This is a genomic window from Pseudomonas sp. HLG18, assembly GCF_051903985.1.
GTDB lineage: Bacteria > Pseudomonadota > Gammaproteobacteria > Pseudomonadales > Pseudomonadaceae > Aquipseudomonas > Aquipseudomonas fluorescens_BT.
In genome coordinates, this window is record NZ_CP195831.1 from 2265639 (window position 1) to 2323131 (window position 57493).

The 57493-nt window shown below is 60.5% G+C and carries 50 protein-coding genes, 3 tRNA genes and 2 riboswitches (1 of these 55 running past the window's edge); of the genes, 28 read left to right on the forward strand and 25 right to left on the reverse strand.

From position 1 onward, the window contains the following. Positions 1-22: 22 nt before the first annotated feature. From ACSPX5_RS10355 to ACSPX5_RS10365, 3 genes are all read left to right on the forward strand, one after another. Entirely contained in the window at positions 23-811 is a 789-nt protein-coding gene (locus ACSPX5_RS10355; RefSeq protein ID WP_169430567.1) for an SDR family NAD(P)-dependent oxidoreductase, read from the forward strand. A gap of 83 nt (positions 812-894) precedes the next feature. Then, positions 895-1764 (forward strand): alpha/beta fold hydrolase, encoded by an 870-nt coding sequence (locus ACSPX5_RS10360; RefSeq protein WP_439821623.1) that lies wholly within the window; start codon positions 895-897, stop codon positions 1762-1764. A gap of 67 nt (positions 1765-1831) precedes the next feature. After that, positions 1832-2830 carry an NADP-dependent oxidoreductase gene (locus ACSPX5_RS10365; RefSeq protein ID WP_439822026.1) on the forward strand — a complete coding sequence of 333 codons (999 nt, stop codon included), beginning with the start codon at positions 1832-1834 and terminating at the stop codon, positions 2828-2830. Positions 2831-3023: 193 nt separating this feature from the next. Here the strand turns inward: ACSPX5_RS10365 and ACSPX5_RS10370 are convergent, their stop codons facing one another. Then, positions 3024-4163: an MFS transporter gene (locus ACSPX5_RS10370; protein ID WP_439821624.1), complete on the reverse strand. Its 1140-nt coding sequence runs from the start codon at positions 4161-4163 to the stop codon at positions 3024-3026. Between the two features lie 229 nt (positions 4164-4392). Between ACSPX5_RS10370 and ACSPX5_RS10375 the strand changes: the two genes are divergently transcribed. The 4 genes from ACSPX5_RS10375 to ACSPX5_RS10390 all read left to right on the forward strand — a co-directional run bounded on the left by ACSPX5_RS10375 (position 4393) and on the right by ACSPX5_RS10390 (position 9491). Continuing rightward, positions 4393-5325: an AraC family transcriptional regulator N-terminal domain-containing protein gene (locus ACSPX5_RS10375; protein WP_439821625.1), complete on the forward strand. Its 933-nt coding sequence runs from the start codon at positions 4393-4395 to the stop codon at positions 5323-5325. An 88-nt stretch (positions 5326-5413) separates the two neighbouring features. After that, positions 5414-5869, forward strand: a complete 456-nt coding sequence (locus ACSPX5_RS10380; protein ID WP_439821626.1) for a (2Fe-2S)-binding protein — start codon at positions 5414-5416, stop codon at positions 5867-5869. Continuing rightward, positions 5869-8121, forward strand: a complete 2253-nt coding sequence (locus ACSPX5_RS10385) for a molybdopterin cofactor-binding domain-containing protein (RefSeq protein WP_439821627.1) — start codon at positions 5869-5871, stop codon at positions 8119-8121. Before ACSPX5_RS10380 ends, ACSPX5_RS10385 begins: the two co-directional genes overlap by 1 nt. Positions 8122-8138: 17 nt before the next feature. Beyond that, positions 8139-9491, forward strand: a complete 1353-nt coding sequence (locus tag ACSPX5_RS10390; protein ID WP_439821628.1) for a c-type cytochrome — start codon at positions 8139-8141, stop codon at positions 9489-9491. 160 nt (positions 9492-9651) lie between these two features. Here the strand turns inward: ACSPX5_RS10390 and ACSPX5_RS10395 are convergent. The 7 genes from ACSPX5_RS10395 to ACSPX5_RS10425 all read right to left on the reverse strand — a co-directional run bounded on the left by ACSPX5_RS10395 (position 9652) and on the right by ACSPX5_RS10425 (position 13843). After that, positions 9652-9738: transfer RNA gene (locus ACSPX5_RS10395), tRNA-Leu, on the reverse strand. Positions 9739-9933: 195 nt separating this feature from the next. After that, a tRNA-Cys gene (locus ACSPX5_RS10400) sits at positions 9934-10007 on the reverse strand. 47 nt (positions 10008-10054) lie between these two features. After that, positions 10055-10130, reverse strand: a tRNA-Gly gene (locus ACSPX5_RS10405). Between the two features lie 60 nt (positions 10131-10190). Continuing rightward, complete coding sequence (pgsA, locus tag ACSPX5_RS10410; protein WP_439821629.1) at positions 10191-10751, reverse strand: CDP-diacylglycerol--glycerol-3-phosphate 3-phosphatidyltransferase; 561 nt, start codon at positions 10749-10751, stop codon at positions 10191-10193. A gap of 32 nt (positions 10752-10783) precedes the next feature. Next, entirely contained in the window at positions 10784-12607 is a 1824-nt protein-coding gene (gene uvrC / locus ACSPX5_RS10415; protein WP_207865818.1) for an excinuclease ABC subunit UvrC, read from the reverse strand. A 2-nt stretch (positions 12608-12609) separates the two neighbouring features. Then, positions 12610-13251: a response regulator transcription factor GacA gene (gacA, locus tag ACSPX5_RS10420; protein ID WP_024012761.1), complete on the reverse strand. Its 642-nt coding sequence runs from the start codon at positions 13249-13251 to the stop codon at positions 12610-12612. Positions 13252-13378: 127 nt separating this feature from the next. After that, positions 13379-13843, reverse strand: a complete 465-nt coding sequence (locus tag ACSPX5_RS10425) for a GNAT family N-acetyltransferase (RefSeq protein WP_439821630.1) — start codon at positions 13841-13843, stop codon at positions 13379-13381. Positions 13844-14031: 188 nt separating this feature from the next. Here ACSPX5_RS10425 and ACSPX5_RS10430 point away from each other — a divergent pair, with 188 nt between their 5' ends. Both ACSPX5_RS10430 and ACSPX5_RS10435 read left to right on the forward strand, forming a co-directional pair. Then, entirely contained in the window at positions 14032-14160 is a 129-nt protein-coding gene (locus ACSPX5_RS10430) for a hypothetical protein (protein WP_279382168.1), read from the forward strand. A 335-nt stretch (positions 14161-14495) separates the two neighbouring features. Beyond that, positions 14496-15572 carry a 3-deoxy-7-phosphoheptulonate synthase gene (locus tag ACSPX5_RS10435; protein WP_439821631.1) on the forward strand — a complete coding sequence of 359 codons (1077 nt, stop codon included), beginning with the start codon at positions 14496-14498 and terminating at the stop codon, positions 15570-15572. Between the two features lie 47 nt (positions 15573-15619). Here ACSPX5_RS10435 and ACSPX5_RS10440 read toward each other — a convergent pair whose 3' ends face one another. Further along, positions 15620-16729, reverse strand: coding sequence for a hypothetical protein (locus tag ACSPX5_RS10440; protein ID WP_439821632.1), 1110 nt, complete (start codon positions 16727-16729; stop codon positions 15620-15622). A gap of 337 nt (positions 16730-17066) precedes the next feature. On the opposite strand from ACSPX5_RS10440, the gene ACSPX5_RS10445 reads away from it, so the two are divergent. From ACSPX5_RS10445 to ACSPX5_RS10490, 10 genes are all read left to right on the forward strand, one after another. Continuing rightward, positions 17067-17936, forward strand: coding sequence for an esterase/lipase family protein (locus tag ACSPX5_RS10445; RefSeq protein ID WP_169430577.1), 870 nt, complete (start codon positions 17067-17069; stop codon positions 17934-17936). Positions 17937-18030: 94 nt separating this feature from the next. After that, positions 18031-18312, forward strand: coding sequence for a peptidylprolyl isomerase (locus ACSPX5_RS10450; RefSeq protein ID WP_041478733.1), 282 nt, complete (start codon positions 18031-18033; stop codon positions 18310-18312). Positions 18313-18446: 134 nt separating this feature from the next. Next, positions 18447-20315 carry an extracellular solute-binding protein gene (locus ACSPX5_RS10455; RefSeq protein WP_439821633.1) on the forward strand — a complete coding sequence of 623 codons (1869 nt, stop codon included), beginning with the start codon at positions 18447-18449 and terminating at the stop codon, positions 20313-20315. Next, positions 20315-21376, forward strand: a complete 1062-nt coding sequence (locus tag ACSPX5_RS10460; RefSeq protein WP_265814325.1) for a microcin C ABC transporter permease YejB — start codon at positions 20315-20317, stop codon at positions 21374-21376. Before ACSPX5_RS10455 ends, ACSPX5_RS10460 begins: the two co-directional genes overlap by 1 nt. Further along, a complete protein-coding gene (locus ACSPX5_RS10465; protein ID WP_102622254.1) occupies positions 21376-22398 on the forward strand; it encodes an ABC transporter permease in 1023 nt (340 codons plus the stop codon). The genes ACSPX5_RS10460 and ACSPX5_RS10465 overlap by 1 nt, the downstream gene beginning before the upstream one ends. A 13-nt stretch (positions 22399-22411) precedes the next feature. Beyond that, positions 22412-23986: an ABC transporter ATP-binding protein gene (locus ACSPX5_RS10470; protein ID WP_439821634.1), complete on the forward strand. Its 1575-nt coding sequence runs from the start codon at positions 22412-22414 to the stop codon at positions 23984-23986. A gap of 40 nt (positions 23987-24026) precedes the next feature. Beyond that, positions 24027-25442: a sigma-54 interaction domain-containing protein gene (locus ACSPX5_RS10475; protein ID WP_439821635.1), complete on the forward strand. Its 1416-nt coding sequence runs from the start codon at positions 24027-24029 to the stop codon at positions 25440-25442. A 274-nt stretch (positions 25443-25716) separates the two neighbouring features. Next, complete coding sequence (locus tag ACSPX5_RS10480) at positions 25717-27108, forward strand: GntP family permease (protein ID WP_439821636.1); 1392 nt, start codon at positions 25717-25719, stop codon at positions 27106-27108. A gap of 7 nt (positions 27109-27115) precedes the next feature. After that, positions 27116-27889 (forward strand): 3-hydroxybutyrate dehydrogenase, encoded by a 774-nt coding sequence (gene hbdH / locus ACSPX5_RS10485; RefSeq protein ID WP_266200162.1) that lies wholly within the window; start codon positions 27116-27118, stop codon positions 27887-27889. Between the two features lie 63 nt (positions 27890-27952). Then, on the forward strand, positions 27953-29908 hold the full coding sequence (locus ACSPX5_RS10490; RefSeq protein WP_439821637.1) for an acetoacetate--CoA ligase: 1956 nt from the start codon (positions 27953-27955) through the stop codon (positions 29906-29908). Between the two features lie 6 nt (positions 29909-29914). Here ACSPX5_RS10490 and ACSPX5_RS10495 read toward each other — a convergent pair whose 3' ends face one another. Then, positions 29915-31024: a PilT/PilU family type 4a pilus ATPase gene (locus tag ACSPX5_RS10495; protein ID WP_323160567.1), complete on the reverse strand. Its 1110-nt coding sequence runs from the start codon at positions 31022-31024 to the stop codon at positions 29915-29917. 127 nt (positions 31025-31151) lie between these two features. Between ACSPX5_RS10495 and ACSPX5_RS10500 the strand changes: the two genes are divergently transcribed. Together ACSPX5_RS10500 and ACSPX5_RS10505 are read left to right on the forward strand one after the other, a co-directional pair. Then, the gene (locus tag ACSPX5_RS10500; RefSeq protein ID WP_439821638.1) at positions 31152-33689 is read left to right on the forward strand and encodes a PAS domain-containing protein; all 2538 of its coding nucleotides are present in this window, start codon (positions 31152-31154) and stop codon (positions 33687-33689) included. A gap of 50 nt (positions 33690-33739) precedes the next feature. Next, complete coding sequence (locus tag ACSPX5_RS10505; protein ID WP_169430587.1) at positions 33740-34015, forward strand: peptidylprolyl isomerase; 276 nt, start codon at positions 33740-33742, stop codon at positions 34013-34015. 50 nt (positions 34016-34065) lie between these two features. On the opposite strand, the gene ACSPX5_RS10510 is transcribed toward ACSPX5_RS10505, so the two are convergent. From ACSPX5_RS10510 to ACSPX5_RS10545, 8 genes are all read right to left on the reverse strand, one after another. Then, positions 34066-34998 carry a sugar kinase gene (locus ACSPX5_RS10510; RefSeq protein ID WP_439821639.1) on the reverse strand — a complete coding sequence of 311 codons (933 nt, stop codon included), beginning with the start codon at positions 34996-34998 and terminating at the stop codon, positions 34066-34068. After that, positions 34998-36218 (reverse strand): amino acid deaminase, encoded by a 1221-nt coding sequence (locus tag ACSPX5_RS10515; RefSeq protein ID WP_439821640.1) that lies wholly within the window; start codon positions 36216-36218, stop codon positions 34998-35000. Before ACSPX5_RS10515 ends, ACSPX5_RS10510 begins: the two co-directional genes overlap by 1 nt. A 41-nt stretch (positions 36219-36259) precedes the next feature. Beyond that, positions 36260-37024, reverse strand: a complete 765-nt coding sequence (locus ACSPX5_RS10520; protein ID WP_192565011.1) for an IclR family transcriptional regulator — start codon at positions 37022-37024, stop codon at positions 36260-36262. A gap of 227 nt (positions 37025-37251) precedes the next feature. Next, positions 37252-37641: a RidA family protein gene (locus tag ACSPX5_RS10525; RefSeq protein ID WP_007912330.1), complete on the reverse strand. Its 390-nt coding sequence runs from the start codon at positions 37639-37641 to the stop codon at positions 37252-37254. A 31-nt stretch (positions 37642-37672) separates the two neighbouring features. Then, complete coding sequence (locus ACSPX5_RS10530; protein ID WP_134020291.1) at positions 37673-38470, reverse strand: amino acid ABC transporter ATP-binding protein; 798 nt, start codon at positions 38468-38470, stop codon at positions 37673-37675. Next, a complete protein-coding gene (locus ACSPX5_RS10535; RefSeq protein ID WP_065260531.1) occupies positions 38467-39129 on the reverse strand; it encodes an amino acid ABC transporter permease in 663 nt (220 codons plus the stop codon). Before ACSPX5_RS10535 ends, ACSPX5_RS10530 begins: the two co-directional genes overlap by 4 nt. Before the next feature lie 9 nt (positions 39130-39138). Beyond that, positions 39139-39801, reverse strand: a complete 663-nt coding sequence (locus ACSPX5_RS10540) for an amino acid ABC transporter permease (protein ID WP_059405928.1) — start codon at positions 39799-39801, stop codon at positions 39139-39141. A gap of 51 nt (positions 39802-39852) precedes the next feature. Continuing rightward, entirely contained in the window at positions 39853-40701 is an 849-nt protein-coding gene (locus ACSPX5_RS10545) for a transporter substrate-binding domain-containing protein (protein WP_085695951.1), read from the reverse strand. 338 nt (positions 40702-41039) lie between these two features. Between ACSPX5_RS10545 and ACSPX5_RS10550 the strand changes: the two genes are divergently transcribed. Continuing rightward, a complete protein-coding gene (locus ACSPX5_RS10550; protein ID WP_439821641.1) occupies positions 41040-41471 on the forward strand; it encodes a thioredoxin family protein in 432 nt (143 codons plus the stop codon). Positions 41472-41479: 8 nt separating this feature from the next. Here the strand turns inward: ACSPX5_RS10550 and ACSPX5_RS10555 are convergent, their stop codons facing one another. Together ACSPX5_RS10555 and ACSPX5_RS10560 are read right to left on the reverse strand one after the other, a co-directional pair. Continuing rightward, the gene (locus tag ACSPX5_RS10555) at positions 41480-43036 is read right to left on the reverse strand and encodes a TerC family protein (RefSeq protein WP_169430592.1); all 1557 of its coding nucleotides are present in this window, start codon (positions 43034-43036) and stop codon (positions 41480-41482) included. Between the two features lie 301 nt (positions 43037-43337). Continuing rightward, entirely contained in the window at positions 43338-43742 is a 405-nt protein-coding gene (locus ACSPX5_RS10560; protein WP_439821642.1) for a MerR family transcriptional regulator, read from the reverse strand. 79 nt (positions 43743-43821) lie between these two features. Here ACSPX5_RS10560 and ACSPX5_RS10565 point away from each other — a divergent pair, with 79 nt between their 5' ends. Continuing rightward, positions 43822-45045 carry an NADH:flavin oxidoreductase/NADH oxidase family protein gene (locus ACSPX5_RS10565; RefSeq protein WP_439821643.1) on the forward strand — a complete coding sequence of 408 codons (1224 nt, stop codon included), beginning with the start codon at positions 43822-43824 and terminating at the stop codon, positions 45043-45045. A gap of 3 nt (positions 45046-45048) precedes the next feature. On the opposite strand, the gene ACSPX5_RS10570 is transcribed toward ACSPX5_RS10565, so the two are convergent. Genes ACSPX5_RS10570 through cobW form a run of 5 tightly spaced genes read right to left on the reverse strand, consistent with a single transcriptional unit; the run spans position 45049 to position 53378 of the window. Further along, entirely contained in the window at positions 45049-46692 is a 1644-nt protein-coding gene (locus tag ACSPX5_RS10570) for a phospholipase D-like domain-containing protein (RefSeq protein ID WP_439821644.1), read from the reverse strand. Between the two features lie 40 nt (positions 46693-46732). After that, positions 46733-47428, reverse strand: a complete 696-nt coding sequence (locus ACSPX5_RS10575; protein ID WP_249314443.1) for a vWA domain-containing protein — start codon at positions 47426-47428, stop codon at positions 46733-46735. After that, positions 47398-48411 (reverse strand): ATP-binding protein, encoded by a 1014-nt coding sequence (locus ACSPX5_RS10580; RefSeq protein WP_439821645.1) that lies wholly within the window; start codon positions 48409-48411, stop codon positions 47398-47400. The genes ACSPX5_RS10575 and ACSPX5_RS10580 overlap by 31 nt, the downstream gene beginning before the upstream one ends. Positions 48412-48419: 8 nt before the next feature. Next, the gene (gene cobN / locus ACSPX5_RS10585) at positions 48420-52301 is read right to left on the reverse strand and encodes a cobaltochelatase subunit CobN (RefSeq protein WP_439821646.1); all 3882 of its coding nucleotides are present in this window, start codon (positions 52299-52301) and stop codon (positions 48420-48422) included. A gap of 3 nt (positions 52302-52304) precedes the next feature. Then, positions 52305-53378, reverse strand: coding sequence for a cobalamin biosynthesis protein CobW (gene cobW / locus ACSPX5_RS10590; protein ID WP_064597024.1), 1074 nt, complete (start codon positions 53376-53378; stop codon positions 52305-52307). A 99-nt stretch (positions 53379-53477) separates the two neighbouring features. Next, positions 53478-53687, reverse strand: a riboswitch (cobalamin riboswitch). 192 nt (positions 53688-53879) lie between these two features. Between cobW and ACSPX5_RS10595 the strand changes: the two genes are divergently transcribed. The 5 genes from ACSPX5_RS10595 to ACSPX5_RS10615 all read left to right on the forward strand — a co-directional run. Next, positions 53880-54173, forward strand: coding sequence for a transposase (locus tag ACSPX5_RS10595; protein WP_169428789.1), 294 nt, complete (start codon positions 53880-53882; stop codon positions 54171-54173). Further along, a complete protein-coding gene (locus ACSPX5_RS10600; RefSeq protein ID WP_439820716.1) occupies positions 54170-55033 on the forward strand; it encodes an IS3 family transposase in 864 nt (287 codons plus the stop codon). The genes ACSPX5_RS10595 and ACSPX5_RS10600 overlap by 4 nt, the downstream gene beginning before the upstream one ends. Positions 55034-55881: 848 nt before the next feature. Next, positions 55882-56103: riboswitch (cobalamin riboswitch) on the forward strand. Between the two features lie 122 nt (positions 56104-56225). Further along, a complete protein-coding gene (locus ACSPX5_RS10605) occupies positions 56226-56423 on the forward strand; it encodes a CbtB domain-containing protein (RefSeq protein WP_016983301.1) in 198 nt (65 codons plus the stop codon). An 11-nt stretch (positions 56424-56434) separates the two neighbouring features. Further along, positions 56435-57136 (forward strand): CbtA family protein, encoded by a 702-nt coding sequence (locus tag ACSPX5_RS10610; protein WP_323160580.1) that lies wholly within the window; start codon positions 56435-56437, stop codon positions 57134-57136. Then, a protein-coding gene (locus ACSPX5_RS10615) for a cobalamin biosynthesis protein (protein ID WP_439821647.1) crosses the window boundary here: on the forward strand, positions 57133-57493 show its 5' portion. The gene runs 53 nt beyond the window's last position; only the first 361 of its 414 coding nucleotides appear in the window; its start codon is at positions 57133-57135; the stop codon falls past the right edge of the window. The genes ACSPX5_RS10610 and ACSPX5_RS10615 overlap by 4 nt, the downstream gene beginning before the upstream one ends.

Genomic DNA, 57493 nt, shown 5'->3' on the forward strand with positions numbered 1-57493 from the left:
CCTCCTGAAAGAGAGATACCCCATGAGCACTCGCCCTACTGTTCTCATCACCGGCGCCTCCACCGGCATTGGCGCCGTCTACGCCGAACGCTTCGCGCAACGTGGCCACGATCTGGTACTGGTCGCCCGCGACAAGGCTCGCCTGGACACACTGGCAGCGCGTTTGCGCAGCGAGCACGACGTCGCCGTCGATGTCATCCCCGCAGACCTGACCCAACTCGGCGATCTCAACACCGTTGAAAGCCGCCTGCGCGATGACGCCCGCATCGGCGTTCTCGTCAACAACGCCGGCGCTGCGCTGTCCGGCCACTTCGTCGACCAAAGCACCGACAGCGTTGCGCAACTGGTCGCCCTCAACACCACAGCGCTGGTGCGGCTCGCCAGCGCCATCGCCCCACGCCTGGCCAAGGCCGGCGACGGCGCAATCATCAACATCGGTTCGGTGGTGGGTCTGGCGCCGGAGTTCGGCATGACGGTCTACGGTGCGACCAAGGCCTTCGTGCTATTCCTTTCCCAAGGCCTGAGCCTGGAGCTTTCGCCTCAGGGCGTCTACGTGCAAGCCGTGTTGCCCGCCGCCACCCGCACGGAAATCTGGGATCGCTCCGGCGTCGACATCAATACCCTGAGCGAAATCATGGAAGTGGGAGATCTGGTGGATGCCGCACTGGTCGGCTTCGATCGTCGCGAACCTGTGACCATCCCGCCGCTGCACGAAGCTGAGCGCTGGGATGACCTGCAGGGCGCACGCCAGGGCCTGCTGGGGCAAATCCGCCAGTCTGCGGTCGCCCAACGCTACCAGACGCCACAGTGATTTTTTTGCTAGCGAGCATTCGCGGCAGATTCGATGCAGGCACACGGCATTGCATCGAATCCTGCCCGCTGGCCGGAGTGACAATGAGTTCAATGCAGACAAATTCCCGCTCGGGTTTGCCGACGCCATTTATTGACACGGCGAACCAGTCGATCACGGTCAACGGCATTCCCTTCGCCTACCGCGATACCGGGCCCGCAACCGGCGTGCCCCTTGTATTGTTCAACCATTGGGGTGCCGTGCTGGACAACTTCGACCCCGCGATCATCGATGGCCTGGCGCAAACCAGACGCGTCATCACCACCGACTATCGTGGCATCGGCAACTCGGGTGGAACCGCGCCACTGACGGTGAGCGAAATGGCCGACGATGCCATCCAGCTGATCAGGGCGCTGGGGCTGAAAACCGTGGATGTGCTCGGTTTCTCCCTCGGAGGTTTCGTCGCTCAGGATATTGCACTCAAGGCGCCTGACTTGGTACGCCGGTTGATTCTGACCGGTACTGGACCGGCGGGCGGCACCGGCATCGACAAGGTCGGCACAGTGTCATGGCCATTGATCCTCAAAGGCTTGCTGACCCTGCGCGATCCCAAGTTCTACCTTTTCTTCACCTCGTCGGCCAATGGGCGACGGTCTGCCTCGCAGTATTTAAGACGCCTAAAGGCACGCAAAAAAAATCGCGACAAGGGCCCGACGCCCCGCGCCTTCCTGCGGCAATTGAGAGCCATCACCGCGTGGGGCAGACAACAGCGGCAAGCGCTTGGGCACTTACGCACGCCGACGCTAATCGTCAACGGCGACAACGACCTCATGGTGCCCAGCGTTAACTCGTTTGAGCTGGCCAGGCTTATCCCCAACGCACAGTTGGTGATTTATGAGGATGCCGGGCACGGCGGGATTTTCCAGCATCACGCCGACTTTGTGGCCAAGGCGCAGGCGTTTCTCGATGCTTGATCACGTCACGCAGCAACACCGCAACCCACCGACTACCCTCCGTACAACCAGCAAGAGCCGCACCACGATGAAAGCATTTCTGATTGATGGCTATGGCAAGAATCCCGGACGCATTGGCGAAGCGCCCGCCCCCGCCGTCGGTGCCCACGACGTCTTGATCGAGGTCCATGCGAGCAGTGTCAACGTGCTGGATTCGAAGATCCGCAAAGGCGACTTCAAGCTGATTCTGCCCTACGCCTTTCCGTTGATATTGGGTAATGACCTGGCGGGGGTTGTGGTTGAAGTCGGCCCGCAGGTGACACGCTTCAAACCGGGAGACGAGGTATACGCTCGCCCGCCCGAAGCGCGGATCGGGACCTTCGCCCAATTGATCGCCGTGAACGAAAACGCGGTCGCCCTGAAACCCGCCAATACCGACATGGCACAAGCCGCATCCCTGCCCTTGGTTGCACTGACCGCCTGGCAAGTACTGGTTGAAACCGCCCGGCTGCAAAAGGGCCAGAAAGTGCTGATTCACGCAGGTTCTGGCGGCGTCGGCACCATTGCGGTTCAGCTTGCCAAACACCTCGGTGCGTTTGTCGCCACAACTACCAGCACCGCCAATGTCGAATGGGTCAAGGCGCTGGGGGCCGATCTAGTCATCGACTATAAACAGCAGAACTTCGAAAATGTACTGCGTGACTACGACGTGGTGCTGAACAGCCTTGGCGCCGACGTGTTGGAGAAATCACTCGTGGTCCTGAAACCCGGTGGTCAACTCATTTCCATCTCGGGCCCACCCACTGTGCAGTTCGCGAGGGAGCAAGGATTGTCCTGGCCATTGCAGCAAGTCATGCGCCTGTTGAGCCTTGGCATTCGTCGCAAAGCGCGCAAGCAGGATGTCAGCTACGCGTTCGTGTTCATGCGGGCCAATGGCGCTCAACTGCAACACATCACCGCGCTCGTTGAGGACGGAATCATCAAACCTGTGGTTGATCGTTCCTTCCCCTTTGAATCAACAGCTGAAGCATTGAAGTACGTTGAGCAGGGACGCGCCAAGGGCAAGGTGGTTGTTTTGCTCAAATGACCACGTCGCCTACTCATGAGTCGACCGTAGACACTGCACCGCTTTTACTGCTTGAGCGCTCATCAGCCGAGGTGATTTCGCCAGAGAAGCAGCAAGTGCCTCAACCGCATGATGCGCAGGCTCAACCGCCCGTTATCGTTTGGCGCAGTTTGATGCTTGAGCCATAAGGCGAAACCGGTTGCAGGTGATCTCGTCAGGCTGTCGCGTTCGATTCGGTTAGATGAACTTCCGTGGCATTGCGCCCGGCCAGCCAGGCCAGCACAGACGCGGCGACCAGGACAGCGGCGCTAAGCTCGAAGGTGGCTTTGTAGCCGCTCAAATCAAAGGCCAGACCGCCAATGATTGCGCCGCCGGCGATCGCCAGTTGGACGATGGCCACCAGCAAGCCGCCTCCGGCTTCCGCATCATCCGGGAGCGTCTGCGCCAGCCACGTCCACCAGCCAACCGGCGCGGCCGTGGCGACCAGCCCCCAGATTCCGAGCAACACGGCGGTCAGCGTGCGGTAGAGGCCGCGCCCCATAAACCGCTCGATCAAAAAGGTGCCGATAAAACCGGCCAGCCCCAGCCCCAGCAGCATGAACGACAAGGTTGAGACACTGACGCCAGTCACGCCCTCAAGAAAGGGCCGCAGGTACGTGAACAGCATGAACTGGCCCATGAAAAATACGCTGACGGCGACCATGCCCAAAGCAACTGGCAACTGCTTCATCAGCCGCAGGACATTGCCGCTACTTACCTGGCGTTCGGCCTTGAAGGACGGCAGGCTGATCAGCAGCCACACGGCTGCCAACGCTGCGACCGGCACCACACAGAAGAATGCGCCGCGCCAGCCGATCAACGAGCCCAGAAAGCTCCCCGCCGGAGCGGCGATGACCGTCGCCAGAGCGTTACCACCATTGACGATGGCCAACGCACGGGAAACCTGATCAGGTTGCACCAAACGCATGGCGGTCGCCGCCGACAGTGACCAGAAACCACCAATCGCAATCCCGATCAAGGCACGTCCAAACATGAATGACGCGTAGCCCGGGGCGAACGCGACGACCGTACCGGAGACGATCATCAGCAAGGTCAGGCCTAACAACAATTTCTTCCGTTCGATGCGAGCGGCGACCGAGGCAATCAACAGACTGGTGATCAATGCAAAGGCACCGGACACGGAAATCCCCTGCCCTGCCTGACCTTCGGTGATGTGCAGGTCAGCCGCGATGGGCGTCAGCAGGCTGACGGGCATGAACTCTGAAGCGACCAGGGCGAACGCGGCCAACGACATCGCCAGCACGGCGCTCCAGCCGCCTGCTCTTTTAGAAGGATCTGTAGAAGCAAACGTCATGAGAAAGACCTGTAGAGCGGAATACGTATGGATGTGATGCGCAGGGGTCAGCGGTTCTTCGCCTATGCGGGCACTGCCCCTGTAACAGATAGACACATTCTCCCGGTCAATCCGGCCCTTCCCTAGCGCATTACTCTTGAATGCTTGCCTGATCCTCTGGCGATGCAGGCTGACGGATAGGAAACGTCTCGCGCGCGGATTAGAGTTCGGACAACAGGAGTGACCCGACATGAACCAGCCCTCTCTGCCCCAGGAATCGCCTTTGGCCTTGCACATCGACCCGCGCCTGAGCACGCCGGGTGACTTCGCCACGGCCATACCCGGACTGACGCTGTTTCGTCGCGACCAGCCGGCGCCCCCCGTTGTGTGCATGATCGAGCCCAGCCTGATTCTCGTGGGTCGCGGCGAAAAGCGCTTGTGGGTCGGTGGTGAGGGCTACAGCTATGACCCATCGCGGTTTCTGGTCACGTCGCTGGACCTGCCCGCCAACTCCGAAGTGATGCTCGCCAGTCCCGAACAGCCCTGTGTCGGCCTTGTGCTGAAACTGGATGTCAGCATGCTTGCCGAGGTCATTACCAAGAGCGGCTTACCCGCGAAACGCCAGCCATCAACGGGTACGGGCGCTGCGATTGGCAGCCTGTCACCTGCTCTGGAGGACGCGCTCGATCGCTTGCTGGCATTGCTTGATGAACCCGAGGCGATCCCGGTCCTGGCACCGCTGATTCTGCGAGAAATTCACTATCGACTGCTCCACACCGACCAAGGCCCGCGGCTGCGGCAGATCACTGCCGTCGACGGTCAGGGTTATCGCATCGCCAAGGCGATCGACTGGCTCAAGGTCAACTACACCGATGCCCTGCGCATCGATGATTTGGCCGCGCGGGTACAGATGAGCGCGCCGACCTTTCACCATCATTTCCGCCAGCTCACCGGCATGAGTCCGCTGCAGTACCAGAAATGGCTTCGGCTCAACGAAGCCCGGCGGCTGATGCTGATCGAGCGCCTCGATGTGTCGCGGGCAGCGTTTGCGGTCGGCTATGAAAGCCCTTCGCAGTTCAGCCGCGAATACGGCCGCCTGTTCGGCACCGCGCCGAGTCGTGACATGGCCCTTTTGCGCGGGCAGCCCTTCGAGGCAGAAGCGCTCGGCACAGTCGCGAATTGAACGAACAACCAGCGTCACCGGTGATGCGCCTCGCCGCATGTCACCGCTCATAACAATGCACGTCAACCGATGATCAAGCGGGTGAACCATGGAACTACGAATCAACCAGAAGACCTATCAGGTCGATGCCGACGCCGATACGCCCTTGCTGTGGGTGATCCGCGATGATCTGGGCTTGACCGGAACCAAGTACGGCTGCGGACTGGCGCAATGCGGCGCCTGCTCGGTGCTGGTGGACGGCAATGTGGTGCGTTCCTGCGTCACGCCGGTGGCCGGTGTGGTTGGCCGCGAGGTCACCACCATTGAAGCCATCGAAACCGATGACGTGGGCAAACGAGTCGTCTCGACCTGGGTCGATCTGCAGGTCGCCCAGTGCGGCTACTGCCAGTCCGGGCAGGTGATGGCTGCCACCGCGCTGCTCAAGCAGAATCCCAAACCCAGTGATGCGCAGATCGAGGCGGCGATGGTCAATCTGTGCCGCTGCGGTACTTACAACGCCATTCATACCGCCGTGCATGAGCTTGCCGGCAAGGGGGACGCGTGATGAACGTTCGTATCGACCCTTCACAACACGCTTCAGTACTGGATCTGCATGAACCGATCAATGTGTCGCGCAGACGTTTTCTGACCGGTACCGCCGTCGGCGCACTGGTCCTCGGCTTCGGCCTGCCGCTGGGTGTGACACGCGTACAGGCGGCTGCAGCAACCGCAACTGCCGAGCGTGGCACACAGGTCCCGGCGTTTCTCGAGATCCACCCGGACAACCGCGTGCGTCTGCTCTGCCCATTCATGGAAGGCGGACAAGGCACGTTCACTGCGATGGCGCAGATTGTCGGTGAAGAACTGGATGCCGACCCGGCGACCTTTCTGGTCGAAGCCGCGCCACCCGGCGAAGCCTACGTGGTGATGGAAAACGGCATGCGCATCACCGGCGGCAGTATGTCGGTGCGCATGAGTTACCCGGTCATGCGCCGCCTCGGTGCCCTTGCCCGCGCCATGCTGTTGCAGGCGGGCGCGCAGCAACTCAGCGTGCCGGTAAGTGAATTGACCACCGAGCCTGGCAAAGTCGTGCACGCCAAGTCCGGGCGCTCGTTGGCCTACGGTGAACTGGCCGAGCGTGCGATGGATCTGCCGGTTCCTGATCCGGCCTCTGTGAAACTGCGTGATCCGAGTCAGTTCCGCTGGATCGGCAAACCGGTGAAACGCCTCGATGCCTACGACAAGTCCACGGGCAAGGCGCTGTACAGCATCGATCTGAAAGTCGACGACATGCTGCATGCCGCCGTTCAACATGCCCCGCGCCTGGGCATGACGGTGGGCAATCTGCGCAACGAAGAGCAGGTCAAGGCAATGAAAGGCGTGCATTCCGTGCATCGTCTGCCGGGCGCAGTGGCGGTGGTCGCCGAGCGCTGGTGGCACGCCAAACGTGCCGTCGAGGCGATTCAGGTCGACTGGCAAGAGCCGACGGCCGACAGCCAAGTGCGGCCGATGCCCGCCGACTTTTCCAGCGATGCGTGGTTCAAGCGCCTCGCTGAAGATAAAAGCCCCGCCAAAGATGATGAACATGAAGGCGATGTGGCTTCGATTCTCAAGGAGACCAAGACCCGGATCGACGCCACTTACCACAACCAATACCTGAACCACGGACAACTGGAGCCGCCTTCAGCACTGGCCCGATTCAATCCGGATGGTTCGCTGGAGGTCTGGCTGCCGAATCAGGCGCCGGATATGTTCCGCGCCGACATCGCCAAGCGCACCGGGCTCGATCCGTCACGCATCACCTTGCATTCGCCGCTGCTGGGCGGGTTCTTCGGTCGGCATTTCCTCTACGACTCGGCCAGTCCCTACCCTCAGGCAATCGCCCTGTCCAAAGCAGTAGGCCGCCCGGTCAAGCTGATCTGGAGTCGCGAGGAAGAGTTTCTGCGTGACGTGCTCCGTCCCGTTGCGGCGGTGAATTTCCGTGCCGCGCTGGACAGCGACGGCTGGCCGCTGGCAATCGAAGCGATCAGTGCCACCGAAGGCCCGACCGAAGCCCTCGCCGGCAAGCAAGGTGAAAAGCTCGACCCGACTGCGCTTGAAGGCTTGTCGGGCAAGTCCTACGCGATCCCCAATAAGCGCATCGCGCAAATCTACGTCAAAGGCCCGGCCATGCTCGGTTACTGGCGCTCGGTGGGTAATTCCCTCAACGACTTCTTCTATGAATCGTTCCTCGATGAACTGGCCGACAAGGGCGGCAAAGACCCGTTCGGGCTGCGCCTGCATTTGCTGCGTGACAACAAACGGCTGACCACGTTGTTGCAAGCAGTGGGTGAATTGTCGGGCGGCTGGAAGCGTGGCCCGTTTACCGCCGAAGACGGCAGCCGACGGGCCAGAGGCGTGGCCATGGCTTCGCCGTTCGGTACGGAGACTGCGGTGATCGCCGAGGTCTCCATCGAAAACGGCCAGGTCAAGGTGCATGACATCTGGCAGGCGATTGACCCCGGCAGCATCGTCAATCCGGCGATTGTCGAGGCTCAGGTGAATGGTGCCGTGGCGTTGGGACTGTCGCAAACCCTGGTGGAAGAAGCCGTGTGGATTGATGGCAAGCCTAGGGCGCGCAACTACGACTTGTATCCGATCCTGCCGCCTGCGCGGATGGCACGGGTTCATGTGCGTGTGGTCGAGAGCGGGGAAAAAATGGGTGGCATCGGTGAACCGCCGTTGCCTGCCGTCGCGCCTGCCGTCGCCAATGCGGTGGCAACGCTGACCGGGCAGCGGGTACGCAGCCTGCCCCTGAGCCGACACACCTTCACCTGATCATCGCCGGAGCCTTTATGAACAGCAGCCGATTCGCAAGAACCGCTGGCTGGTTGGCCGTGCCATGTCTGGTCGCGGCAGGCCTGCTGGCCTGGTATGTCACCCGCGAGCCCGTCTCGCGCCTTGAAAACCATCAGATCGCCGTGGCCGATATCGACCCGGCACTGGTCTCGCGTGGCGAATACGTCGCCAGACTCAGCGATTGCGTAGCCTGTCACAGCGTGCCGGGTGGCGCGCCGTTCGCCGGTGGCCTGGAAATGGCCACACCGCTGGGCGCGATCCATGCGACCAATATCACCCCGGACATGGACACCGGCATCGGTTACTACAGCCTGGCGGACTTCGACCGTGCCGTGCGCCACGGCGTAGCTCCCGACAGCCGCCGGTTATACCCGGCGATGCCCTACCCGTCCTACGCCAAGCTCAGTGACGATGACGTGCGTGCGTTGTATGCGTTCTTCATGAAAGGCGTGGCGCCGGTCAAACAGGCGAACATCCCGAGTGCGATTCCGTTCCCGTTGAACCTGCGCTGGCCGATTGCACTGTGGAACGGTGTGTTTGTCGATGCCGAGCCCTACGTAGCCAAACCGTCGCAGGATGAACAGTGGAACCGTGGCGCTTACCTCGTTCAGGGCGCCGGACACTGCGGCAGTTGTCATACACCGCGCAGCCTGGCGTTCAACGAAAAAGCACTGGATGAGTCCGGCAAGCCCTACCTTGCCGGCGCCTTGCTCGATGGCTGGTACGCGCCGAGCCTGCGTGATGATCACAACACCGGCCTGGGCCGTTGGAGCGAGTCGGAAATCGTGCAGTTCCTCAAGACCGGACGCAACCAACATGCGGTGGTCTACGGTTCGATGACCGAGGCGTTCAACAACTCCACGCAGTTCATGAGCGATAACGATCTGACCGCGATTGCCCACTACCTGAAGTCGCTTCCCGGCGATCGTGAACGGGATGGCGCACCCTGGCAGTACCAAGCGGTTTCGGCAGCGCAACGTCTGGACTCGCCCGGTGCTCATACCTACGTGACACGCTGTGCGTCTTGCCACGGTCTGGACGGCAAGGGTCAATCGCAATGGATGCCGCCGCTGGCCGGCGCGACTTCTGCACTGGCCAAGGAAAGCGCCTCGGCGATCAACATTACCCTCAATGGCGCGCAACGTGTGGTGGCGGCCGGCGTGCCGGATGCCTATCGCATGCCGGCCTTCCGTGAGCAGCTGTCGGATCAGCAGATCGCCGAAGTACTGACCTTCATGCGCAGCACCTGGGGTAATCAGAGCAGTGCTGTCGACGCACAGACGGTTGGCAAACTGCGGAAACACACCGACCCGGCCAGCAGCAGCCCGATCATTCTGCAGATGCGTTAGAGGAGAACCCGATGGAGAGCATCGACTTGCTGGTCCTGCGCACAGCGCGGGATACCCCACAAAGTGACTGACGATCACGAATTGCGGAAAAGATTTTTTGATTGCGGTAGAAAGAACTAAGGGCTTGCATGAGGTATGTCATGCAAGCCCTTGATATTCATGGTGCCCGAAGCCGGAATCGAACCGGCACGCCCTTACGAGCGGGGGATTTTAAGTCCCATGCGTCTACCAGTTTCGCCATTCGGGCGGTAGCGCGGTGTTACATTGCTCTGATGCCGGTTAGCAATCCTGACAGATCGTTGTCCCGTTCAGCAGAGGGGGAAATATATACATCAGTCCCCTGTGAAGCAAGTTTGCAAAGGCTGTTTTAAAGACTAAATCTTTCAGCGTAATAAAAATAAAAAAGCTCCGTAAATCATGGATCTACGGAGCTTGTTTATAGTGGAGGCCGAGGTCGGAATCGAACCGGCGTAGGCGGATTTGCAATCCGCTGCATAACCATTTTGCTACTCGGCCTCAAAACATTTGTAGTCAGTAGCGCAACAACAAACGTTGTACAAACTTGGAGCGGGAAACGAGACTCGAACTCGCGACCCCGACCTTGGCAAGGTCGTGCTCTACCAACTGAGCTATTCCCGCTTGGTGTGGCGCATTCTATAGAAATCAGAAGCGCCGTCAACCCTTTGATTCAAAAAAGTTTTATTTCTTTTCAACATCGGTCTTCAGATGCGGCCAGGCAGCCCGGAGGTATTGAACCATCGACCACAGGGTCAGGCCTGCCGAGACCATCAGCAACGCATAACCGAGAAAAACCCAGAAGCTGAAAACCTTGGGATTGGCCAGGAGAATCACCAGCGCAAGCATTTGCGCAGCGGTTTTCCACTTACCCAGGTTCGATACGGCAACATGAGCCCGCGCACCGAGTTCGGCCATCCACTCACGCAATGCAGAAACCACGATCTCGCGACCGATGATCACGGCTGCTGGCAGTGTGAGCCAGAGATTACCGTGTTCTTGCACCAGCAACACCAGTGCAACGGCAACCATCAGTTTGTCAGCGACAGGATCCAGGAACGCGCCAAACGGGGTGCTTTGCTCCAGGCGCCGCGCCAGGTAACCGTCCAGCCAGTCTGTGGCTGCCGCGAAGGCAAATACCGAACTTGAGGCCAGATAACTCCACTGGTAAGGCAGATAGAACAGCAAAATGAAAATCGGGATGAGCAGGACACGGAGAACGGTAATCAGATTAGGGATATTCATCGGCACAACTGGCTACGAGGTGAATGGGCATTCTACTCACTATGCAGGTTTGCATAAATCGACTCTGCTAGCTTTTTGCTGATCCCCGGCGCTTTGGCGATCTCTTCGATGCTTGCACGAGACAGCTCCTGCAATCCACCAAAATGTTTCAACAAATCCCTGCGACGGGTCGGGCCTACCCCCGCCACGCCTTCCAGCGTTGACGTACGCCGGGTTTTACCGCGACGGGCACGGTGTCCGGTAATCGCAAATCGGTGAGCTTCGTCACGGATCTGCTGGATCAGGTGCAACGCCGGCGAGTCGCCGCGCAGGGTGAATTCGTGCGCCGCATCATTCAGATACAAAGTCTCGAACCCCGCCTTGCGCGTCGCGCCTTTCGCAACCCCCAGCAGAATCAGATCCGGCACTGCCAGTTCATTGAGCACATCCCGGGCCATCGACAACTGGCCCTTGCCACCATCCACCAACAGAATGTCCGGCAACTTGCCCTCCCCGTCCTTCAACTTGCTGAAGCGCCGGGTCAGCGCCTGATGCATGGCGGCATAATCGTCACCCGCCGTCACACCTTCAATGTTGTAGCGGCGGTAATCCGACTTGATAGCGCCTTCCGGTCCGAATACTACACAGGACGCCACCGTCGCCTCGCCACTGGAGTGGCTGATGTCGTAACACTCCAGGCGCTGTGGCGGCTCATCCAGGTTCAGCACTTCGGCCAACGCCTCGAAACGCGCCGCGACATGCTGACGATTGGCCAGCCTTGCCCCCAGCGCCTGTTCGGCGTTGGTCACGGCCAGTTGCTGCCAGCGCGCCCTGGTTCCGCGAACCCGATGGCTGATGCTCAACTCGCGCCCCCGCAGTTCATGGATCGCGTCAATCAATGCAGGGAAATCATCATGAACCACGTTGACGATCAGTTCGCTCGGCAAGTCGCGCTCAGGGCTACTGATGAAATACTGGCCGAGAAATGCAGCCATGACTTCGGCGACATCCTCTTCGATACCGACTTGCGGGAAGAAATTCTTGCTCCCCAGAACCCGTCCACCTCGCACACTGATCAAATGCACACAGGCACCGCCCGGGTTGACGAATGCGGCGATTACATCGATATCGCCAGTACCACCTTCCATACTTTGCTGATCCTGGACCCGACGCAGTAATGCGATCTGGTCGCGCAGTTCGGCGGCGCGTTCAAACTCAAGATTGATCGCAGCCTCCTCCATCGCACCGGACAGCTCGTTGGTCAACGCATGGCTGCGCCCCTCAAGGAACATCACCGAGTGGCGAACGTCTTCGGCATAGACCTCAGGTTCGACCAGTCCGACACAAGGAGCCTTGCATCGCTTGATCTGGTACTGCAGGCACGGACGGGTCCGGTTCTTGTAATAGCTGTCTTCACACTGACGCACGAAAAACGTCTTTTGCAGAAGACTCAGGCTTTCACGAATGGCCCCGGCACTCGGGTAAGGGCCGAAGTACTTGCCCTTGGCCTTCTTGGCGCCGCGGTGAATGCTCAGTCGCGGGAACTGCCCGTCAGACAGAAAAACGTACGGATAGGACTTATCGTCGCGCAGCAGAATGTTGTAAGGAGGTCGCCATTCCTTGATCAGTGTCTGTTCAAGCAGCAGAGCCTCGGTTTCGTTGGCCGTAATCGTCGTTTCGACCTGGGCGATTCGCCCCACCAGAGCAGCTGTTTTAGGCGCCAGCCCGGTCTTTCGAAAGTAACTGGCCAGACGTTTCTTGAGATTCTTGGCCTTGCCGACGTACAACAGACGCGCATCACTGTCGAACATGCGGTAAACGCCGGGGCGCCCGCTAACCGTCGACAGAAACGCGCCGGAATCAAATGTTTCAGTCATGGTCAGGCGCTGGCATCGACCATGCCGTGGCGTACCGCAAGCAGCGTCAGCTCGACATCGCTACTGATCGAAAGCTTCTCGAAAATACGATAACGGTAAGTGTTGACGGTCTTTGGCGACAGGCACAATTTGTCGGAAATGATCTGCACCTTCTGACAGCCGACAATCATCAGGGCAATCTGGATTTCCCGCTCCGACAAGGCGTCGAACGGAGAATCATTGGTTGGCTGAAAGGATTTGATCGCCAGTTGCTGGGCAATCTGCGGGCTGATGTAACGCTGACCGGCGAACACCAGGCGAATGGCTTGCACCATTTCCGGCAGTCCGGCGCCCTTGGTCAGGTAACCCGCAGCCCCGGCCTGCAACAAACGCGTAGGAAAAGGATCTTCCTCACACACGGTGACCGCAACCACCTTGATGTCCGGATGGCTGCGCAGCAATTTGCGCGTGGCTTCCAGGCCGCCGATGCCAGGCATCTTGACGTCCATCAGCACCACATCGGGTTTCAACTCACGGGCCTTGATAAGGGATTCCTCCCCGGACTCGGCCTGACCAACCACTTGCAGGCCATCGATATCGGCCAGCATACGTGTAATGCCTGTACGAACGAGATCATGGTCATCGACCACTAGCACCCTAATCAAGCAGACACCTCGCGATATGGTCTTATTGGGATGCCGGACACCTTAGCAAAAAGTACCCGGCAGACCTAGCGGCAAGCGACATATAAAAAGTTTCAATTCATCATTCAAGGCTTGCCGGACGTGCGTTTCAGAGCACACGTGTACTTAAATCGAGCTGCATTCGCAGGAAACAGTCGTCACCGCCCTGCTCAACCAATCCCTTTCTGCGATACAGGTTTTGCGCCGGGTTGTTCTTGAACACCGTGAGGCGCACTGCCGGACGACGCTCCCGGCACGCCATTGCCACAACCTGATCGATCGCCCAGGAACCTGCCCCTCGCCTTTGAAACGCCTCACAGACCTGCAGCTCACGAATATACAAGGCTCGCGCATCACGACTCAGGCTGAAATAGCCTGCAGGAGTAGTACCGCACACGATCAACCAGTTTTCGCGACCGGCCCAGGCTATATCGAATGCATCGTCCTGCCATAGCAAATCGTAGTTCATGTAGTAGCGGAGCATGTTCCGGCAAGTGATTTCTCGCGCAAATGACAGGTCATCGGTCGTTGACTGCCGCAAATGAAAACCTGTCTGCTCGTCCCCTTCACTCATGAACTGACTTCTCCCGCGATGTCGGCGTCAACGCGACTCTGCCCTGAATCGCTGAAAAAGAGACAGAGTGTGTCACACATGACCGAAGGCTCAAGCCATAGAAACGCTCTTTGAACTTCGATAGCATTTTCTGATTGCTGACGCGCCCCGGGCTCTAGTAAGCTCGGCGCATTCATCGGAGACACATCATGTTCAACGCCATCGTACAGCTGCCTGACACCCGCGCCCTGCGCTCGGTTGCTGCTGCCCGCGTGAACGGCGCCTGTGCTCCTGCCAGCTTTTATTTTGGGTATTGGTTTAGCCACTGGCGCGCCTGATACCCAACCGGCGCCCATACAAACGGGTCGCCTACCAGAGAAATCTCAACCCCCGGTCGGCCTCCCGACCGGGGGTTTTGTTTTTTCAGACCCCGAATTTTCAGCGACACACCAGACAAATTGAGGAATTGCCACATGAACTACGCCACTTATTACCGCTACGACACCTTTACCGCCTGGCGATTTAGCAGCCTCCGCTCGGGACAGCCTGCCGCCTCCGATCGGTCACCCACAGGTGGCAAGCCAACAAAAGTAGCCAATCCGGCCAACTGTCGAACACCCCAATAGGGCCGAGTCGGCGGGAAAGCCCCGCGACCAGCCCAGGAAAATCGAATATGAACTCGTCCGCTTCTGCTCTGCCACTGTCCACCCTGAACCCAGCCAACGAAGCATTGACTCTGCGCCTGCCCAGTTCGCTGCAACTCAAACAGCAATTGCCCCTGGCCAGCGCCTTGAGCCAGCAGGTCGCCAGTCACCGCCAGGCGATCCGCGCCATTCTCAACGGCGAAGACCCTCGCTTGCTGGTCGTCGTCGGCCCTTGCTCGATTCACGACCCGCAATCCGCCCTCGAATACGCAAGCAAGCTCGCCCGACTGGCCGATGACGTCCGTCACGAGATGCTGCTGGTGATGCGCGCTTACGTCGAAAAACCCCGTACCACCGTCGGCTGGAAAGGCCTGGCTTACGATCCGCATCTCGATGGCAGTGATGACATGGCCGCCGGCCTGACACTGTCACGCGAGCTGATGCTGGAAATGATCCGCCTCGGCTTGCCTGTTGCCACCGAACTGCTGCAGCCCATGGCTGCCGGTTACTTCGATGACCTGCTCAGCTGGGTGGCCATCGGTGCGCGAACCACCGAGTCACAGATCCATCGAGAGATGGCCAGCGGGCTGGGCATGCCGGTTGGTTTCAAGAATGGCACCGATGGCGGCGTAGCCATCGCGGTCGACGCCATGCGCTCGGCCGCACATCCTCATCGTCATTTCGGAGTGGACAGCCAGGGACATCCCGCAATCATCGCGACCTCAGGCAATCCAGACACGCATCTGGTCTTGCGCGGCGGCCATCAAGGACCGAATTACGACTCCGCCAGTGTTGCCCGAATCCATACGGAACTGAGCCGCTTGAAGATTCCGGGCCGGATCATGGTCGACTGCAGTCATGCCAACAGTGGCAAAGACCCACTGCGACAGCCGGACGTTTTCAATGATGTGCTGAAGCAGCGCCTCCAGGGAGACCGCTCACTGGTCGGCATGATGATCGAGTCACATTTGTTCGAAGGGTGCCAACCGCTGAGTGAGTCGTTGCGCTACGGTGTCTCGGTAACGGATGGCTGCCTGGGTTTCTCTGCCACGGAACGTCTGCTGCTCAACGCTGCAGAGCGTCTTCGGAAACCGTCCCGGGCCTGAAAATGAAACCGGCCTTCCGGAGCGTGAATGCCCGGAAGGCCGCTGGATCAACCCTGCACGCGCAACAGTGTCGTATCGGATACTTGACTGACATCATCCAGTCGCTCGACCGAAAAGGACACTCGAACAACCGTACCGACATGTTCGCGCCAGAAGCGATAGGGAACGATAAAGACCAGAGGCTCGATCTCCATTGCCCTGGTTATTTCCCGATCATCGTGATGGAAGAAATACTCGCCATCGCATTTGAGATAAACCAGCTCACCGACCTCCACCTGCGCATTGCTGATCACGACGCTGACGCCATCAATGGTATCGCGTACGTCCAGCGTCCCTTCCCGTGCTTCAAGCACTTGTGGTGCGGACAGCTCTTCGCGCACCAACGGAGCAATGATGATGTTCATGGAGCCCGATTCGCGCAACGCGCCGGTCTTTTGTTCGATGACATATCGAACAAGCACTTTGCTTCCAGAATGCGGGATGATGAATCGAGGATCGATACCAAACACCAGCGGTGCTCCAACAGCAAAATGTTCGACGATCAAGCTGTCCCGGAATGAGGCATGCTCTGCAGCGCCTTGCCAGAGCAATGCCACTCGATCACCGGCCGACATCCCGGCATATGGCTGGAGAGTGATTGTGGTGCCTTCGTTTACACGTGCCGGATCAAGATGCCCGCCAACGGCCTCGTCAACCGTGGGCGGCAGCAAACTGTATAGAACGTCTCCCACATTCAGTTGAGTCCTGACTGAGCTGACGGGTAACCCCCACTTTACGCTGTTCAATGTCCAGAACACCTCCAGTGAACCACCGTCCAGTGCGGCGATGTGAGGGCTCCTGATGACAAAAACAGTATCCCTCCCCAACTGAGCCTCGCTGATCGATCGCACAAACTCACGTCGATACGCAAGCCCCTCGATATCAAGACCGTGCCAACTCAGTGTCACTCTGTCACCGCATGCCATATCGGGATAGGGCGCAATCCGGATGACAACCCTGCTCAATGAAGGATCCAGAACATCTCCTTCCACCGATTCAAGGTTGAGTGCGGGTAACGAACCCGGCCGCTCCTGCAAGCAGTCGTGTAACGGTGAGTCGATCATCGTTATAACTTCAATATCGCTCTTAGCGGGTTCCTGTGCGTTCTGCATATTCATTCGTAGCTCCATTCCATGGAAATCCCCTGCAGCTTGCTTGCTGCGTCGAAGAACCTCTATTCAACCCGCCCTACAAGAAAAAAGATGTCGTCCATCCATCCCGCGTAGCGGTAGCAACCGCATCACAGCAGGTAGGCAATAGCAGGAAAAAATCATTGGGTGAGGCAAAAGATGTCCAGATATTCCGATCCGGATTTCAAATTTCAGGGACATTTCCTGCGCACGCTGATCCAGTTTCCGACTTCGGTTGAGGATGGGTCATACATCGAGAGCTCAACGACTGCTTTAAAGTGGTGCCTTGCAAATATCGATGAACTTCTGCGATCAAGGATGAAAAATGCGACAAAATACCACCACTCTTTACCCCATCCTCCTGGTGCACGGTTTGTTCGGATTCGAGCGCATCGGCCCTTTTGAGCTCTTCCACGACGTAAAAAAGGCTCTGCAGACCATTGGCGTACAGGTCTTCGTGCCGCACTTGTCAGCCATTCACGACAATGAGGTACGAGGCAGACAACTGCTTTGCCAGATCGACTCCGTGCTCAAAGGCACAGGTGCGGCCAAAGTCAACCTGATTGGCCATAGCCAGGGTGCACTGGCTGTTCGCTACGCAGCAGCGCTTGCCCCACACAAGGTCGCATCCGTGACGTCGGTCAGCGGGCCGAATCACGGTTCGGAACTGGCGGATTTCCTGCGCAAGGCACTGATACCCGGAAAGCTGCCGGAAGCCGTGGCACAAAATGTGGCCACCGTGTTTTCCGACTTCCTGTGCTTGCTCAGCGGGACCACGGCGCTGCCGCAACATGCATTGGCCGCATTGAGTGCCCTGACGACCGAAGGTGTCGGCGACTTCAATGACAAGTACCCGCAAGGCCTGCCGCAGAGTTGGGGCGGACAAGGCGCCGAACAGGTCAATGATGTGCGCTACTACTCCTGGAGTGGTGTCGTACCGACAATAAACCTGCACAAACCCGATCCAGTGCAGGACATCTGCCGGGCCCTGTCGCAGTACTTCATGACCGAGCCTTTGCAGAACGACGGCTTCGTCGGCCGCAACAGCTCTCATCTGGGCACCGTGATCCGATCCGACTATCCATTTGATCACTTGCGCAGCCTGGGTCGAACCGCAGGCGAGCAAGCCGGAGCAATCGATTCGATCCAGTTGTATGTCGAGCACGCCTTGCGTCTGCAGGCAGCTAACCTCTGAGAACGCATCCGACAACCAATCGGAACTTTGCCGAGAAATCGGCCACTGAATCCGGTAGGCTCCACCCTTTACTGATTTGATTGGAGATTTTCCCATGGCTAAAGCCACTGCCCGCCACATCCTGGTTTCCAGCGAAGACAAGTGCAACGAACTCAAGGCCCAGATCGAGGCCGGTGCAGATTTCGCAGAAGTTGCCAAGGCCAACTCCACTTGCCCATCCAGCCGCCAGGGCGGCGACCTGGGCTCCTTCGGCCCGGGCCAGATGGTCAAGGAGTTCGATACCGTGGTGTTCAGCGCACCGATCAACGTCGTTCAAGGCCCGGTCAAGACTCAATTCGGTTATCACCTGCTGGAAGTTACCAGCCGTCAGGACTGACCCCTCACCGTCCTGCTGTGCAACGGCCCGCCTGATGGCGGGCCGTTGTGTTTTGGTTACACCTCGCGGCTGGCGATCAGCACTGCGCTCGCGTACAAATTGCGCTTATCGTTCACCCGGCTTTAAGGCTGACAATGCGACTGGCTTTCTCCACCTTGATGTTCACCGCCGTGGCTCTGCTGATGGGCGCCACCGGGGTGAACGCTGCACCGCAACATGCACTGACCGTGTATGGCGAGCCGGCGAAGTACCCGGCGAATTTCAGCCATTTCGACTACACCAATCCCCACGCGCCAAAGGGCGGTACGATGCGCCGTTCGGCGATCGAGATCGGTCACTTCGACCATCTCCTGCCGTACATCGACAAAGGCATCGGCGTCACCCAGATCGACGGCCTGCTGTACTCCCCGCTGGCCCAGCGTTCAATGGACGAGCCCTACACCGTTTACGGACTGGTGGCGGAGAAAATGGAACGCTCCGAGGACGGTCTGTCCCTGCGCTTTTTCATCAACCCCAAGGCACGCTTCGCCGACGGCAAGCCGATTACTGCCGAAGACGTGCGCTACACCTACGAATTGCTGATGACCCAGGGCAGCCTGCGTTATCGCACTCAGTTCGCCGACGTCAAAGGCGTCGCAATAGAAGCGCCCCTGACCGTGCGTTTCGATTTCAAGAGCAACGAAAATCGCACCCTGCCACTGGACATCGCCACGTTGCCGGTCTTTCCCGAGCACTGGTGGAAGACCCGGGATTTCGCCGGAGGTGGCGGCTATGAACCACCGCTCGGCAGCGGTCCGTATCGGGTCGGCAAGGTCGACTCCGGGCGCAGCATCACCTTTGAACGCAATCCCGACTGGTGGGGCAAGGACCTGCCGGTCAGCCGTGGTCTGTACAACTTCGATCACTTCAGCATCGAGTACTTCGGCGACACAGATGTCGCCCGCCAGGTCCTGCGCGGCGGTGCCTACGACTACAACCGTGAGTTCTCCGCCACTGGCTACTCCATCGGCTACGACAGCCCGGCCCTGAGCGACGGTCGTCTGCAGAAGGCTCATCTGGCCACCGAAGCGCCGCAGTCGGCCCAGGGCTTCGTGTTCAACCTGCAAAAGCCGATGTTCCAGGACCGCCGCGTACGCCAGGCCCTGGCCATGCTCTGGGATTTCGAATGGAGCAACCGGCAGATGATGCGCAACATGTACATCCGCCAGCAGAGTTATTTTTCCAACAGCGCCCTCGCGGCCAGTGAACTGCCGGACGCCGCCGAACTGAAGATCCTTGAACCGCTGCGCGGGCAAATCCCGGACGAGGTATTCACGAAGGTCTTCGAGGCGCCGAAAACCGACGGCAGCGGCCTGATCCGTGACAAGCAGCTGCAGGCACTGGAGTTGTTGGAACAGGCGGGCTGGAAACCCGACGGCGACCAATTGGTCAATGCTCAGGGCGAGCCATTGAGTTTCACCTTCCTGGTCAGCCAGAACGGCATGGACCGATTGCTGCTGCCCTACAAACGCACCTTGAAACAGATCGGCATCAATCTCGACATCCGCCGCATCGATTCCTCGCAATACGTCAATCGGCTGATGAGCCGCGACTACGACATGATCGTCACCGGTTACCCGGTCACCACGTCTCCCGGCGGTGAGTTGCTCAATTACTTCGGGTCCGCTTCGGCCAACGATCCCGGCGCCAACAATTACATGGTGCTGAAGAACCCGGCGGTCGATACCTTGATCAACGGCCTGATCCGTGCCTCGACCCAGGCGGACATGCTGCACTACGCCCACGCACTGGATCGCGTGCTGCAATGGAACTACTACTGGATTCCCAATTATTACCCGCCGGGCACCTCGACCGTGTGGTGGAACCGCTTCGGCATCCCGACCGTGCAGGCGAGCAATGACGAAGCGATCGAGAGCTGGTGGGAAATGAGCAGCACGCCGCTGACCAACCAGCAGATGACGGCCGAGAAAATCAGCCGTGGCAGACCCGGAGGGCCGCACTGATGTGGGCTTACATACTGCGACGCCTGCTGCTGATCATCCCGACGCTGGTGATCATCCTGCTGGTGAACTTCGTGATCATCCAGGCCGCACCGGGTGGTCCGGTGGAACAGGCCATCGCCCACTTGCAAGGCATTGGCGGTGCCAGTGTCGGCGGCGGCGCGAGCGAGACCATGAGCGGCACTTCCCGCGCCAGCCGCGGCCTCGATCCGCAACTGATCAAGGACATCGAAAAACAGTACGGCTTCGACAAGCCCGCCCATGAACGCCTGTGGCTGATGCTCAAGAATTACGCGCAGCTGGATTTCGGCAAGAGTTTCTTCCGCGGTGCCACGGTCACCGACCTGATCCTGCAAAAGATGCCGGTGACCATTTCCCTCGGGCTGTGGGCGACGCTGATCACCTATCTGGTGTCGATCCCGCTGGGCATTCGTAAAGCGGTGCACCACGGCAGTCATTTCGATATCTGGAGCAGTACGGCGATCATCATCGGTTACGCGATGCCGGCGTTTCTATTCGCGATGTTCCTGATTGTGGTGTTTGCCGGCGGCACGTCGCTGAACTGGTTTCCCGTGCGCGGACTCGTCTCGGACAACTTCGAATCACTGTCGACGCTGGGCAAGATTGCCGACTATTTCTGGCACCTTGTTTTACCAGTGACCGCATTGGTGATCGGTGGCTTCGCGACCCTGACCATCCTCACCAAGAACTCGTTCCTCAATGAAATCACCCGTCAGTACGTGGTCACCGCTCGCGCCAAAGGCCTGAGCGAACGTCGGGTGCTGTACGGTCATGTGTTCCGAAACGCAATGCTGCTGGTGGTATCGGGTATTCCCCAGGCGTTCATCAGCGTGTTCTTCGCCGGTTCGTTGCTGATCGAAGTGATTTTCTCCCTCGACGGCCTCGGGCGAATGAGCTACGAAGCAGCGGTCTCGCGCGACTACCCGGTCGTGTTCGGCTCGCTGTTCATCTTCACCCTGTTCGGCCTCCTGATAAAACTGATCGGCGACCTGTGCTACACGCTGGTCGACCCACGCATCGACTTCGCCGCGAGGAACGCCTGATGTTCAAGCTCTCGCCTCTGGGCCGTCGCCGCTTCGAACGTTTCAAGAAAAACCGTCGGGGCTGGTGGTCGCTGTGGCTGTTCATTGGTCTGTTCGTGATCAGCCTCGGTGGCGAACTGATCGCCAACGACAAACCCTTGGTCGTCAGCTATCAGGGTCAATGGTATTTCCCGGTGTTCAAGCGCCACACTGAACAGGAGTTCGGCGGCCAACTGCCCTTCCAGGCCGATTACCGCAGCGACTATGTCCAGAACCTGATCCGCAAGGACGGTGGCTGGCTGCTGTTTCCGCCGATCCCGTTCAGTGACGACACACCGAATTACGACCTCAACAAACCGGCGCCAAGCCCACCGACTTCGGTCAATTGGCTGGGCACCGACGATCAGGCGCGGGACGTGCTGGCACGGGTGATTTTCGGTGCGCGGGTGTCGATCCTGTTCGCCCTGATGCTGACCTTTGTCAGCGCCCTGATCGGCATCGCGGCCGGCGCCCTGCAAGGCTATTACGGCGGCTGGATCGACTTGCTCGGTCAGCGTCTGCTCGAAGTCTGGTCGGGACTGCCGGTGCTGTATCTGTTGATCATTCTTTCGGGGTTTGTCGAACCGAACTTCTGGTGGCTGCTGGGGATCATGGCGCTGTTTTCCTGGCTCGCGCTGGTGGACGTGGTACGGGCCGAGTTCCTGCGCGGGCGCAACCTCGAATACGTCAAGGCTGCGCGGGCATTGGGCCTGACCGACCGCAAGGTGATCTTCCGGCACATCCTGCCCAATGCGATGAATGCCACATTGAGTTACCTGCCGTTCATTCTGACCGGGGCGATTTCCACCCTGACGGCGCTGGATTTCCTGGGTTTCGGCATGCCTGCCGGCAGCGCATCGCTGGGCGAGTTGATCGGCCAGGGCAAACAGAACCTGCAAGCACCATGGCTGGGATTGACCGCGTTTTTCACCCTCGCGCTGATTCTGTCCTTGCTGGTATTCATCGGCGAAGCGTTGCGCGATGCCTTTGACCCGCGCTCATGAACGGATACTTGACATGACTGACAACCTGATCGAAATCCGTGACCTCAGCGTCGCCTTCAATGGCCAGACCGTGGTGCGCAATCTGTGTCTCGACATCCGCCCCGGTGAGTGTCTGGCACTGGTCGGCGAGTCAGGGTCGGGTAAATCGGTGACAGCCCACTCGATCCTGCAACTGCTCCCCGACAGCGAAGCCGCCACCACCGGCAGTATTCGCTATCGCGGCCAGGAGCTGGTGGGAGCTGATCCCAAGACCTTGCGCGACTTGCGGGGCAACCGCATCGCCATGATCTTCCAGGAGCCGATGACTTCACTCAATCCGCTGCACACCATCGAAAAGCAGATCGGCGAAACCCTCCTGCTGCACCGAGGTCTCGGCGGCAAAGAGGCCCGGAAACGCATTCTCGAACTGCTCGAACTGGTGGGTATCCAGAAGCCGAAAGAACGGTTGAAGGCCTACCCTCATCAATTGTCCGGCGGCCAGCGACAGCGGATCATGATCGCCATGGCCCTGGCCTGCGAACCGGAACTGTTGATCGCCGACGAGCCGACCACGGCCCTCGACGTCACCGTGCAGCGCAAGATCCTGGTGCTGCTCAAATCCCTGCAACAACGCCTTGGCATGTCGCTGCTGCTCATCAGCCACGACCTCAATCTGGTGCGCAGCATCGCCCAGCGGGTGTGCGTGATGAAGGCCGGGGAAATCGTCGAGCAGGCGCCATGCGAAACTTTGTTCACCGAGCCTAAACACCCGTACAGCTGCGTGTTGCTCAACGCTGAGCCCGAAGGCGAAGCCTTGCCCCGGGACGAGCGTGAAAATGTGCTGGAAGTTGAAGATCTGCGGGTCGACTTCGCGGTCGGCGGCGGTCTGTTCCAACGCAAGCAATTGCTGCGCGCCGTGGATGGCATCAGCTTGAATATCCAGCGAGGCAAGACTCTGGGCATCGTCGGCGAATCCGGCTCGGGCAAGTCGACACTGGGCCAGGCCATCCTGCGCCTGCTCGATTCCGAAGGCAGCATCCGCTTTCAGGGCCAGTCTCTCGATGGCCTCAATCAAAAACAATTGCGCCCGTGGCGTCGACAGATGCAGGTCGTCTTTCAGGATCCATTCGGCAGCCTCAGCCCGCGCATGTCCGTGGCGCAGATCATCAGCGAAGGGCTGGAGGTGCATTGCCAGTCAACGGCTGAGGAGTGCGATGACCAGGTGATCCGTGTGCTCAGGGAAGTCGGCCTCGACCCCGAAAGCCGTCATCGCTACCCCCACGAGTTTTCCGGCGGCCAGCGTCAGCGCATTGCGATTGCCCGGGCGCTGGTACTCAAACCGGCGCTGATCCTGCTCGACGAGCCGACCTCGGCACTGGATCGCACCGTGCAGAAACAGGTCGTCGCCCTGCTCCGCCAGCTTCAGGAAAAACACGGCCTGACCTACCTGTTCATCAGCCACGACCTGGCAGTGGTGCGGGCGCTGGCCCACGACATGATCGTGATCAAGGACGGCAAAGTGGTCGAACGCGGCGCCAGCCATGAGGTGTTCGACTCGCCGCAGCATCCCTATACCAAAGAGCTGTTGGCGGCGGCGCATCCAGGATAGGCATAATCGCGCCACCTGACTTCCGCCAATGGACGCCGCCATGAACACCACTGACAGCCTCAAGGATTACCAACGGGTCCGCACGCTGGCGATCCGTTCGTTGTTCGAGATCATCGAGCAATCCAGTGAGGGCACGGTGATTGTCGACCGCGACGCCAACATCGTCTGGATGAACGAGCGCTACGCCCGGCGTTTTGGCCTCGACTCTGCGGCTGGAGCCATCGGCAAGCCCTGCGAAAGCGTGATTCCGGGCAGTCTGCTGCGTGAAGTGGTGCGCACCGGGCGACCGATTCTGCTGGACATGCAGGACACGCCAAAAGAACCGCTGGTGGTGATGCGCCTGCCGATCCACGACGACGCTGGAGCGGTGATCGGCGCCATCGGCTTCGCCCTGTTCGACGAACTGCGCACGCTGTCGCCGATGCTCAAGCGCTACCTGAGCATGCAGGAAGAACTGGCTTCGACCCGTTCGCTGCTGCGCGCCCGGCAGACCAAATACAACTTTGCCCACTTCATCGGCACCAGCGCTGCCAGCCTGGAAGTCAAACGCCGTGCCCGGCGCAGCGCCAGTGCCGAGTCGCCGGTTCTGTTGCTGGGCGAGACGGGCAGCGGCAAGGAGTTGCTGGCGCAGGCCATCCACGGCGCTTCGCCTCGGGCCCACAAGGCGTTCGTCAGCATTAACAGCGCGGCGATTCCCGAAGCACTGCTCGAAGCCGAGTTCTTCGGCACCGCGCCCGGTGCCTTCACCGGCGCCGACCGCAAGGGTCGAACCGGGAAGTTGCAGATCGCTCAGGGCGGCACGTTGTTTCTCGACGAGATCGGCGATATGCCGCTGCCTCTGCAAAGCAAATTGCTGCGGGTGTTGCAGGAAAAGGAATTCGAGCCTGTAGGCTCCAACGACGTGATCCAGAGCGATGTGCGGGTGATTGCCGCCACCTCGACGGATCTGGAGGCGGCGATCAAGCGTGGCGAGTTCCGCGCGGATTTGTATTACCGCCTCAACGTGCTGCCGATTCAGGTACCGCCTCTGCGAGAGCGGCTGGATGATCTGCCGGCGCTCAGTGAAGCGATTCTCGAAGAGTTGCGCAGCCAGCATGAACTCAATCGCGAAGCACTGGAGCTGTTGGGTCAGCATGCCTGGCCGGGAAATATCCGTGAGTTGCGCAATGTGCTGGAGCGTGCGGCATTGCTCAGTGATGACTTGATGCTGACGGCGGATGACATTCGTGCAGCGATTGGCACGTTTACACCGGTTGATCGAACGGTGGCGCCTCTGTCAGCGCCGGCAATCAACGAGACCTTCAGTCAGGCTCGCGAGCGGTTTGACCGGCAATTGATTCAATCCACCCTCGCGCAATGCGGGGGCAAGGTGATCGAGGCGGCTGAGCGGCTCGGGCTAGGACGCTCCACGCTATACAAGAAGATGATTGCGCTGGGGATTGCCGAGTCTCAATAGAGAGACAGCATTCTCCAAATCAAGACTGCAGCAAAAACTTCGCGAGCAAGCCCGCTCCCACAGAGGAATGCGTTCAACTGTGGGAGCGGGCTTGCCCGCGAAAGCGTCCTCTCAGTCATAGAAGTCTCCAAACCGAGACAAAACCCTAAAAATCGCCGCCACAAATCAAACTAATTCCTTTTATTTCAATAACTTAATCATCTGGCACAGTTCTCGCTAAAGCCCCTTCCTGCACCTGTTCCACCCACAAAAATAACAATCGAAGGAGCACACCATGAGTGTGATCATCGCCTTGGCAGCCCTCGCGCTGCTGATGCTCGCGGCCTACCGTGGCTACAGCGTTATCCTTTTTGCCCCGATCGCCGCCCTCGGCGCCGTCCTGCTCACCGACCCGTCCGCCGTCGCCCCTGCCTTCACCGGGGTGTTCATGGAGAAGATGGTCGGTTTCATCAAACTGTATTTCCCGGTCTTCCTGCTCGGCGCCGTGTTCGGCAAGTTGATCGAGCTCTCGGGTTTCTCCCGCTCGATTGTTGCCGCAGCGATTCGTCTCCTTGGCACGCGCCAGGCGATGCTGGTGATCGTGCTGGTCTGCGCCCTGCTGACCTACGGCGGCGTGTCGCTGTTCGTGGTGGTGTTTGCGGTGTATCCGTTCGCTGCAGAGATGTTCCGCCAGAGCAACATCCCCAAGCGCCTGATTCCCGCGACCATCGCCCTCGGTGCGTTTTCGTTCACCATGGACGCCCTGCCCGGTACACCACAGATCCAGAACATCATTCCCAGCACCTTCTTCAACACCACCGCGTGGGCGGCGCCGTGGCTCGGTGTGATCGGCACGATTGTCGTGTTCTGCGCCGGCATGCTGTTCCTCCAGCGCCAGCGCAACAAGGCCCAGCGCGCCGGCGAAGGCTATGGCACCGAACTGCGCAACGAACCGGAAACCGCCGAAGACCTGAAACTGCCCAACCCGTGGATCGCCCTCTCACCGCTGCTGGCGGTGGGCATCATGAACCTGTTGTTTACCCAGTGGATTCCGCAGTGGTACGGCAAGACCCACAGCCTCGCGCTACCCGGCATGGCTGCACCGGTTACCACTGAAATCGCCAAACTCACGGCGATCTGGGCGGTGCAGGCTGCTTTGCTGGTGGGCATCCTGATGGTGCTGGCATTCGGTTTCAAAGCGATCAAAAGCAAGCTCGCCGAGGGCAGCAAAAGTGCAGTCAGCGGCGCATTACTGGCAGCGATGAACACCGCGTCCGAATACGGTTTCGGTGCGGTCATCGCCTCATTGCCAGGTTTTCTGGTGCTGGCTGACTGGCTCAAGAGCATTCCCAATCCGCTGGTCAACGAAGCGATCACCGTGACCCTGCTGGCCGGTATCACCGGCTCCGCCTCGGGGGGCATGAGCATCGCGCTCGCGGCGATGTCCGAACAATTCATCAGCGCCGCCCACGCCGCCAACATTCCGCTGGAAGTGCTGCACCGGGTGGCCGCCATGGCCAGCGGCGGCATGGACACCCTGCCGCACAACGGCGCGGTGATTACCCTGCTCGCTGTCACCGGCCTGACCCATCGTGAGGCCTACAAGGACATTTTCTGTATTACGCTGATCAAGACACTGGCGGTTTTCGTGGTGATCGGCACTTTCTACGCCACCGGCATTGTGTGAGGTATTGATGACGACTCTTTCTGGCAAGACCGCACTGGTCACCGGCTCCACCAGCGGCATCGGGCTGGGCATCGCCCTGACGCTGGCCAAGGCCGGCGCCAACCTGATCCTCAACGGCTTTGGCGATGCGTCGAAGGTGATCGCCGAAGTCGAACAGTTCGGCGGCAAGGTCGGCCATCACCCGGCAGACGTCAGCGACCCGGCGCAGATCGCCGACATGATCGCCTACGCCGAACGCGAATTCGGTGGCGTGGACATTCTGGTCAACAACGCAGGCATCCAGCATGTCGCGGCGGTTGAAGAGTTCCCGGTGGAGCGCTGGGACTCGATCATCGCCATCAACCTCTCGTCTGTGTTTCACAGCACTCGCCTGAGCCTGCCGGGCATGCGTGCCAAGGGCTGGGGGCGGATCATCAACATCGCCTCGGTACACGGTCTGGTCGGCTCCACCGGCAAGGCGGCGTATGTGGCGGCCAAGCATGGCGTGATCGGCCTGACCAAAGTGGTCGGCCTGGAAACCGCCGCCAGCAACGTCACCTGCAACGCGATCTGCCCGGGCTGGGTGCTGACGCCGCTGGTGCAGAAACAGATCGACGATCGCGCGGCCAAGGGTGTCGACCCGCAACAGGCGCAGCACGATCTGCTGGCCGAGAAACAGCCATCGCTGGAATTCGTCACACCGGCGCATCTGGGTGAACTGGTGCTGTTTCTGTGCAGCGAGGCCGGCAGCCAGGTACGAGGCGCCGCGTGGAACATCGATGGCGGATGGCTGGCGCAGTAAGCTTGCAACTGATTGCTCCCACTTTGCGGTGGGAGCTTTCTGACAAACAATAAGAGGCAAACCATGTCCGACATCCTCTGGCAACCCGATGCCAAACGCATTGCCCGGTCCCGCATGGACGGTTTTCGGCGCTTCATCAATCAGCGCCATCATCTGCACCTCGACGACTACCCCGCCCTGCATCAATGGTCCATCGACCAGCGTGAAGCGTTCTGGCAGGCGATCGTGGATTTCTTCGGTATCTGTTTTCACACCCAACCCGACGCGGTCCTGCGCGAAGGCCTGAAGATGCCAGGTGCCGAGTGGTTTCCCGGCGCCACCCTGAATTTTGCCGAACACCTGCTGAGTCGCCGCGACGATGCCATCGCCGTGATCGCTATCGGGGAAAACGGCCAGCGTGAACTGCTGACCTGGGTCGAACTGGCCCAACAGGTCGCCGGCTTCCAGGCCAGCCTGCAAGCAGCCGGCGTCGTGCTCGGCGACCGGGTTGCAGCGTGCATGCCCAACACCTGGCAAACCCTGGTGGCGATGCTCGCGACCACCAGTCTCGGCGCAATCTGGTCATGTTCGTCGCCGGATTTCGGCACCCACGGTGTGATCGACCGCTTCGGCCAGATCGAACCGAAGGTGCTCATCACCTGCGCCGGTTACCGTTACGCCGGTAAAGAGATCGACCAGACCGTCAAGATCAACGAAATCCTCGAACAACTACCGTCCTTGCAACAGCTGGTCATCGTGCCTTACGCACGTCCTCACGCCCATGCCACGGATTACCGGACACCCGCCAACGTCACGCTGTGGGACGACTTCTACGAACCGGGCGATGAACCGCACTTCGTCCCGGTGCCCTTCGATCATCCGCTGTACGTGCTGTACTCCAGCGGCACCACCGGCGTGCCGAAATGCATCGTTCACAGCACCGGCGGCGTGTTGCTGCAACACGCCAAGGAACACGGGCTGCATGTCGATCTGGGTCCCGGCGACCGGTTGTTCTACTACACCACCTGCGGCTGGATGATGTGGAACTGGCTGGTCTCGGCACTGGCGGTCGGCAGCGCGGTGGTGCTGTATGACGGTTCACCGTTTTACCCGGACAACGAGCGGTTGCTGGAGCTGCTCGACGACGAGCAGGTCAGCGTATTCGGCACCAGCCCGAAATTCCTTGCGACCCTGGAAAGCAGCGGCATCAAACCGCGTGAAAGCCATGACTTTAGCAGCCTGAAAACCTTGCTCTGCACCGGTTCCGCGCTGTCGCCGCAGAGTTATGACTTCGTCTATCGCGACTTCAAACCAGACGTTTGCCTGTCCTCGATGTCCGGCGGCACGGACATCGTGTCCTGCTTCGTCAACGGCAACCCGATGTCCTCAGTCCGCCGGGGCGAAATCATGGGCAAGAGCCTGGGCATGGCGGTCGAGGTGTGGAACGACGCCGGGCAATCGGTGATTGGCGAAAAAGGCGAGCTGGTGTGCACCCGGCCATTTCCCGCCATGCCTGTCGGACTCTGGAACGATCCCGACGGCGAAAAGTTGCGCAAATCCTATTTCAGCCAGTTCCCCGGCGTCTGGGCCCAGGGTGACTATGCCGAGCAACTGCCCCACGGCGGAATGCTGATCCACGGCCGCTCCGATGCTGTGCTCAATCCCGGCGGCGTGCGCATCGGCACGGCGGAAATCTACCGCCAGGTGGAAAAAGTCCCGCAAGTGCTGGACAGCGTTGCCATCGGCCAGCAGTGGCAGGACGACGTCCGGGTGGTGCTGTTCGTGCGCCTCAAGGACGGCTTAACGCTGGATGAGGCACTGCAACAGCAGATCCGCCAGGTGATCCGCGCCAACACCACACCGCGCCATGTACCGGCGAAGATTGTCGCGGTCACCGATATTCCGCGCACCATCAGCGGCAAAGTGGTGGAGCTGGCCGTGCGCAATGTGGTGCACGGCGAGCCGGTGAAAAACACCGATGCGCTGGCCAATCCGCAAGCGCTTGAGCAGTTTCGCAATCGGGTCGAACTTCGCGACTGAAGCCTGTCAGTCCATCAGTCCCCACTCGCCGGTCGATGGCGGTGGGGATGGAATGGTGTCGGCATGCAGCTTCAGGCGCAGGCGCAGGTTATTCACCGAATCTGCGTTTTTCAGGGCTTCGTCTTCATCGATCACCCCTTCTGCTACCAGCGCGAACAGTGCAGCGTCAAAGGTCTGCATGCCCAGTTCCGCCGATTTTTCCATGATGGTTTTCAGCTCGCCAAAGTCATTGCGCCGGATCAGGTCGGCAATCGTCGGCGTACCGAGCATCACCTCGGCGGCGGCCCGTCGCTGACCGTCCCGGGTTCGCACCAGACGCTGGGAGACGAACGCCTTGAGGTGGTTGCCCAAGGCATGCAGTAATTGCGGCCGACGCTCTTCGGGGAAGAAATTGATGATCCGGTCCAGCGCCTGATTGGCGTTGTTGGCGTGCAACGTCGACAACACCAGATGCCCGGTTTCGGCGAAGGCCAGCGCATGCTCCATGGTCTCGCGATCACGGATCTCCCCAATCAGCACCACGTCTGGTGCCTGGCGCAGAGTGTTCTTGAGCGCAGCGTGAAAGCTGCGGGTATCGACCCCGACTTCTCGCTGGTTGATGATCGATTTTTTGTGGCGATGGATGTATTCCACCGGATCCTCGATGGTGATGATGTGCCCGCTGCTGTGGCGATTACGATGGTCGATCAGCGCCGCCAGCGACGTGGACTTTCCCGAGTCGGTGGCGCCGACGAACAGGATCAGGCCTTGCTTGAGCATCACCGATTCGAGCAATACCGACGGTAGCTTCAGGTCTTCGAACCGGGGAATGTCGAGTTTGACGTTGCGGATCACGATCGAAACGTCGTTGCGCTGCTTGAAAATGTTGACCCGAAAGCGGCCGATCCCGGTACGGGAAATCGCCAGGTTCATTTCCAGATCCCGGTCGAACTCCCGGCGCTGCTCGGCGTCCATCAGGGAAGCGGCTACAGTCGCCACTTCGCCTGGCTTGAACGGATGTTCGCTCAGGGGCATCAGCACGCCGTCAAACCGCGCACTCGGCGGTGCACCCGTGGACAGGAACAGATCCGAACCGTGACGGCTCGCCAATTGTTTGAGCAATGCGTCGATTTCCATGGCCAAAAGCACCTGCGAAGCTTTCAATGAACTTAAGACCGTGCGTCGTGACGCGACGGGCCTTACAGCGTCTACCGCACTAGGATAGTAGACGCCGCCTCACCGACCGACGCCCAGGATTGATGTGATGAACGCTGTACCGAACACCAACGACGCCCAGACCTTGATCGCCCGAACCGACTGGAACCGCAGTCCGCTCGGCAGCGCCGATACCTGGCCGCAGAGCCTGCGCACCGCGGTGGATATCGTGATTCACTCGCCCATGCCAATGCTGCTGTTGTGGGGCCCGCAGCTCACCCAGATCTACAACAACGGCTTCGCGGTGCTGGCCGGCAACAAGCATCCGCACGCTTTCGGACAGCCGGCGCACCAGATATGGCCGGAACTTCGAGACTTTACCGACCCGATTTACAGCGCCGTCCTACAAGGCCAGGTACGAACCTACAGCGAACGCCGCTTCACCCTGCAACGGGACGGCAAGGATTCCGATTTCTGGCTCGACTTGACCTACAGCCCGATCCGCGATGAAAGCGCGCAAGTGGCCGGGATTCTGGTCACCGCCATCGAAACCAACGAACGCCGACGCATTGCACTGGAACTCAAGCAGCGTTCCGAAGAAAGCCTCAAGGCGCAAAAACAGACCGAAGAACGGCTGCAACTGGCACTGGCGGCTACCGACGCGGTTGGCACCTGGGACTGGGATATCGGCCAGGACCGTTTCATCGCCGACGCGCATTTTGCCCAATCGCATGGTGTCGATCCGGCAATGGCCAGTCAGTTGCCGATCAGTGAATACCTGCAAGGCGTGCACCCTGAAGACCGCGCGCTGATCGCCCGCAGCATCAAACACTGCATCACCCATGGCACCGAATACGCCGAGGAATATCGCCTGCTGCAAGCCGATGGCGAAGTGCGCTGGGTGTTCGCCCGGGGACGCTGCTACAAGGATCATCACGGACGGCCGATGCGTTTCCTCGGTGCGGCGCTGGACCTGACCGAGCGCAAGCACACCGAGCAGGCGCTGCGACAGAGCCAGACCGAGCTGCAACTGATCATCAACGCCATGCCGATCCTGATCAGCTACGTCGACCACGAAGAACGCTTTCGCCTGAACAACGCCGCCTACCTGGACTGGTACGGGCTGACCCCGCAGGAGCTGTACGGTCGCACGATCCGCGAAGTGATCGGCGAAGAGGCCTATTTCCTGCGGGCGCCGTACATCGCCGAAGCCCTGGCCGGCCGCTCCTGCTCGTTCAGCCTGTACACCCCACACCGCGACGGCAGCCAGCGCCATGCCCTGATGAATTACCTGCCGCGTCACGGCGCGGACGGCGCGGTAAACGGTTTCTATATCTTCGTGATCGACGAGACCGAGCGTAAAAAGACCGAAGAAGCCCTGCGCAATCTCAATGAAACCCTTGAGGAGCGCGTGAGTGCGCGCACCGAGCAACTGGCCCAGGCCAACCAGCGTTTGCAGAACGAAATGTTCGAACGCGAACGCGCCGAAGATGCCTTGCGCCACGCGCAGAAAATGGAAGCGGTCGGCCAGCTCACCGGCGGCATCGCCCATGACTTCAACAACATGCTGACCGGGATTATCGGCAGCCTCGACCTGATGCAGCGCTACATCGCCAGTGGCCGCGCCGATGAGATCGGCCGCTTCACCGACGCAGCCGTGTCCTCGGCCAACCGCGCAGCGGCGCTGACCCACCGCCTGCTGGCGTTCTCCCGGCGTCAGTCGCTGGATCGCAAGACCCTCGACGTCAACGAGCTGATCCATTCGCTGGAGGACCTGATCCGCCGCACCAAGGGTGATCCGATCGAACTCAAGTTGCGCCTGGCTGACAACGTCTGGCCGGTCAGCACCGATGTCAGCCAACTGGAGAACGCCCTGCTCAACCTGGTGATCAACGCCCGCGATGCCATGCCCGACGGCGGTGAGCTGCTGATCGAAACGGCCAACGTCTACCTCGAGGGCAACGACATCACCACCCTCGAACCGGTCAAGGCCGGGGATTACCTGATGCTCGCGGTGAGCGACAACGGCACCGGCATGACGCCCTCGGTACGTTCCAAGGCGTTCGATCCGTTCTTCACCACCAAACCGATCGGCCAGGGCACCGGGCTCGGGTTGTCGATGATTTACGGCTTTGCCCAGCAATCGGGTGGGCACGTCAGCCTCGACAGCCTGCCGGGTCAGGGCACCTGCGTGCGCCTTTACCTGCCCCGTTTGTATGCACTGGAACCGGAGCGGCCAGTCATCGAAACGGTCACCGAGACCCCGGCTGTCGCAACCGGCGAAACCGTGGTGGTGGTCGAGGACGATCCGGCGGTGCGCATGCTGGTCATGGACCTGCTCAAGGAGCTGGGTTATCGCGCCCATGAAGCCGAAGACGCCAAGGGTGCCTTGCCATTGCTCGAATCCGACCTGCGGGTTGACCTGCTGGTGACGGATGTCGGCCTGCCGGGCATGAACGGCCGGCAAATGGCGGAGATCGCCCGTCAGCATCGTCCAGGGCTCAAAGTGTTGTTCATGACCGGGTACGCGCAGAAAGCCGCCGAACGTCAGGGCTTCCTCGAGGACGGCATGGACATGGTCGCCAAACCGTTTTCCATCGAGCAACTGGCCGGCAAGATCCGCACGATGCTCAGCCAAAACCCGTGACTTGAGGCATAATCCGCGCCCCGCCGTCACCCCGCTACAGGTATTGCACGATGAAAGCCCAAGCCCGCCACATTCTGGTCAAGACTGCCGATGAGGCTGAAAAACTCAAACAACGCATCGCCAACGGTGAAGCGTTCGATGTGCTGGCGAAGAAATTTTCCACCTGCCCGTCCGGCAAGCGCGGCGGCGATCTGGGTGAAGTGCGGCCGGGGCAGATGGTCGGCGCGATCGACGCGGTGATCTTCAAAAAACCGCTGCGCACCGTGCACGGGCCGATCAAGAGCAAGTTCGGCTATCACTTGGTGCAGGTGTTTTACCGCGACTGAATGTCTGGCTTGCCCGCGAACCGATTGCGCAGCAATCGGCCATCCGCCACTTATCTCGGGATCAGCGCTCCAGGCACTTGAATCACCTGGCTCGCTAACAGATGCCCGGCCTGCGCCGCTTCTATCGGGCTCCCCCCAAGCAAGCGACTCGCCAGATACGCCGCACTGAACGAATCCCCCGCCGCCGTGGTGTCCACTACCTTCTCGACCTTCTGCGCCGGCACTTCGAACGCTTCCCCGTCACAACGGATCAGACAGGCTTCGGCGCCGCGCTTGAGCACCACTTCCGGCGTACCGATCTGCGCGTACGCTTCAAACACCGCATCACAGTCCTCGAAATGGAACAGCGCCTGCTCGTCGTCCACCGTCAGCAACGCCAGATCGACATGGGGCAACACGCTGCGATACGCCGCCCGCGCCTCCTCCACCGAGGCCCACAAGCGTGGCCGATAGTTGTTGTCGAAGACGATCCGCGCGTCACGCTGGCGGGCTTGGATCAAGGTCTCGATCAGTCTCTCCCGACCCTGAACGCCGAGCACCGCCAGCGTGATGCCGCTGAAATACAGCACGTCGTAATCCGGCAGCGCCGCCAGAATCGGCGCGGCCGCCGGCGTGGTGAAGCAGTCGCGCACAGCGGCTTCGTTACGCCAGTAAAGGAAGCGGCGCTCCCCGCCAGCATCGGTCTGGATGCAATACAGGCCCGGCAGGCGACCGGGCAAGCGCTGAACCAGATCCAGGCCAATGTTTTCATCGACCCAACTGCGGCACATGGCGTCACTGAAGCTGTCGTCGCCCAGCGCAGTCACGTAATCGACCTGCGCCTTGTCGCCCATGGCGCGGGCCAGATAGACCGCCGTGTTCAGCGTGTCACCGCCGAAGCTCTGTTGCAGACTGCCATCGGCACGTTGCTGGAGTTCGATCATGCATTCGCCGATCAGAGCGATGCGCGGGGTGTTCGGACCCAAGGCACTGATCATGTTCATCAGAAACAGGTTTCCATGGTTTCGATCACCGACAGTTGCTCATCCACCAGCAGCCCTACGCGCCATTTGTCGAAGGTCAGGCACGGGTGCGAAGTGCCGAAGGAAATGATGTCGCCGACGCGCAATTCCACGCCCGGTGCCACGATCATGAACGCGTGCTGGTCCATCACCGCCGTCACCTTGCAGGCGCCGATATCGTCGCCCACTGCTGGCAGCACGCCGGCCTTGTAACGCAGCAAGGGCACCGGCATCCCGGCATCGAACGCCACGTCACGCTTGCCCAGGGCAATCACCGCAAAGCCCGGCTCCGGCATCGACTGCACGTGGGCCCAGACTTCCAGCGCCGGGCGCAGGCCTTCGTGCAGGTCGCTGCGACGGTCGAGCACGCAGCACTGCGCCTCTTTATAGATGCCATGGTCGTGAGCCACATAACTGCCTGGGCGCAACACGCTGAGGAAACGACCGCCCGCGTTTTGCGCTTCGAACGATTCGGCGATCAGGTCGTACCACGCCGAACCCGATGCGGTGATGATCGGTTTGGCGATGGCGAACGCGCCGCTGTCCTGCAACTGCACCGCCAGTTGCACCAAAGAGGCCGCAAATTCACGGATACCGCTGACCGCATGATCGCCGTGGATCACGCCTTCATAACCTTCGATGCCAGTCAGGGCCAGCGCCGGTTGCGCGCCGATGGCCTTGGCCAGTTCGATGACTTCCTGTTCGCTGCGGCAACCGCAACGGCCACCGACCACGCCGTACTCGATCATCACGTTCAGCCGCACGCCACGGGACGCAAAGTAAGCGCCCAGATCGGCGACGTTGTCCGGATGATCAACCATGCAATAGAAATCGAAGCCCGAATCGGCCGCCAGCAGATCGGCAATCAACGCCATGTTCGGCGTGCCGACCAGTTGGTTGGCCATCAGCACCCGGCGTACGCCGTGAGCGTAAGCGGCGCGGGTCTGGGTGGCGCTGGCCAGGGTGATGCCCCAGGCGCCGGCGTCGAGCTGACGACGAAACAGCGCCGGGGTCATGCTGGTCTTGCCGTGGGGCGCGAGTTCGGCGCCGCTGTCGCTGACGAATTTCTGCATCCAGCGGATGTTGTGCTCCAGCGCTTCGCGGTGCAGCACCAGCGCCGGCAGGCTGATGTCACGCACCAGTTGCGCGCCGAGGGCGGCATCGCCCTTTTCCACGGCAGCAGTGTTGTTGGCAGTCGTCATGGTCGAACTCTCCTCACAGTCGCGCCCGCAGGCAGGCGCGGTTATTCGTTGATTCGCCGGGCGAGGCTGTTGGCGCTCTCGATCAAGACCCGGCGATAGTCGTTGTAATGGGTCTTGGCATCGGCGCGCGGGGCGACGATGCACAGGGTGCAGATGGCAACGCCTTGAGGGTCTTTGACCGGGGCGGCGAAGCAATGGGTGAAGGTGTCGGCGACACTGTCGAAGGAGAAGAAACCGTCGATGCCGGCCTGACGGATTTCCGCCAGAAATGTTTCCATCGGCAGGCGTTCGCCACCGGGCAGGATGAAGTCGTCGGGGTCGATCAGGTCGCTGATCTGCTGATCGCTCAAGTGCGCCAGCAGCAAACGTCCGGAGGCGGTCCACGGGATCGGCGCGTTTTCGCCGATATCGGAAGAAATGCGGAAATGCCGCTCGCCCTCCTTCATCAGCGCCACCGTGTATTTGCGCCCGTTGAGCAGGCACATTTGCGCGGTTTCCCGGGTCTGGCTGACGATCTCCTGCAAAGCGTGATCGGCCTCGCGACTGAGGTCGAAATGACGCAAATGCGCCTGGCCAAGGAAGTACAGCTGACGACCGAGATAGACGTGACCGTCCTTGCCCACCGGTTCCAGAATTCGTCGTTCGAGCAACGAGGCCACCAGTTCGTAGACCGTGGATTTCGGGCTGCCGATACCGTTGGCGATGTCGTTCGGGCGCAGTGGCTGGCCGATTTCCTTGAGGAAATCGAGGATATCGAACGCCCGGTCCAGACCGCGTGCCCGGCGCTTGATGGTGTCTTCGGTCATTTCTGTGGTTCCCATAAAAGATGCCGGGATGGTAACTGGCCCTTGGCGTTGTGTCAGTTGGATCGCAGCCCTCACCCCCCGCCCTCTCCCACGGGGAGAAGGAGCCTGATCGCATCGATGCATGACTAGCTGACAAACGCTGGACTCTGCATCGATAGAGATGAGTCCCCTCTCCTGGGGGAGAGGGCTAGGGTGAGGGGGCTACGGCCTCAGCAACGCCACATCTCTCAAGCCTTTTTCTTGTACGCAATGCAGTCGATCTCGACCTTGCAGTCGACCATCATGCTCGCCTGCACACAGGCCCGGGCCGGCGCGTGTTCAGGCTTGAAGTACTCGCCGAAGACCTTGTTGAAACTGCTGAAATCCCGCGGATCGTCCAACCACACGCCAGCGCGCACCACGTCTTCCAGGCCATAACCGGCCTCTTCGAGAATCGCGATCAGGTTCTTCATGGTCTGGTGCGTCTGCTCGACGATGCCGCCCACAATGATCTCGCCATCCACCGCCGGCACCTGCCCGGAAACATGCAGCCAGCCATCGGCCTCGACAGCGCGGGCGAATGGACGAGGCTGGCCGCCAGCGGCGGTGCTGCCGGTGCCGTAACGAGTAATGCTCATGGGTGTTTCTCCTGATTGAAAAAGTGAAAAGTCAGAACCGCGTGCTTTTGAGAAATTCTGCCAGCCGCGGCGATTGCGGACGCTCGAACAGTTCCTTGGGAGGCCCCTGCTCTTCGATGCGCCCCTGATTCATGAAAACAATCTTGTCCGAGACCTCGAAGGCAAAACGCATTTCGTGGGTCACCAGCAACATGGTCATGCCGTCCTCGGCCAGGCCCTTGATCACGTTCAGCACTTCGCCGACCAGTTCCGGATCGAGGGCCGAGGTGACTTCGTCGAACAGCATCAGGCTCGGGTTCATCGCAATCGCCCGGGCAATCGCCACGCGCTGCTGCTGACCGCCGGACAACTGCCCGGGAAAGTGATTGCGCCGCTCCAGCAGACCGACCCGCTCCAGCCATTTCTCGGCCAGGACCACGGCTTCGTCCTTGTGCATCTTTTTGACTTTCAGCAGGCCGAGCGTGACGTTTTGCAACGCGGTGAGGTGCGGGAACAGGTTGAATTGCTGGAACGCCATGCCGGTCATTGCCCGATGACGGGCGATGACTTTTTCCGGGTGGCGCACGCGCTTGCCGTTGAGTTCGTCATAGCCGATGGATTCGCCGTCGAGCAGGATCTGCCCGCCCTGGAACTCCTCGAGCATGTTCACGCAGCGCAGCAGCGTGGTCTTGCCCGAGCCGCTGGAGCCGATCAGTGTCACCACGTTACCGCGCTGCATGCTCAGATCGACGCCCTTAAGCACTTCGACCGCGCCGTATTGTTTATGGAGGCCACGGATGTCCAGCAAGGGCTGAGCGTTCTGGACGTTGGAAACTTGAGCTTGAGTCATGGCAGGGCCACCCGCTTTTCAATATGCCGGCCGAGTAATTCGATGCCGTAGTTGATGACGAAGAACAGAAAACCGGCGAACAGGTAAAACTCCAGGGTCATGAACGTCCGGGCGATGATTTGCTGGGTGCTGAGCAACAGCTCGGCCACGCCGATCACCGACAGCAAGGTCGAAGCCTTGACGATTTCCGTGGACGAGTTGACCCAGGTCGGCAGGATCTGCCGCAGCGCCTGAGGCAACAGCACGTAACCGAGGGACTGATAGAACGTCAGGCCGATGGCCTTGCTGGCTTCCATCTGCCCGCGTGGCAACGCCTGCAATGCGCCGCGCACAATCTCGGCGACGTGCGAGCCGCAAAACAGCGTCAGACCCAAGGCACCCGCCTGAAATGCGCTGATCTGCCAGCCGAGCGCCGGCGCCATGTAGAAGCAGGCCAGCACCAGCACGAACACCGGGGTGCCGCGAATCAGGTCGACGTAAAAGCGGAATGGCGCGCGCATCCAGAACTTGCCGTAGGTCAGCACCAGCCCGGCAAAGACGCCGATGACCGTGCCGAACAGAATGGCCAGCGCCGACACTTGCACGCTGGTCAGAAAGCCTTGCCACAAGGCTTCGCGGGCAATCCACAACTCATGCAACCAACTGGGGGATTCGTACATCGCAGCCTCCTATCGGCGAATTGCCAGACGCTGCTCCAGGTAACGCAGCAGCATGGCAATGAGGTAACAGGCCGCGACATACAACGCCGTGGTCACCAGCCAGGTTTCGATCACCCGGTAGCTTTCGACGTTGATCTTGCGCGCGTAATAGGTCAGCTCGGGCACCGCAATCGCAGCGGCCAGCGAGGTGTCCTTGAACAGCGAAATGAAGTTGTTCGACAGCGCCGGCAGCACGTTGCGCAACATCACCGGCACGGTGACGTAGGCCTTCACCTGCCACTCGCCCAGACCAATGGCCAGCCCCGCTTCGCGCTGGCCCTTGGGAATGCTCAACAGGCCACCGCGGAACACTTCGGTCAGGTAGGCCCCGGCATACAGCGACAGGGTGATGATGAACGACGGGATCTTGTCCAGCCGGATCCCCAGGCTCGGCAACGCAAAGTAGATCAACAGAATCAACACCAGAATCGGCGTGTTACGGATCACCGTCACATACACCGATGCCAGCACCCGCAAGGCGCGATGCTTGGACAGCAAGGCAAACGCCATCAGCAGGCCGATCACGCAGCCGATGGCGATCGACACCAGCGCCAGTTCCAGGCCCAGACCGAGCCCCGCCAGCAAGGTGTCGAAATCGCGCCACACGGCGGCAAAGTTCAACTGATAGTTCATGGTCGGCAGTACCTTGAGCGGGGCGCATCAGGGCGCCCCGCTCTCACGGGATCATTTGAATTCGACAGGAAAACCGATGGCGGGCGATGGCAGATCCACGCCGAACCATTGCTTGAACGACGCGGCGTAGGTCGGGAATTCAACGCCGGTCATGGCTTCATGCAGGGTGGTGTTGACGAAGTTCAGCCAGTCCTGATCGCCGCGTTTGACGGCGCACGCGTAGGTCTGCGGGCTCCAGGCGTAGGTCGGGCTGCGGTAGCGGCCAGGGTTCTGCACCATCAGGTATTTGACCGATGACTGGTCAGTGGCGGCAGCATCGGCGCGGCCGGAATTCACTGCCTGATACATCAGATCGACGCTGTCGTACTGATCGACCTTGGCCTTGGGCAGTGCCTGATGCACCAGCTCTTCGGCGTACACGTTCTGCAGCACCGCGACGGTCACGCTGTCGCCGGCGGCCTGCAGGTCTTCGATTTCCTTGTACTTGCTGTTGTTCGGCAACAGCAGACCGACGCCCTCGCGATAGTAAGGCAGGGTGAACGCCACTTGCTGCGCACGGCTGGCGGTGACGGTGATGAACTGGCAGCTCATGTCGACCTTGTCGGTCAGCAGGTTGGGAATCCGCGCATCGGACGACTGCACCACGAACTCGACCTTGCTCGGGTCATTGAACAGACCTTTGGCCACCATCCGGGCGATGTCGATATCAAAGCCCTGCAACTTGCCGTCCGCGCCCTGGAAGTGCCACGGCGCATTGGTGCTACCGGTGCCCACAATCAGTTTTCCACGGGCCAGGACGCTGTCGAGCTTGCTGTCGGCCGCCTGGGCCATACCCATGACAGCGGACGAAGCCGCGAGAACAAAAACACACGCTTTGAACAAGGAAGGTCGGCGATGCATGGCAAGCACTCCAGGAAGTTGTTTATTCCGCTATACCGGAACTTGGTTTGTTACTACGGAATAGACAGCAGAAAGTGTGCCACAGGATTCAAGGGGAATCTGCAAAGGATTGAATTGTGTTTTGAATCAAAGGGATGGAAAAAACCTGCGAAACGCTGCAACGAACATTGATTAATCACTTCGCTACTTTGCGCCACACATGGCGGGTATCCGGGCCACATCCTGGTGCGCGATGCACGATTGGGCGCGGGCTGCACCTGTCAACTCTGACAGTTGCAGCAACGGTCGCGACTCCCCTAACGTCGTACTGTCCAGCACATCGAATAAAGGAGGTTCCGATGACGACACCGACTCGATATTCAGCATTGCCTCCGACGTACCGGAAGGTCTTGAAAGCCCGGCGCCTCGTCGTCCTGTATTTCTTCAACGAGCACTGCGGTGCCTGCGTGTCTTCCGGCCCGGTTTTTCTCGAGATCGCCAAGCCCTTTCGGCCCTGGATGGATATCTTCATGCTCGATACCGCAGAGTCGTGTCGACATCCGGATGTCACGGGCACCCCGACGGTGTTGTTCTACAAGGAGGGTGTTCTGGTCAAAAAACTGAAAGGCATCGGTTCGGAAGAATCCCTCCTTCAAGATTTCACCCAATTCCTCGGCAAAACCCGACACTTCGCTGTACCGCGCAAATCGGCCCATGACCTGAACTGGCTGCGTCACACCCTCCGCACCCTCTGCACCGTCCACCGCGCAAAACGGTGGAACCTTTCCTGAAAGTGCCGTCAGGCCTCACGCACCAGCAACACCCGCGTCACGCGACGCTCTTCGACCGCCATCACGGTCATGCCCCAGCCTTCATGCTCCAGTCGATCACCTTTCATCGGCAGGCGATCCAGCAGGCTCATCACCAGCCCGGCCAAGGTCTGGTAATCCTCGGTCGGCTCGGCGCAAAAACCGGTGTGTTCGCGGATGCGGGTCAGGTTCAACGCACCGTTGACGATGAACCCGCCCTGCTCCTCGACCACATCGGGGCCGGCGATTTCACTGGCGTCCGGCAGTTCACCGGCAATCGATTCGAGAATGTCGGTCATGGTCAATACGCCGACGAAGTCACCGAATTCGTTGACCACAAACGCGATGTGGGTCGACGCCGCACGCATTTGCTCCAACGCATTGAGGATCGAATAGCTGTCCAGCAGATTGACGGTCTTGCGCACCAGGTGTTCAAGGTTCGGCTCGTTGCCGGCCAGATACTCCTTGAGCAGCTCCTTTTTGTGAACGAAGCCCAACGGCTCATCCACCGCACCGTTGCGAATCAACGGCAGACGAGAGTAGGACGAATGCATCAGTCGCGTACGAATCGCCGCTGCGTCGTCCGCCAGATCAATGTGATCGACATCCGCACGGACGGTCATCAGTGTGCGGATTGACCGCTCGGCCAGTTGCAGCACGCCGCTGATCATCACCCGTTCGCGACGGTCGAACAGCTCCGCGCTTGGCGCCTGACCATCGTCCAGCAAGTCGGAAATCTCCTCGCCCACCTCTTCCACCGCCAGTTTACGGCCACCCAACAGACGCATCACCGCGTGCGCCGTACGCTCACGCATCGGGCGCAAGCCTTGCATCGAGCGCTTGCGGCGAGCACGGGCGATCTGGTTGAACACCTCGATCAGGATCGAGAAACCAATCGCGGCGTACAGATAACCTTTCGGGATGTGGAAACCCAGGCCTTCGGCAGTCAGGGCGAAACCGATCATCATCAGGAAGCCCAGGCACAGCATGATCACTGTCGGGTGTGCGTTGACGAAGCGGGTCAGCGGCTTGCTGGCAACGATCATCAGGCCGATGGAAATGATCACCGCAATCATCATCACTGCCAGTTCATCAACCATGCCCACGGCAGTAATCACCGCATCGAGGGAGAACACCGCATCGAGCACGACAATCTGCGCCACGATCGGCCAGAACAGCGCATAAGCGGTGTTGGTCGAACGCTCGCCGACGTGGCCCTCAAGCCGTTCGTGCAGTTCCATGGTCGCCTTGAACAACAGGAACACGCCACCGAATAGCATGATCAGGTCACGGCCGGAGAAGCTCTTGCCGAACACTTCGAACAACGGTGCCGTGAGGGTGACCAGCCAGGAAATACTCGCCAGCAGGCCAAGACGCATGATCAGTGCCAGGCTCAAGCCGATGATTCGCGCACGATCGCGCTGATGCGGCGGCAGCTTGTCCGCCAGGATCGCGATGAACACCAGGTTGTCGATACCCAGCACCAGTTCCAGCACGATCAGTGTCAACAAGCCCAGCCACGCCGTGGGATCCGCTAACCATTCCATATTCTGTCTCTATCTCTCTTCAGTGATTTCAGGCTGCCGGGCACGGCAAAGTGCGGCGCAAAAGCTCGAAGGCTGCGCCATCAACGATAGTCGGGAGTCGGAAGACTGGATGCTGCGAGTGCGTCAAGACCGCGCCATGGCGCGAAGGGAACGTTGTTCTTTGAGTAGAACTGGGAGGCTCCGAGAGGGTATTCATGCAAATCCTGAATGAAAAAAGGCCTTGAAGCGTACAGGCTCAGATGACTTTTCCTACAGCTGGAAATCATTTCAAAATCTGTACGCCGCAGACATCACCGGACTTTTACGGGTAAAGCGTCGACAACACCCGGTCGGCATTGGCACCGCAACTCATGCCTTCGGGCTTGGATTGAATGTTCTCGATCACCTCCAGCAGCCGCGCCTTGCTCTGCGCCAGATGCTGCTGCATGACTTCGATCTGCTCGACCTTGCGCGTCAGGCCTTCCACCAATTCTTCGTGCTTGAATTCGCCGGTTCCGGCGGCTGGCAGCAACTGCTTGAGTTCTTCCAGGGAAAATCCGGCCTGCTGGGCACTGCGGATAATGTTCAGGGTTTGCAGCACTTGCGGCGGGTAACGCCGGTAGCCATTGCCCAGCCGCTCCACTTTCGGAATCAGGCCCTGGGCCTCGTAGAAGCGAATGCTCGAAGCGCTCAGCCCGCTCCGTTGCGCCAATTCACCGATTTTCATTTCAGCCTCGATTTGCCTGCTTGACATTAAAGTTGACTTTAAGCTTAGCCTTTCTCCATCACTGATGAGGAGTCAAGCAATGTCGCCCTTCCAGATTTTGAAACTGCCCAACGGTCAGACCGTCGGCAACCGTATCGCCAAAGCCGCCATGGAAGAAAACCTCGCCGATCGTGACCAGGCTCCCTCCCGCGAACTGTTTCGCCTGTATCAAGCCTGGGCCGACGGCGGCGCCGGCTTGCTGCTGACCGGTAATGTCATGATCGACCGCCGCGCCATGACCGGCCCTGGTGGCGTGGTGCTCGAAGACGAGCGGCATCTGGACCGTTTCCGTCAATGGGCCGAAATCGCCCGCAGTGGAGGCGCACAAGTCTGGGTTCAGCTCAACCATCCCGGCCGCCAGACCTTCGCCAATATGGGCCAGCAAGCGCTGGCGCCATCGGCAGTGGCGCTGGAAATGGGTTCGTTCTCAAAACTGTTCGCCGAGCCCAAACCGATGACCGAGGACGACATCGAAGAGGTCATTCAACGTTTCGCCAGGAGTGCCGTGCTTGCCGAGAAATCCGGTTTCAGCGGTATCCAGATCCACGCTGCCCACGGTTATTTGCTCAGTCAGTTTCTCTCGCCGCTGACCAACCGCCGCACCGACCGCTGGGGCGGTTCGCTGGAAAACCGTGCGCGCCTGCTGCTGTCGGTGATCGAGGCTGTGCGTCAGGCCGTTTCACCACAGTTTTGCGTGGCGGTGAAGCTCAACTCCGCGGATTTCCAGCGCGGCGGCTTCGACACGGACGACGCGCGTCAGGTGATCGAATGGCTCAACGAACAGCCAATCGACCTGCTCGAGCTGTCCGGTGGCAGCTACGAAGCGCCGGCGATGCAAGGCGAAGCCCGCGACGGACGCACCCTGGCCCGTGAGGCGTTCTTTCTGGAAATGGCCAGTGAACTGGCCAGAGTGGCCCGCATGCCAGTGATGGTCACCGGCGGTATCCGGCGCCTGCCCATCGTCGAACAAGTGCTCGACAGCGGTATCGCCATGGCCGGCATCGCCACTGCGCTGGCCATCGAACCGAGTCTGGTCAAACACTGGCGCGAAGGCCGCCACAGCGAACCACAACTGCCGCCGATCCGCTGGAAACGCAAACCGCTGGCCGCACTGGCGAACATGGCCGTGGTACGTTTCCAGATGGCCCGCCTGAGCCGGGGTCGCCAGCCGCATCCCGAAGTGTCGGCACTCTGGGCGCTGATTCGCGACCGGTTGTATCTCAGTCGCCGCACCCGGCAGTACCGTCAGGCAATGGATGTATAAACCCTAGCGTCCGGCAAACCGCAGGCGAGACAGCTGACGCAAATCCCCTTCGACGTAATAGTCGTTGGTCCAGCTGTCATTCGCCGCCAGCGGCTGCACCTGCTTCAACGCCAGTTTTTTAGCGAAATAGCGGAAGCGGTAATGCTCGTAGAAGCGCAGCAGCTCAAGGCCGTAACGGTCCGCCAGTTCGGTGTCGCCGCGAATGATCAGGTAGTTCTCGTCATTACCGTTGCTGGCAGAGGTGCTGAGGTTGTGGCTGCCGCTGATGATGGTCGGGCTGTCGCTGGTGAAGTCGGTGACGATCGCCTTGGTGTGCACCAGCAGGTTGCCCTTCTGGCCTTTCATGTTCTCTTTCAGCCAGCCTTCCAGCCCGGTGTTGAGCAGCGCGGTGGCGGCGAACTCAGCGGTTCGGTCAGCGTGAAACCCGGTGATGCGGCTGACCGTGTTTTGCAGGCCGTAACGCAGGATGTCGTCGTGAGGCTGACCGAGCAATGCGTTGAGAATCGCGTCGGGCAAGGCGAATGCCGTGACGAACAGCACGTCCTTCCTGGCCGCGTTAATGATGTCGACGAACTCGCGCAGATCGGCACCACCACTGCGCGGCGAGAACCCGGCAAACAGCGGTTGCGCCGGGTTCATCGGGTTGTGCTGGGTGATCCAGTCCCGGGTGGCACCGACATCCGCCGGCGTCGCCCAGACCTGCTCGAACGTCTGCAGATAACTGGCCGCGACGACGGTGTCGTCCAGCACATGCACCACGTTGGCCTGACGATAAACACCGTTGGCGGTGAAGTTGGTGCTGCCGCACAGCACGGCCCGGGGCTGCCGCTCACCGCCAGCGATGCGACTGAGGACGATGAACTTGTCATGGAAAATGTCGTGGGTGACCCGGCCCCGCTTGTTGGCTTCCGGCAGCTTGGCAAGGCTGGCCTCGTTCATCGTGGTGTCTTCGTCATCGGGCCGGGCGTGATACAGCACCCGCACCTGTACGCCGCGATCGAAGGCGGCGTTCACCGTGTCGATGATGGCTTGCAGTTGATACTCGTAAATCGCGATGTCCAGTGCCCATTGCCCGTCGACAGCTCGCTCGATAAAGCCCTGCAAACGTCCGAGCAGGCCGTTTTCCAGCCATTGCCGCGCAGCGTCGGGCCAGGCTTCGATCGGCATGTTCTTGTTGGCGCTGATCTGTGCATCGAGATCGGGAAACTTGCGCTGGAACGCCTGACTGGCAGCCACGGCGCGGTTGAAGATCACGCTCTGGTTGGTCGGGTGTCCGTCATCCGAGGTAATGCTCAGTTCCAGCGACTCCCCAAGCACCGGCGCATCGGCCGTGCCATAGGCCAGATGTACGCGGTAATGCATGGTTGTGCCCGGATTGACCGCGTAATCGGCCCAGCGAAATTTCTGCAGCGGCGCGATGTCACTGGGCGTGGCGTGAAACTGCGCGAAAGTGTGTTCCTTGCCGGGAAAGGTCAGGCTGTTGAACAGAAACTGCCACGGCCTGTCGCCCTGCTGCTTCTCGATGGCAAACCCCAGCAGGCCTTTGCGGCGGGGTTCGGCAAGATCCATTGCCAGCAGCACGCCGTTGGTGCCGGCGTAAGCCTTTACGCGAAAATCGTCCTGAGGATTGGCAACCAGTACGCGCATGATTCACTCCTTGTGATGTGGGCTGGATGCAGCATAGACCTCAGACAGACAGCAGGTCGTCGATATGCCGGTAATCCGCTTCCAGTGCAGTCGCCAACTGCTTCGCCCTGCCCAGCCTGATCGGCCCGCGTTCGATATCGATCAACAGGCCCGGACAGGCCAGCACCGGCAACCCCGACCATTCTTTCAAGCGCCCATCGGTCAATACCAGTAGACGCTGTTGTTCGGCCGGGAACCGCTTGCGGCGTACCGTCAGCCAGTGCTCGGCCTCGTTCAGCGCCGCCAGCAATGGCGTGCCGCCTCCCGCTCCCAAGTCATCGAGCCACACACGCAGTCCGCTGGAAGCTTTCAAACCCTGCACCTGCCATTTCGGCGCCGCGCCACTGGCAGTCAGCAAGGCGAGTCGCGCCCGTTGCCGGTAAGCATCATCGAACAATTGCGCGAGCACGCCTTTGGCATCGCTCAATGCTTGATGACGTCGGGTCGAGGCCGAGGCATCGACGATCACCAACCACAATTCATGGGGGCTGCGGGTGCGCAGTTGAAACAACAGATCCGCGCGCACTTTCGGGCGGCCATTGAGCAATGTTCCCGGCCAGTTCACCGAACCGCTGCGAGCGGCATGACGTTTGCCCTGTCGGCCGTTATCGAGGCGCCCGGCGCGAGGTCTGGCATTCGCCCCCGCGTCGGATCGGGGGCGAATGCCTAAGGCTTTTTTTGTAGGTGTGGCGGCCAGGTCGGCACTTCGCGGCGCGCACCGGTGGTGAGGGCCGGCGCCGGCATTTCACCCCATTGCCCCTGCCCTTCACTCGGCTCGAGCTGAGTGCCGGATGGCGATTGAGCCGGTGGTTGTGCACTGGACGAAGACTGTTCCCGGCGACGATGACGCAAGGCAAATTCAGCGACGGCATCGATGTCCTGCTCGCCGATGGCTTCGGCCCCACGCCAGGCCGCATGCGCCCGGGCGGCACGCAGCCAGACCAGATCGGCACGCAAACCGTCAACGCCTGCCGCAAAGCAGCGCTCGGTAATCTGTGCCAGCGCTTGATCGTCAAGAGGAATGTTTGCCAACGCATTGCGGGCGTTTTCACAACGCTCGCGCAGGGCGTGTTGCTCGGTTTCCCACTGCCCGCAGAAAGCCCGCGGGTCGCTGTCGAAATCCAGCCGACGGCGAATGATCTGCCCGCGCTCGACCGGCGCCGTGTGACCGCTCAGGGCGACGTTCAGACCAAAGCGATCGAGTAATTGCGGGCGCAGTTCGCCTTCTTCCGGGTTCATCGTGCCGATCAGCACGAACTTCGCCGAATGCCGATGGGAAATACCGTCGCGCTCGATCAGGTTGGTGCCGCTGGCGGCTACATCGAGCAACAAGTCCACCAGATGATCCGGCAGCAGGTTCACTTCATCGACATACAACACACCGCCGTCAGCCTTGGCCAGTACGCCCGGGGAAAACTGCGCGCGACCGTCGCTCAACGCCGCGTCCAGATCCAGCGTGCCAACCAGCCGCTCTTCCGTCGCCCCCAACGGCAAGGTGACGAACTGACCGCTGGCCAGCAAATCCGCAAGGCCCCGGGCCAGAGTCGACTTGGCCATGCCGCGGGGGCCTTCGATCAGCACGCCACCGATTTTCGGGTCGATGGCCGTCAGGTACAACGCCAGCTTCAGATCCTCGGCGCCGACCACGGCGGAGAGCGGGAAATGCGGGGTGTCGGTCATGTTCAGTCTCAGCTCTCTTCTTCTATATCCAGCAGCAGGTTTTCCAGCGCTTCCTTGTAAGCACCGGGTTCCTGCCACATCCCGCGCTGCTGCGCTTCGAGCATGCGCTCGGTCATGTCGCGCAGCGCGTGGGGATTATGCTCGCGCACGAACTCGCGGGTCGCCGGGTCCAGCAGATAGGCATCGGCCAGCAACGCGTACTGGTGATCGTCGATCAATTGCGTGGTGGCGTCGAAGGCAAACAGGTTGTCGACCGTCGCCGCCAATTCGAACGCGCCTTTATAGCCGTGACGCTTGACCCCGTCGATCCATTTCGGATTCGCCGCTCGGGAGCGAATCACACGGTTCAGTTCTTCTTTCAGCGTACGGATCTTCGGCAGATCCGGCTGACTGTGGTCGCCGTGATAACTGGCCGCCGCTTCGCCGCGCAGGCTTTCCACGGCAGCGAGCATGCCGCCCTGGAACTGGTAATAGTCGTTGGAGTCGAGCAGGTCATGCTCGCGGTTATCCTGGTTTTGCAGCACGGCCTGCACCTGGCTGAGGCGCTGGACAAATTGCTCGCGAGCGGCGGTGCCTTCATCGGAACCGCCGTAAGCGTAGGCGCCCCAGTTCAGGTAGACCTCGGCCAGATCCTCGCGAGTTTGCCAGAGGCGACCATCGATAGCGCCCTGCACACCTGCGCCATAAGCGCCGGGTTTGGCACCGAAGATCCGCCAGCCTGCCTGACGCCGGGCAGCCTCCTCATCCAGCCCCGACTGGCGCAACGCCTCGCGTTCGGCGCGGACTTTGGCGGCCAGCGGATTAAGGTCGTCCGGCTCGTCCAGTTCCGCCACGGCTTGTACGGCAGCGTCGAACAAACGAATCAGGTTGGCGAACGCATCGCGGAAAAATCCGGAGACCCGTAACGTGACATCAACCCGAGGCCGGTCGAGCAGGCTCAGCGGCAAAATCTCGAAATCATCGACCCGCTGACTGCCCGTGGCCCACACCGGGCGCACGCCCATCAGCGCCATGGCCTGTGCGATGTCGTCACCGCCGGTGCGCATGGTCGCGGTGCCCCAGACCGACAAACCGAGCTGACGCAGGTGGTCGCCGTGATCCTGCAGGTGTCGCTCCAGAATCAGCGTGGCCGACTGGAAACCGATTCGCCAGGCCGTGGTGGTCGGCAGATTGCGCACGTCCACCGAGTAGAAATTGCGCCCGGTCGGCAACACGTCGAGGCGGCCGCGACTTGGCGCGCCGCTGGGGCCGGCCGGGACGAATCGGCCGCTCAACGCGTCGAGCAAGCCGTGCATTTCGGCCGGGCCGCAGGCATCGAGGCGTGGGGCAATCACTTCGCGCAGGTTGTCGAGGATTGCACCGACTTCAACCCAGCACGGTCCCTGTGGGAGCGGGCTTGTCCCCGGGCGGCGATCCGACGAAAGCGGTATGTCAGTGAAAGGGATATTGACTGACACGACGCCTTCGCGGGCAAGCCCGCTCCCACAGGGATTGTGCAAGGCTTGATTTTGGTTGAGTGTCTGCTCAATCAATTGCGCCGCGAACAGCTCCAGACGCTCGCGGGTATCCCCCGCCGTGCGCCAGAACTCGTCGCTGACCGACAGCAACTCCATTGGACGCGGGCCGGCCCAGGGATCAGCCAGTGCGCAATCCAGCGGATCGAACCCCAACTGAAACGCTTTGGCCAACGCCCGCAACAGACTCGACTGCGCCCCTTTGCCATCGCCACGCGGGATGCGCAGCAACGCGAGCAAGGTATCAATACGCAAACGCCCGGTCGGCGACTCACCGAAGATGTGCAGACCATCGCGGATCTGCGACTCCTTCAAGTCACACAGATAGGTGTCCAGGCGCGGCAGCCAGATCGCCGCGTCGGCATCGCTGTCGAGGGCGGCATCCAGTTGCAGTTCGCGATCGATCTGCGTGTCACGCACCAGTTGCAGAATGTCGCGCTGCAATTCCCGGGCGCGGCGCGGATCGAGCAATTGTGCTTCGTAATACTCGTCCGCCAACAGTTCCAGATTGCGCAACGGGCCGTAGGTTTCGGCACGGGTCAGCGGCGGCATCAGGTGATCGATGATCACCGCCTGAGTGCGACGCTTGGCCTGGGCGCCCTCGCCCGGGTCGTTGACGATGAACGGATAGATATTCGGCAGCGGCCCGAGCAGCGCGTCCGGCCAGCAATTCTCCGACAGACCCACGCCCTTGCCCGGCAGCCATTCGAGGTTGCCGTGCTTGCCGACGTGGATCACGCCGTGAGCGCCGTAGGTCTGGCGCAGCCAGAAATAGAACGCGAGGTACGCGTGCGGCGGCACCAGATCAGGGTCGTGATACACCGCGCTCGGGTCGACCTGATAACCCCGCGCCGGTTGAATGCCGACGAAAGCCAGGCCAAAACGCAGACCGGCAATCATCATCCGCCCGTCACGGCACATCGGATCGTGTCGCGGCGAGCCCCAACGCTCCAGCACCGCTGTTCGATTGACTTCGGGCAGTGCGTTGAACATCGCCAGGTAATCATTCATCGCCAGGCTTTGCTGGCACGGGCGCTGATCGAGGGTATCGAGGTCGTTGCTGACGCCGCCGAGCAGTTGCCGGATCAGTTCGGTGCCGCTGTCCGGCAGGTCGGCCGGCAGCGGATAACCTTCGGCCTGCAACGCCCGCAGGATATTCAGCGCGGCGGCTGGCGTGTCGAGGCCGACGCCATTGCCGATGCGTCCGTCCCGGGTCGGGTAGTTGGCGAGGATCAGGGCGATGCGCTTTTCAGCGTTCGGCACCCGCGCCAGATCGACCCAGCGCCGCGCCAGTTCAGCCACGAAATCCATGCGCTCGGGCTGGGCCCGATAACACACCACGTCGGACTGACTGCGCTCGCTGCGCCAGGCCAGATCCTTGAAGCTGATCGGCCGGCTGATGATCCGACCGTCGAGCTCAGGCAACGCGATGTGCATCGCCAGATCCCGCGGACCGAGGCCCTGCTCGCTGTCGCGCCAGCCGGGCTCGTTGTCCTGGGCGCAGATCGCCTGAATCACCGGTATGTTGCGACGGAACGGGCGCAGATGCGGCGCTTCCGGGCTGGACTGGGCGAAACCGGTGGTATTCAAAATCACCGAGGCTTCGACCTCATCCAGCCAGTCCTCGACCACCGACAGGCAGCCGGGCTCTTTCAAACTGGCCACGGCGATCGGCAGCGGATTGAGACCGGCCGCCTGAAGCCGTTGGCAGAACACGTCGATAAACGCCGTGTTCGCCGCTTGCAAATGCGAGCGATAAAACAACACCGCCGCCACCGGTTGACCAGGCCGCCAATCGGCTTGCCAGTCACTCAGTGCAGCGGTGTTTTTGTTCGGGTGATAAATCGCCGTGCGCGGCAGCGTTTGCGGCTCGCCCCACACGTAATCCCGCGCCAGCCAGCGATTGGCCAGACAGCGAAAGAAATCCAGCGCATTGCCCATGCCGCCCTGACGCAGGAACTGCCAGAGCCGGTCACGATCCTCGGCGCCTACGGTGCTCAAGTCACTGAGCTCCGGGTCGGGACGGTCATCGCCCGGCACCAGAATCACCTGCACGCCACGCTCGGACAACTCGACCAGTCGCTCGACGCCATAGCGCCAATAAGCAATGCCGCCATGCAGCGAGATCAGAATGACCTTGGCGTGGCGCAGCACCTCATCGACATAGAGGTCGACCGATGCATGATTCTGCACCTGCATCGGGTTGGCCAGCCGCACGCTCGGGTAATCCTCGGGCAGTTGCTGCGCCGCTTCGGCGAGCAGCGCCAGGCTGGAATCGCCGCTGCACAGGATCACCAACTCGGCGGGGGTTTGTCCCAGGTCGGCAATGTTGTCATCCGACACGAAACCGCCGGGCTGGGTCCTGAGCAGGTGCATGGCTTAAACGCTGAGCGCGGCGCGCAGTTGCGCTTCGAGTTGAGCGGCATCCAATTCCTGACCGATCAACACCAGACGCGTCACGCGCGCCTCATCGGCGCCCCACTGACGGTCGAAGTGCTTGTCGAAACGCGTGCCCACGCCTTGGATCAGCAGACGCATCGGCTTGTTCGGAATCGCCGCGAAGCCTTTGACCCGCAGGATGCCGTGCTGGACCACCAGTTGCGTCAGCGCATCGAGCAGCAGGCTTTCGTCGGCTTGCGGCAGTTCGATGGAGATCGAGTCGAAGGCGTCGTGATCGTGGTCATCGTGATCGTCATCGCCTTCACCGTGGTGGTGATCGTGATGGCTGTGGCGGCTGTCGATGTGTTCTTCGGAACCGGCACCGAGGCCGATCAGCACGTCCAGCGGCAGGCGACCGTTGCTGGCTTCGATGATTTTCACCGCTGGCGGCAGTTCTTCGGCGACTTCCAGACGCACACGAGCGAGGTCTTCAGGACTGGTCTGATCGGCCTTGTTGAGGATCACCAGGTCGGCGCTGGCCAGTTGGTCGGCGAACAGTTCGTGCAGTGGCGATTCGTGGTCCAGGTTCGGATCGAGTTTGCGCTGGGCGTCGACCTGATCCGGAAACGCGGCGAAGGTGCCGGCGGCCACGGCCGGGCTGTCGACCACGGTGATCACCGCGTCAACGGTGCAGGCGCTGCGGATTTCCGGCCACTGGAAGGCTTGCACCAGCGGTTTTGGCAGGGCCAGGCCCGAGGTTTCGATGAGGATGTGGTCAAGGTCGCCGCGACGGGCCACCAGTTCACGCATCACCGGGAAGAACTCTTCCTGAACCGTGCAGCACAGGCAGCCGTTGGCCAGTTCGTAGACGCGGCCGGTGGCTTCCTCTTCGGTGCAGCCGATGGTGCATTGCTTGAGGATTTCACCGTCGATGCCCAGCTCGCCAAACTCGTTGACAATCACCGCGATGCGGCGGCCCTGGGCGTTGTCGAGCATGTGCCGCAGCAAGGTGGTTTTGCCCGAGCCGAGGAAGCCGGTGACGATGGTGACGGGGAGTTTGGCCAGTGTTTTCATCGGATGCCCTTTGGCAAGGTGGCGGGCATACGGGACGAGACCGGCAACGCGGGTGCGTGCCTGGAGAGTTCGCCACCGGATCACCCCGCCCGGTTGAAAGTGAGAATCTGTGACGAGGCAGGTCTCCTGGCTGACGGTGTTCGGGCCTTGGCCCGGGGTTCGCTGCGCCTTCCCGCTGGCTCTGGATTGAGTTGGCAGTGGCGTGGCAGCGAACAGCACCGTTCACAGTTGCGGGGGCAGCCGCGGCTTGGACCGCGTTCCCTTCTTAGCTTCGGCGTGGGCCGAAGAACCTCGAAAGCGCAAGGCTACGCATGGGTTCGTGATGGGTCAATGGTTGGTGCTTTTTGGTTTTGTGGGCATATCCGTTGCTGCGGTAACGGCCTCTTATGGTTTCGCTCTTACAGCGACTCACTTTTCCAAACGCCGAAAAGTAAGCATGGACCTGTCCCGTGACAACGGACGCCAAGAAGCGATACTTAAATCGCTATCTTGGAGGTTGCCATGTACCCAAGCACTCGCCGTAACTACACCGATGAGTTCAAGGCTCAAGCTATCGCACTCGCGGAAAGCGTTGGTAGAACCGAAGCCGCACGTCAGCTCGAGATGTCCGTGAAAACGCTCGATAACTGGGTTGATGCTGCGCGCAAGGGATTACCGTTGAGTTCTCCAGAACGCAAAGCCATCACCAAAGAAGACAGCGAGCTTGCGCGTTTGCGAGCGGAGGTGGCCGAACTCAAGATGGAGCGCGAAATCCTAAAAAAGGCGGCGGTATTCTTTGCCAGAGAGTCCAGGTGAGATACGCCTTCGTCGCTGCTGAACGGGCTCACTTCCCGGTGCGCATGCTGTGTCGGGTGATGGATGTTTCGATTTCAGGTTTTTACGACTACCAGCATCGCGAGGAGCGTCCAGATCGGGATGCGCAGATTCGCGTTGATTTGCGTAAGGTTTATATGGCCAGCCGAAATACATATGGCCGACCACGGCTGGTCGAGGCCTTACGGCGAAAAGCGCATACAGTGGGCCACAAGCGAGTGAGCCGGCTGATGCACGAAGAACGCATACGCGGTAGATCCAAAGGCGGTTTCAAGCCCCGTACCACCGACAGTCACCACTACTTGCCTGTTGCGAGAAATTTGCTCGCTCGTCAGTTTTCCATCGATAACCCCACACCGACTTGGGTCAGTGATATCACCTATATCTCAACCAAAGAAGGTTGGTTGTATCTCGCAGTGGTTTTGAGCATCCAGACGCGCCAAATATTGGGCTATAGCCTGTCGGATCGGATGCCCGACGATTTGGTCGAGAATGCCTTCCTGAATGCCTGGAGCGCCTGTTCCGGCTCTAGTGGTGTGGTTTTTCATTCCGACCAAGGGCGTCAGTATGCGAGTAGCAAATTCCGACTGGCCTTGGCCAAGAAAGACTTCACGCAAAGCATGAGTCGAAAGGGAAATTGTTGGGATAACGCAGTGGCTGAGAGCTTTTTCGCTACTCTGAAAAGGGAGGAGGCGTATGGCGTCTATCCCAGCAAGAGGCTGGCTCAACTATCAATCGCTAACTACATCCATGGGTTTTATAACAGCAGCCGACTGCACTCTGCCTTGGGGTACCGTTCTCCGAACGAATACGCCAGGGTCTTAAGGCAGGCGGCTAAATAGCCAGCTTCTTGGCGTCCGTTGTGATGGGGCAGGTCCACCAAAAGGCTTTTGCCCCGGCGTACGGCACTTCGCCTAGGCTCAGTGTCCCCTCGCTACGGTGTCCATCAGGGGGCATCGCCTACGGTTTGCTTCGCTGCACCTCCTCTCGATGTATGCGGCTTCGCCGCACGGCGCTGCGCGCCTACCCCCTGATGGACACCTCCGCTCGGCCTGCCGAAGGGGCTAAAGATCAAAAGCAGATCAAGAGCCAGATCAAGAGCCAGATCAAGAGCCAGATCAAGAGCCCCTCACCCTAGCCCTCCCGAAACGTCGGACCGCCCGTAGGGAGAGGGAACCGACCGAGTTGATTGGGAGAGTTGTGCCGACTTGCAATACCGAGTCGAACTCAAGTTTTGAAAAGCCCACAAATCGGCTCCCTCTCCTTGGGGAGAAGGCTGGGGTGAGGGGTAAACCCACAACAAAACCAAAGCCAAACACGCCCTGCTCCCCCCACTCAAACCATGAGCGTTAGCTCGAGCACCGTTTTTGATCGCAGGGCCCGTCGGCAGGCTGAGTGGAGGGATTGATCCGGGGGTGGGAGCGCAGCGACCGTGCGGCGCAGCCGCATGCATCGAGAGGAGGTGCAGCGAAGCAAACCGTAGGCGATGCCCCCGGATCAATCCCGGAGCGAAGGAACCCGAGCCACAGCGAGGGCCGTACGTCAGGGCTCAAGACCTTTGGTTACTTTGGGCTGGGCCGGCATTCCGGCGTTTGCCAAAGTGACCCGCCGTAAGGGCGGAACCCTAAGTGGCCGTTACCGCAGCAACGGATCTGCCCAAAAATTGACTATATTCCCCAACCCATGGTCTCCTACACAACTTGTTACGGGTGCCCTTCACAGGGTGAAACGGGAAACCGGTGAATCATGTGCTTTACTCTAAAGCCATGTCAGTCCGGTGCTGCCCCCGCAACGGTAAGCGAGCGAAGCGTCAGATCCACTGTGCCCAAGGGCATGGGAAGGTGACGCTTGCAGGTCGGCCAGACGCCAACCCCTCGTGAGCCCGGAGACCGGCCCGCAATACACAGTACGCATCTTGCGTCACTGAACATAACAAACCCGCGGTGGGCGGGCGCTGTTCGAACGTCTGCGTGCCCGACCCGCAGGGGTTTTCATGCGCTCCATTCACCCGCTGACACTCCAGAGGGAAGCGCCATGTCGATCATCAGCAGCACCGGCAGCAATACGGACAAAATCTCCAGCACCACCACCCTGAGCCAACGCCTGACCGCTGCGATCTTCGCGTCGATCCTGGGCGCAAGCCTGGTCTACTTCGCCGGTTTCTCGCACATCGAAGCGGTGCACAACGCCGCGCACGATACCCGCCACAGCGCCGCGTTCCCGTGCCACTGAGACCTGACGACATGATCAAGCGTATTGCGCAGACCGCAGGTTTCACCGGACTTCTGGCTGCCCTGCTGTTGACCTTGCTGCAAAGCTTCTGGGTTTCGCCACTGATTCTTCAAGCCGAAACCTACGAGAAATCCGAACCGGTGGCCGAAATCCACGAACACGCCGCCGGCACCGCCGCTCACACCCACGATGCCGAAGCCTGGGAACCGGAAGACGGCTGGCAGCGTGTGGTGTCCACCACCGGTGGCAATCTGGTCGTAGCCGTGGGTTTCGCTCTGATGCTGGCCGGTCTGTACACCCTGCGTGCGCCGACCAAGACCTCACAAGGTCTGCTCTGGGGTCTGGCCGGTTACGCAACTTTCGTGCTTGCACCGACCATGGGCCTGCCGCCTGAACTGCCGGGCACTGCTGCAGCTGATCTGGCGTCGCGCCAAATGTGGTGGATCGGCACCGCCGCATCGACCGCTGTCGGCCTGGCGTTGATCGCGTTTGGCGGCAACTGGCTGCTGAAGATCCTCGGTGTGGCGATCCTTGCCGTGCCGCATGTGATCGGCGCACCGCAACCGGACGTGCACTCGATGCTCGCCCCGGAAGCACTGGAAGCCCAGTTCAAAATCGCTTCGCAGCTGACCAACGTCGCGTTCTGGCTGGCTCTGGGCCTGATCAGCGCCTGGTTGTTCCGCCGTAAAAGCGAAGGTCAGTACCACGCATGACCGATGACAGCGCAGCGCCGACCTTCGTGGTCGGCCTGGGCTGCCAGCGCGGCTGCCCGGCCAGCACGCTGCGCGCCTTGCTTGACCAGGCCTTGCAGGCGCATCGGATTGACCTTGAGAAGGTCAAGGCGCTGGCCAGCATCGACCTCAAGCGCGATGAACCCGGCCTGCAAGAACTCGCCGCCCAACTGGCGCTGCCGTTGCTGTATTTCAGCAGCGAGGAACTGGCCAATTATCAGCAACGCTTGAGCCACCATTCACAGATCGCCTTCGAACGCACCGGTTGCTACGGCGTGGCGGAAAGCGCTGCACTGGCGCTCGCCGAACAACTGATTCAAGCACCGGCGAAACTGCTGA

Coding starts and splice junctions, on each gene's coding strand:
- ACSPX5_RS10355 (WP_169430567.1), top strand. CDS start 23: ATGAGCACTCGCCCTACTGTTCTCATCACCGGCGCCTCCACCGGCATT.
- ACSPX5_RS10360 (WP_439821623.1), top strand. CDS start 895: ATGAGTTCAATGCAGACAAATTCCCGCTCGGGTTTGCCGACGCCATTT.
- ACSPX5_RS10365 (WP_439822026.1), top strand. CDS start 1,832: ATGAAAGCATTTCTGATTGATGGCTATGGCAAGAATCCCGGACGCATT.
- ACSPX5_RS10370 (WP_439821624.1), bottom strand. CDS start 4,163: ATGACGTTTGCTTCTACAGATCCTTCTAAAAGAGCAGGCGGCTGGAGC.
- ACSPX5_RS10375 (WP_439821625.1), top strand. CDS start 4,393: ATGAACCAGCCCTCTCTGCCCCAGGAATCGCCTTTGGCCTTGCACATC.
- ACSPX5_RS10380 (WP_439821626.1), top strand. CDS start 5,414: ATGGAACTACGAATCAACCAGAAGACCTATCAGGTCGATGCCGACGCC.
- ACSPX5_RS10385 (WP_439821627.1), top strand. CDS start 5,869: ATGAACGTTCGTATCGACCCTTCACAACACGCTTCAGTACTGGATCTG.
- ACSPX5_RS10390 (WP_439821628.1), top strand. CDS start 8,139: ATGAACAGCAGCCGATTCGCAAGAACCGCTGGCTGGTTGGCCGTGCCA.
- pgsA (WP_439821629.1), bottom strand. CDS start 10,751: ATGAATATCCCTAATCTGATTACCGTTCTCCGTGTCCTGCTCATCCCG.
- uvrC (WP_207865818.1), bottom strand. CDS start 12,607: ATGACTGAAACATTTGATTCCGGCGCGTTTCTGTCGACGGTTAGCGGG.
- ACSPX5_RS10425 (WP_439821630.1), bottom strand. CDS start 13,843: ATGAGTGAAGGGGACGAGCAGACAGGTTTTCATTTGCGGCAGTCAACG.
- ACSPX5_RS10430 (WP_279382168.1), top strand. CDS start 14,032: ATGTTCAACGCCATCGTACAGCTGCCTGACACCCGCGCCCTGCGCTCG.
- ACSPX5_RS10435 (WP_439821631.1), top strand. CDS start 14,496: ATGAACTCGTCCGCTTCTGCTCTGCCACTGTCCACCCTGAACCCAGCC.
- ACSPX5_RS10440 (WP_439821632.1), bottom strand. CDS start 16,729: ATGAATATGCAGAACGCACAGGAACCCGCTAAGAGCGATATTGAAGTT.
- ACSPX5_RS10445 (WP_169430577.1), top strand. CDS start 17,067: ATGCGACAAAATACCACCACTCTTTACCCCATCCTCCTGGTGCACGGT.
- ACSPX5_RS10450 (WP_041478733.1), top strand. CDS start 18,031: ATGGCTAAAGCCACTGCCCGCCACATCCTGGTTTCCAGCGAAGACAAG.
- ACSPX5_RS10455 (WP_439821633.1), top strand. CDS start 18,447: ATGCGACTGGCTTTCTCCACCTTGATGTTCACCGCCGTGGCTCTGCTG.
- ACSPX5_RS10460 (WP_265814325.1), top strand. CDS start 20,315: ATGTGGGCTTACATACTGCGACGCCTGCTGCTGATCATCCCGACGCTG.
- ACSPX5_RS10465 (WP_102622254.1), top strand. CDS start 21,376: ATGTTCAAGCTCTCGCCTCTGGGCCGTCGCCGCTTCGAACGTTTCAAG.
- ACSPX5_RS10470 (WP_439821634.1), top strand. CDS start 22,412: ATGACTGACAACCTGATCGAAATCCGTGACCTCAGCGTCGCCTTCAAT.
- ACSPX5_RS10475 (WP_439821635.1), top strand. CDS start 24,027: ATGAACACCACTGACAGCCTCAAGGATTACCAACGGGTCCGCACGCTG.
- ACSPX5_RS10480 (WP_439821636.1), top strand. CDS start 25,717: ATGAGTGTGATCATCGCCTTGGCAGCCCTCGCGCTGCTGATGCTCGCG.
- hbdH (WP_266200162.1), top strand. CDS start 27,116: ATGACGACTCTTTCTGGCAAGACCGCACTGGTCACCGGCTCCACCAGC.
- ACSPX5_RS10490 (WP_439821637.1), top strand. CDS start 27,953: ATGTCCGACATCCTCTGGCAACCCGATGCCAAACGCATTGCCCGGTCC.
- ACSPX5_RS10495 (WP_323160567.1), bottom strand. CDS start 31,024: ATGGAAATCGACGCATTGCTCAAACAATTGGCGAGCCGTCACGGTTCG.
- ACSPX5_RS10500 (WP_439821638.1), top strand. CDS start 31,152: ATGAACGCTGTACCGAACACCAACGACGCCCAGACCTTGATCGCCCGA.
- ACSPX5_RS10505 (WP_169430587.1), top strand. CDS start 33,740: ATGAAAGCCCAAGCCCGCCACATTCTGGTCAAGACTGCCGATGAGGCT.
- ACSPX5_RS10510 (WP_439821639.1), bottom strand. CDS start 34,998: ATGAACATGATCAGTGCCTTGGGTCCGAACACCCCGCGCATCGCTCTG.
- ACSPX5_RS10515 (WP_439821640.1), bottom strand. CDS start 36,218: ATGACGACTGCCAACAACACTGCTGCCGTGGAAAAGGGCGATGCCGCC.
- ACSPX5_RS10520 (WP_192565011.1), bottom strand. CDS start 37,024: ATGACCGAAGACACCATCAAGCGCCGGGCACGCGGTCTGGACCGGGCG.
- ACSPX5_RS10525 (WP_007912330.1), bottom strand. CDS start 37,641: ATGAGCATTACTCGTTACGGCACCGGCAGCACCGCCGCTGGCGGCCAG.
- ACSPX5_RS10530 (WP_134020291.1), bottom strand. CDS start 38,470: ATGACTCAAGCTCAAGTTTCCAACGTCCAGAACGCTCAGCCCTTGCTG.
- ACSPX5_RS10535 (WP_065260531.1), bottom strand. CDS start 39,129: ATGTACGAATCCCCCAGTTGGTTGCATGAGTTGTGGATTGCCCGCGAA.
- ACSPX5_RS10540 (WP_059405928.1), bottom strand. CDS start 39,801: ATGAACTATCAGTTGAACTTTGCCGCCGTGTGGCGCGATTTCGACACC.
- ACSPX5_RS10545 (WP_085695951.1), bottom strand. CDS start 40,701: ATGCATCGCCGACCTTCCTTGTTCAAAGCGTGTGTTTTTGTTCTCGCG.
- ACSPX5_RS10550 (WP_439821641.1), top strand. CDS start 41,040: ATGACGACACCGACTCGATATTCAGCATTGCCTCCGACGTACCGGAAG.
- ACSPX5_RS10555 (WP_169430592.1), bottom strand. CDS start 43,036: ATGGAATGGTTAGCGGATCCCACGGCGTGGCTGGGCTTGTTGACACTG.
- ACSPX5_RS10560 (WP_439821642.1), bottom strand. CDS start 43,742: ATGAAAATCGGTGAATTGGCGCAACGGAGCGGGCTGAGCGCTTCGAGC.
- ACSPX5_RS10565 (WP_439821643.1), top strand. CDS start 43,822: ATGTCGCCCTTCCAGATTTTGAAACTGCCCAACGGTCAGACCGTCGGC.
- ACSPX5_RS10570 (WP_439821644.1), bottom strand. CDS start 46,692: ATGCGCGTACTGGTTGCCAATCCTCAGGACGATTTTCGCGTAAAGGCT.
- ACSPX5_RS10580 (WP_439821645.1), bottom strand. CDS start 48,411: ATGACCGACACCCCGCATTTCCCGCTCTCCGCCGTGGTCGGCGCCGAG.
- cobN (WP_439821646.1), bottom strand. CDS start 52,301: ATGCACCTGCTCAGGACCCAGCCCGGCGGTTTCGTGTCGGATGACAAC.
- cobW (WP_064597024.1), bottom strand. CDS start 53,378: ATGAAAACACTGGCCAAACTCCCCGTCACCATCGTCACCGGCTTCCTC.
- ACSPX5_RS10595 (WP_169428789.1), top strand. CDS start 53,880: ATGTACCCAAGCACTCGCCGTAACTACACCGATGAGTTCAAGGCTCAA.
- ACSPX5_RS10605 (WP_016983301.1), top strand. CDS start 56,226: ATGTCGATCATCAGCAGCACCGGCAGCAATACGGACAAAATCTCCAGC.
- ACSPX5_RS10610 (WP_323160580.1), top strand. CDS start 56,435: ATGATCAAGCGTATTGCGCAGACCGCAGGTTTCACCGGACTTCTGGCT.